Genomic DNA, 57,671 nt, shown 5'->3' on the forward strand with positions numbered 1-57,671 from the left:
GTATAAAATTTCTACCATTAAAATCCAAATCATATTTACCAATCGTTTCAGCTTGATATTCTACCTCGATTTCAGCATCTTCCATACCCAATTTTTCTTCAGATAATTTGATGATATTTAATAATTTATTAGGTTTTAAACGATGTTCAAAATCATTTGCATTCCATAATTGGAAGTTGACTACTTTTTCTGAACGAATTACACCACCACAATCAATAAAATTTTTAGTGATTTGACCTACCTCCGTAACGTGAAAATATTCTGGCACAAATGTTCCGTTTTCTAATTGAAATTCAACATTTTCTAATGTTGGTAAAATATCTTTTATTTCTGATAGTTTCATACTATTTTAATGTGAGTTATTTTATTTATTGAATATTATGAATGAATTATTCTTATTTATCTAAATCATATATTGCGATATAACGATATATCTTTTACAAAAAAAGCCTTTAACAGCATTGTTTTATATTAACATCTTGATCAAAAAAGATGTGAAACTCTTTTTTAATCTCATTCCAAACTTTTTCGTTTATACAGTAACAAACAGACTTACCTTCAATAGAACCATGAATAATACCAATGTTTTTTAGTTCTTTTAAATGTTGAGAAATTGTAGCTTGTGCCAATCCTAATTCACCAACTAAATCATTACAAATACAATCTTTTTGATTGATGATATATTGTAGAATTGCTATTCTTGCAGGATGTCCCAAAACCTTAAATAACATAGCTATTTTGTTTTGTTCATCAGTAAATATCTCTGTTTTAGTAAGTCCCATGTTTTTCAATATTAACATCGTAATATTACGATAATAATTTAAACTATTAAAATAATATCGACTAAAAATTTACTTGTTTCAGAAACCTAATTTCAATTCATCTCCATCCTAAACTGTAAAGGCGAAATATTGGTTATTACTTTTGAAAAGTTTGTTAAAAAAAATCAGCGGGTTCTGAGAAACCGCTGATTTTTTTTAAATATTATTTTTTAGTTTGGTAGTTGTAGGTGAGTAAAAATTATTTAATCTCTGTAATAAATTTTTCTTTTGGTTGACGAATCTTTTTCAAAGGCAATAACCAATCTTCATCAACTTTACGTTTTCCTAAAGAAAGTAACACAACCGATCTTAAGTTTTTAGATTTCAAGTCTAAGAATTCATCTATTCTTGCTTTATCAAAACCTTCCATTGGCGTAGCATCAACACCCAGTTCGGCTGCAGCAGCAATTGCTATACCGAAAGCAATATGTGCTTGTTTTGCTGTATGATGATATTGTTCTTCTTCGCTGAAAGTAGAAAATAATTGTTTCAAATTAGCAACCGTATCAGCAGTTTTATCATTAGATATACCCCGTTGTGCATTGGTATATTCGTACACTTTATCAATTTCTTCATCTGGAATAGTTGCCCAAGAAGTAAAAACGATTAAATGTGAAGATTCTACAATTTGAGGCTGACCAAATGCAATGGGTTGAATTTTAGCTTTCGTTTCCTGATCGCTTATTACATACAAATGAACTGGTTGCAAACCTGCTGAAGTTGGAGCCAAACGAGCTGCTTCAATAATTTGATTTACCGTTTCCTCATCTAATTTTTCGCCCGTCATACGTTTCGTTGCGTATCTCCAGTTTAATGCTTCTATTAATTTCATTTTGTTTAATTTATAAATTAAATAATTCTTTGATAAAGTCGTTTAGTGATGCTGTTGATCGTCCCAATAAAGTTTCTAACATATTACTTTCTAGTTCGTACTGATGCATTTTGATGTCGTAAATTGTACCTGAATGTAGATAAATTGCAAAATCAGGGAAACCAATTTGGTTTAAAAAAGATTTCAAAGCCACTTCTGAAATATCATTATACTTAATCGTTTTACCTGTAAAATTCGATAATGCAGTTGCTATTTCTTGATAACCAAAATTTTGCGAACCAGTAATATTGTAGGTTTTATTTTCGTGACCATCTTGCAATAATAAATTGGCAGTAGCTTCGCCCATTTCTCTACGCAAAGCGTACGGAACTTTTCCGTTTCCACCAGGTAAATTTATATCTTGGTTTATAACGTTTTCTCCTAAAATTTGAACTAAAGCATCTGCATACATCGTATTTCTTAGAATTGTATAGGTCAATCCACTTGCTTTGATGTAATCTTCTGTTTGAAAATGACTAATCATCAAATCCTTCACAGCAGAAGTTTGAATATTTTTGATGGCAAGACTTGTATAAACAATATGTTTTACGCCTTGTTTTTTAGCAGCATCTATCACATTTTTATGCTGTTCTAAACGATTTTGATCCATCGTAGAAATCAACAAAACTTTCTCAATACCATGAAAAGCTTTATTTAATGAAGCTGTATCCGTAAAATTAGCCAATCGAGAATTTACGCCTTGTTCGGTTAATTTTTTTACGCCATTTTCATTACTAGAAGTTGTTACAAATTTATCTTTTGTCGTTACCTTTAAAAGTTGAGCGATCACGCTAGAACCTAAATTTCCGGTTGCTCCTGTTATCAATATCATATTTTATATTTTAAAAAATTCCTATTTCATCTGTAAAAACAAAATAGGAATTTCGATTATGGATTAATCAATCGATTTATAATCCGCCAGCGTTTCCTCCGTATTCTTTAGGATCAGCAGATGAAGCAAATTCTTCCATTTTAGAAATTAATCCATTGGTAACTGTGTAAATTTGGATCCATCGATTTTTCATTTCAGAGCCGTTTTCTTTCGATATAAAATGTTCATTACCCAAAACGAATAATTTATCATCTCCAGCTTCAATAAATTCGTTCGTATTAAAATAAACAACGTCTAATGCATTGATATTATACTCAAAAAACATTCTAGCTCCAGCTTTTCCTACAAACTTAGCACTTGGCATAATTTGCGTACCGTGATGAATTAGCACAGCATCATCAGAAAAGCTATTAACAATTGCATCAATATTTTGTTGTGCAAATACTTCAAACATTTTATCTACGACTTGTTTTGCTTTAGTTGCCATAATTTTATTTTTTAAAATTGATAATATTCTGTTTTTAAATCTAATACAAAGTAAAAGACAGTTTACAGTATATTTACCATTCGTTTCCTATTAGAAAGTGCTTTCCTTTAGGAAAGTATTATTGTAATGGTATTATTAGTAATTTAGTTATAAAAAAAATATGAAACCAGAATATAAAGCACCTGCATTTTGCAGATTTAGAACCAATGCCGAAAAAGATAGTATGGGCTTACTCACAGGAAAATGGAAAATACATATACTAGGAACTTTGTTGTATGGCGGAAAAATGCGTTTTATGGATTTGCAACGTGAAATTGAAGGAATAGGCTCTAAAATGTTATCTAAAGAGTTGCAAGATCTAGAAATGAATCATCTGATAACGAGAACTGTTCTGAATACAAAACCTATTACGGTAGAGTATGATTTAACCAATTTTGGAAGAACATTAGAACCCATTATTGATTCGATTGCACAATGGGGAATAGATTATAGAGAAACTGTTTTGGGATCCAAAATTCCGGACAGTAAAATATAAACGTCTGATTATTTTAGAGCCTAGTTTGATCTCTTTTTGAAAAATTGAAACTTTACGAAAACTTTTACAACGGATAGAAGAATATCAATTCATTCCCGCCCTAAACTGTAAAGGCGAGATATTAGTTTTACTTTTGAAAAGTTTGTTGAAAATATTTAATCTCAATTGTTATTCAATTCAACAAAATAATAATCTCCATTAATGTAGTTTTCAGGAGAAATTTAGATTTTTAAAGAAAAAAACTTCATATTAATAAACCTTATTTAATCAAATTCAATTCCTCTAAAATAACTTCTTTTACAATTTCTAAATCAGTTTCTGTTGTACGCCAATTCACAAAAGCAGCTCGGATTCCTTTTTTATTATTGTAAACAGTTGGTGTCATAAAAACTTTTCCAGAATCGTTTATATTTAACAAAAATGGAGCTACTTTTTCTTGATTTTCATCTCCAACCAATGAAAAACAAACGGTATTCAGCCGTACAGGAGCTAACAATTCTAAATGATTATTTTGTTCAATAAATTGACCTAATTGTTGTGTTAGATGAATTGAATTATCAACGATTTCTTGGTAACCTTTTTTTCCATAAGCTTTCAAGGTAAACCAAACGGGTAAAGCACGCAATCGTCTGGAATTCTCTGGAAGAAAATTTAAATAATTAAAATTATCCAATGGATCGCCCAAATAAGGCGCATTTGTATTTTGAAAAGTTTCTATTTGTAATAATTTATGTTGCTCTTTCACAAAGAAAAATGCATTATCATAAGGTACATTTAGCCATTTATGCCCATCAACAGTGATACTATCTGCATTTTCCCAACCGTGAATCAAATGTTTGAAATCTGAAGAACAAGAAGCAAAAGCGCCAAAAGCAGCATCGATATGCCACCAAAAATTGTATTTTTCTTTCAATTTAGAAATCGCTTCAAAATCATCAAAATCTACCGTATTTACAGTTCCTGCACTTGAAATTAAGATAAATGGTTTTGTATTTAATTCTTGAATTTTTTGTTCTAAATCTTCAATATCAATGGCTTCTCGGTTTCCTTCAAGAGTTTTAATTTTAATCAAATTATTGCTTCCAATTCCTAACATTGACAAGGATTTGATTGAAGAAGAATGCGCCGTTGCTGAAAAAATCGTCACTTTTTCTGAAATTCCATCTTTAGCAAAATCTTTTCCTAATTGATTTCCGAACCATTGTTTCGCCACAGCCAAACAAGTAAAATTGGACATTGTGGCACCCGTTACAAATCCGCCAAGAAAATCTTTTGGAAGATTAAATAAATCCAATAATAACTGAATTGTTTCGAATTCTATATTTGCCGAAATATCTCCTTGACCTTTTATTGTCTGCGAATTTTGATCGAAAATAGTTGCCAACCAATCGCCAACAATCGCTGCAGGCGTAGAACCTCCAGTTACAAAACCCAAATAACGCGGACCTGTAGAACTTACAATAATAGATTCAAAACGTTGAATAAATTCAGCCAGAGAAGCTTCAGCACCAATTCCATCAATAGAAAGTTTATTTTCTAACTCAATATTATTTTCTTTTGTAGATGTTGGTCGAGAATTAATTGATTTCAAAAAATCTACGCCATATTCTTTCGTCAGCTGCAATACGGCTTCTAAATTGGTAAGATCGTTTTGTAAAATAGAATTCATCTTGTAATTTTTATATGAAGTTAATTATAAATTAGTTTTTGTACGAGAAAATAATCGATTGATAATAAAACCAACCAAAAAAAGTAAAAGGATTGATGCTAAAGTTGAATAACCATAAGCGCCGGAAATCTGAGAAAAATTGAAAAATAATTGATTTGAATGATTCAAATATAATCCTACAATAAATGCAATTCCTAAACAAATTGATAATTGTTGAACCGTCAAATAAAGTGCTGAACCAACGCCAATCAAAGATTGATTCAAATCACGAAGCGCTAAAGTCATCAATGACGGCAAAACGGTTCCACAACCAATTCCGTAAAAGAAAAATAAAAGATGAACTTGATTGATTTCTATTTGTAATTGATCAAAAATAATTAAATGCGCTACCAAACCAATAATCATAATTGATAATCCTGTTAAAACAACAATTCTTCCCATTTTATCTACCAAACGACTCGCAATTAAACTCGCTAACACATAGCCAATTCCTTGATAAACAAATGCAATCCCGGTCATTGTTGGAGTAAATTCTCTATAATTTTGAAGATAATTTGAATTAATAATAAAGTAAGCGTCTTGCACCATATAAAAGGCTAAAGCTGCAAATAAACCAAGGTTAAAAACTCTATTTTGGAACAACGAAAAATCTATAAAAGACGGTAATTGTTGTTGAAATAAGTTTTTTTCTCTCCTAATAAATAGGATCAAAAATCCAATCGAAATGACTAATAAAACTAAAACCCACCAAGACCACTGCAATTCGGGGCCAACAATTAATGGATAAATGAGAAGAATTAATATAAAAAATAATTGAATAACCTTATTTATCAATACTTTTTGTTTGATATTAATAACATCTTTCGGAATGATAAAAAATGTTATTGCAATAGCAAAAATTCCAATCGGAATATTAACTAAAAATATCAATCGCCAACTTTCTTCAATCCAATTTTGATCTGGTAAAATTCCGCCTAAAAATTGTCCTAAAACAGATGCAACTCCAGCAAAACTTCCATAAATACCAAGTGCAATTGTTCTTTTTTGTTGATTATCAAAAAGAATAGAAATCAAAGAAATGCCTTGCGGAACCATCAATCCAGAACTTATTCCTTGTAATAATCTCCCACCCAAAAGCATATAAATATTGTCCGATAATCCGCAAATTAATGAAGCTAAAGTAAAGCCAATCATTCCTATAATATACAATTTTTTGCGCCCAAAAGTAGCTCCTGCATTACCTGCATTAATCAACAAACTGGCATAACCGATGATATATAAAATGATTATCCATTGCGTTTTACTATTTGATAATTGCAAACTATGTTGAATACTTGGCAAAGAAACATTGATGATAAAAAGATCTAACACAAATAAAAAAATGCCGATTGAAAGAATAAAAATTTTAAAAATATCTTTTATATTTAATTTCATTTTAGCTGATTTTAATGATTTAATAGGCTAAATTTACTTCTGAAAAATCAACTAATCAAGTAGTTATAAAAGATGCACATAGTATCGTTTTTTGTACTAATACACATTATGAAGTGATTATGGAAGAAAAAAATGTAAAAAAATATACAAGTTGTTGTGGTACAAATGGAATTTTCAAGATAATTGGTGGAAAATGGAAGGCATTAATCATCAAATCTATCTCAACTAATTGCCCAAAACGATTTGGAGAATTACGTCGCGATATGGAAAATATGGCTCAAACTACATTGACCATTCAATTGAGAGAATTGGAACGAGATGGAATTATTTGTAGAAAAATATATGCCGAAACACCTCCACGAGTGGAGTATAAATTGAGTGAAGTTGGTAAAACATTATTACCTATTTTAGACTTACTTGATGATTGGTGGTTAGATTATAAGAATCCGAATAATGGTAAATTAAAGTAAATATTTTTTTGATAAATGATACCGTTCGTCGTCCTAATAGTATTTATAACGGAATGACGAATCATCAAAATCTTTCACAGTAGAAATATGAATATTTTTGATTGTAAAGCTGTATAAACAATATATTTTACATCTTATTTTTTTAGTAGATTAACCCGTTGTGCATTTTGAATTAAAATTCGTCAGTTCGAGTGATTTTTAGAAATGACACTTCGATAAACTCAGTACAAGAATGAATTAAAATTGTATCGAGAATAGAATTTTATCTTCTAAAACCTTATTCTCGAAACAAAATTCTTACAGAATTCCACTCGAATTGATGGTTTAATTGCTAAAATTAGCAAAATACACAGCGGTTTTACTTCTATAATTATGAGAAATTAATAGTTTTTAAAAATAGAAAAATCAATTTCTATTTTTAATATTTTGGATCAAAATCGACAGTCCATTCTATACCATATTTATCTCTAAACATTCCGAAATATGAACCCCAAGGACTCTCAGCAATTTGTACTTCAATATTTCCACCTTCAGAAAGTTTATTAAAAATATTATTTGCCTCTTCTTTGCTTTCTGCGCTAACAGCTATCTTAGATCTGTTCTCATTTTCATTTACTTTACCCATAAATTCAGGAACATCATTACCCATTAGGACATTTTTGCCAATAGGTAAAGCTATATGCATTATTTTATCTGCTTCGTTTTCTGAAATTGGAATTTCTGGATTTGGCATATCTTTAAAACGAATAATCATTTCGAACTCACCGCCAAAAACTGATTTGTAAAAATTGAATGCCTCTTCGGTATTACCATTGAAGTTGATGTAAGGATTAATTTGAGCCATAATTTTATTTTTAAGTTACATTTTTATTTGTAGTATTGATAAAATTTATTGTTAAATAATTCATCAGGATCATATTTTAATTTTAATTGAAAAAATACATCTGCATTCGGGTAAGATTTTCTCATTTTATCTTTATCAATATGTAAACGATATGGCAAATAATAAGTTCCTTCATTTTTTAATGCGACCTCTACAAGTTTATTTGTCAATTTTTTCATTTCTACTTCTTGTTTATCTGTCTTCTTTTGATTGAATAACAATACAAAACCAAAAACATTTTCACGCGCATAATTCAAATAACTATCATTATCTTGATGAACACCACGGATGGTTATATTAAGCAAATCTATTTTTGAATTTTGTAAAATAGGTTTCATATCAGTAATGAATTTATTGAAATTTCTTTCAGGAATAAAATATTCTTGAAGTAAATCTGTTGAAGAAGGATCTTTATTTTCAATTAATGAAACATGATCATTTAAAAGCTCATTTCTTGAGTAAATTTCGTTTTTAGAAACCTTATTCATTCCTGTTTCTAAATCCCAACGAAGTCGTTTTCCATATTCATTATCTACACTTCCTCTAAATACTAGTCTTTGAGTTTCGGTACTTTTTTCTATTTGTAAAGTCGGAATATTTACGTCAACTTTTTCAAAGAAATTTAATGTTGCTTCTTCTAAAAAATGTTTATCAGAAATTCTTAATCTACCAAATACAAGATTAACATTTGGATTTTCTGAAATGTACTTTTTGTAATAATTAACGTAATTTTCTGGGTTTAGACGAATGTATTTGTATTGTAATGCTTCATTTTCTACAACTTTCAACTTAATATCTAAAATGACACCAAATAAACCGTAACCACCAAGTACTAATTGAAAAAGTTCTGAATTTTCTTGTCTGCTACAATTTATAATCACACCATTTTCTTTCATTAAAGTGAAAGAAATTACACTTGAAGAAATAGGTGGTGAATCTTTTTGCCAACCATGTCCATTTACACTTATTGATCCTCCAATTGAAAAAGAACTGAACGCTTGCATTATAGCAATAGATTTTCCTTTTTTATCTAAATACAATAAAGCATCTTCCCATAAAGCACCAGAACCAATTGTCAAAATATTGTTTTTAGTATCAAGTTTCATTTCTTTGTGAGGGAGCATATTAAGAAGAATTCCATTTGGATAAATTGTATGGCCACCCATACTATGTTTTGCGCCTGCAATTGAAATTTTCAAATTATTTTCTTTTGCATACTTTAGAACATTTTTGAGTTGAATTTCAATCTCTTTTTTATTATTAGGAACTTGAATTATTGTATCAATTTTAGTCAAATTAAGTTGACTTGCATCATTTGTAAAGCCTTTTGGTATTTGATTATTAATCTCCTTTTCATTCCATTTTGTTTTTAGAATGTGAACTGTCGGAATAGATAAATATATCATTATCATCAAAATTGTTATTATCCAAAGATTCTTTTTCTTCATTAGTATAATCTATTAAACATGTCTTAGTGAACCTTAAATTTAATTATTTTAGTTTGAATTTTAACACTTTATAAATAGTTTTCATTTTTCCACAATTAATTCCTAATTATTATCTTTTTCAAAAATTAATCAAAATATTTTTAATTTCATTTTACTATTTAGTAGTATAATCAAATTCTCCATAAACAAAAAAATCCCTCTATATAAGAGGGATTTTAAAAAATATATTATAAAAAATATTATTTCATTCGTTCTACATAAGAACCATCTTCTGTGTTGATTTTTACTTTATCACCTTCGTTGATAAATAAAGGAACACGAATTTCTGCTCCAGTTTCAGTTGTTGCAGGTTTTGTTGCATTGGTTGCAGTATCACCTTTAAGACCTGGTTCTGTATATGTAATTTCCAAAACTACAGTGTTTGGTAATTCTGCTGCTAAAGCTGTTTCGTCTGAAGCACGGAATATGATTTTTATTTCGTCACCAGCTTTCATAAATTGAGAATTATCAATCAAGCCTTTATTTAAATAAACTTGAGAAAAATCGTCATTATTCATGAAATGGAAACCATTATCATCTTCGTATAAATATTGGTAGTTACGTGTTTCTACACGAACTTCTTCAATTTTATGACCTGCAGAAAATGTATTATCTAATACTTTTCCGTTTGTCAAAGATTTTAATTTTGTACGAACAAAAGCTGGGCCTTTACCTGGTTTTACGTGTAAAAATTCGATAATTTTATAGGTATCATTATTAAAAACGATACATAAACCTTTTCTGATATCAGAAGTTGTTGCCATTTATTTTATTTGTTATTTTGATTAAACACCCGAGCTATAACCTTTCATAATTCCACGATCACTTGTATTTATAAAATTCAAGATGATTTCACGATAATGCGAATCTGGGAATTTTTCTAAGATTTGTTCTACAGCTTGAGATACATTGTTTTTTTGTTGATATAAAATTCTGTAAATACCTTGTATTTCGTAGATTTCCTCTGAAGTAAATCCTTTTCTTCTTAATCCAATAGCATTTACACCTGCATAAGCTACAGGATTTTTTGCTGCTTTTACATAAGGAGGAACGTCTTTACGGATTTGTGTTGCGCCTGCTATGAATGCGTGTTCACCAATTTTTGTAAATTGATGTACGGCACTATAACCACCAATAAAAGCATAATCTCCTACTTCTATATGACCAGCTAAACCTACTGCATTTACAATAACTACATTATTACCTACTACACAGTCGTGTGCAATATGTGCAGTTGCCATAATCAAACAATTGTCTCCGATTTTTGTATAACCTAAAGCATTTGTTCCTTTATTTACTGTTACGCACTCTCTTATCGTAGTATTATCTCCGATATAAGTTAACGTTTTTTCTCCTTCGTACTTCAAGTCTTGTGGTTCACCAGAAATAACCGTACCTGGATAAATTTTACAATTTTTACCAATACGTGATCCTGGCATTATTGTTACATTGGGACCAATCCAAGTTCCGTCGCCAATTTCTACATCTTCATAAACAGATGCAAAAGGGCTAATTGTAACATTTTCACCTAAAATCGCAGTTGGATGAACGTATGCCATCGGATGATTCATAACTTCCATTTCTTTAATTATTCTTTTGTAATAACTGCCATCATTTCTGCTTCTACAGCAATCTGATTGTTTACATATCCTATTCCTTGCATATGTACAATCCCTCTACGAATTGGTTCGATTAACTCTAATTTAAATACAATTGTATCTCCTGGAACAATTTTGCGTTTAAATCTTGCGTTTTCAATTTTCATGAAATATGTCGAATATTCTTGCGGATTTTCTAATTCTCCTAAAATCAAAAGACCACCTAATTGTGCCATTGCCTCTATTTGTAAAACGCCTGGCATTACAGGTTCTTTAGGGAAATGTCCAACAAAAAATGGTTCGTTCATCGTCACATTTTTTACACCAACTAATCCTGTAGGTGATTTAGAGATTACTTTATCAATCAATAAAAATGGTGGGCGATGTGGCAACAATTTCATGATTTGATTGATATCGTAAACAGGTTCTACAGTTAAATCAAATTCAGGCACCTTATTACGTTGCGCTAATTTGATTTGTTTACTTAATTTTTTCGCAAAATTAGTATTTGTATGATGTCCTGGTTTTGTTGCAATAATTTTTGCTTTCAATTTTTTACCTACCAAAGCTAAATCTCCCACCACATCTAATAATTTATGACGAGCTGCTTCGTTTGGATAATGTAAAGTTAAATGATCTAAAATTCCGTTTGGACGGATTGATACATCATCACGATTGAATGCCTTGCACAGTTTTTCTTTTGTTTCTGGTGTTATTTCTTTGTCAACGTAAACTATTGCGTTGTCCAAATCTCCACCTTTTACAAGACCTGCATCTAACAAATGTTCTAACTCATGTAAGAAACAAAATGTACGTGCTTCAGAGATATCTTGTTTAAAGTTTTTGATTGATGATAAAGTTGCATTTTGAGTTCCCAAAACTTTTGTTCCGAAATCTACCATTGCTGTTACTTGATAATCATCTGACGGTATCGCTGTTATTTCTGATCCTGTTTCTGGATCTACATACGATATAATTTCTTTAATTCTGTAATATTCTCTTTCCTTGTCTTGCTCAATTATACCAGCACTCTCTATTGCTTCGATAAAAAACTTTGAAGAACCGTCCATAATTGGAGGTTCTGCATTATCTATTTCAATATAACAGTTATCTATATCCATACCAACCAAAGCTGCCAAAACATGCTCTGTTGTATGTATTTTAACTCCTTTTTTTTCTAAAGTTGTTCCTCTTGCAGTACTTACCACATATTGTGCATCAGCCTCTACTTGAGGTTGCCCTTCTAAATCTGTTCTTACAAATACAAATCCGACATCTGGATCTGCAGGTTTAAATGTTAAACTAACATATTTACCTGTATGTAAACCAACTCCTTTTAGAATAGCTTCTTTCGCTAAAGTTTTTTGTTTATCAGACATTAACTTTTACTTTTGTTTGTTTTCTTTTTCTAACTTATCGATACGTTTCACAATTTCTGGAAACTTTCTAAAATGCACATACGACTTTCTAAAACTCGTTGCGTCAATTGCTGGCGAACCATACAATTGTGTATTACTCTCTACATCTGCGTTGATACCGCTTTGGGCTTGCACTTGTACAAAGTCTCCTATTGTCAAATGTCCCACGATACCTACTTGTCCTCCTATCATACAATTACGTCCAATTTTAGTTGAACCTGCTACTCCTGTTTGTGAAGCAATTACAGTATTCTCTCCTATTTGTACATTATGCGCTATCTGTATTTGGTTATCTAATTTTACTCCTTTTCGGATTACAGTAGATCCCATTGTTGCTCTATCTATTGTAGATCCTGCTCCTATTTCTACATCATCTTCGATTAAAACATTTCCTATTTGAGGAATTTTTTCAAAAGAACCATCTGCAGTTGGTGCAAATCCAAAACCATCTGCTCCAATTACTACATTAGAATGAATGATGCAGTTTTTTCCTATTTCGCACTCATTATACACTTGTGCGCCTGAATATAAAACTGTATTGTCTCCAATTTTAACGTAATCTCCAATTGTTACATTTGGATATATTTTTACATTATTTCCTATTGAAACATTTGCTCCAATATAAGAAAAACTTCCAATATATACATTATCTCCAAGCTGTGCCGTCGAATTTATTTTTGCAAATTCTTCTATTCCAACTTTATTATTTTTGATCGTATTATAATGTTGCAATAATTGCGTAAATGCTTGGTAGGCATCTTCTACTACAATTAATGTAGATGATATAGCATCAGTAGCCACAAAATCTTTACTTACAATAACAATAGATGCTTTTGTAGTATAAATAAATTGCTCGTACTTCGGATTTGCTAAAAACGAAATCGTTCCTTCTGTTCCTTCTTCTATTTTCGACAAGGTCGAAACTTCTACATTTGCATCCCCTTTTACGGTTCCTTGCAATAATTGCGCAATCTCTGCAGCTTTAAATTTCATAGTTTGCAAAACTAATAATTATTCTTAAATTTATAAAATGAATATTTAAGTTATTTAACTTTTTTGTCAAATTCTTTTATCATTTTATACTATGGTAATGGTATTTTGTTATTTCTTGTTGTAAAAACTGTGTTAATAAGCTTTTCTCTGAATTAGAAATTTCTTTTACTTCCCCATTTTTAAATAAAATTTTAATTGGATTTTTTGATTTATCATACGGAATTATTTTTATCGTAGTTTGTTCTACAAAATAACTTGCGTCATCAATTTTAAAAAATTCTTTGACACGTTCTTTTTCAACAAATAATTCTGCATCTGTCAATTCTTTATCCATCAAAAATGATTTTGGTAATTTACGTTCAATGATACTTCGAGATAATTTACTCAATATCAAATCATCATGAAACTGCCATTCTTTTATCGAAGATAAAACATCACTATCATCTAATTGTGTGAAAATTTCTAATCCTTTTCGCGATAAATTTCCTTTTTCGTTGTCTTGTAAAAAATAATTGAAAGCAGAAGTTGCAAATAACTTCTCTCCTCCTTTCACCAATTCTTTTGCTCTTTTTAGTACACTAATCAAGAAATTTTCTGCCGTAAACGACTTCTTGTGCATATATACTTGCATATACATAAACATACGTGCCATCAAAAATTTTTCGACAGATGAAATTCCTTTTGATTCTATGACTAATTCATTTTGAGAAACATTCATCATCGAAATGATACGTTCGGGATTAATATTTCCCTCTACAACTCCCGTATAAAAACTATCACGTTTCAGATAATCCATTCGATCAAGATCTAATTGACTAGATACCAATTGAGAAAGAAATTTTTTATGATATTCTCCTTTGAAAATCTGAATTGCTACTGAAAGTTTATTCTCAAAAATTTGATTTAATTCTTGCATCAATCGAAGTGAAACTTCTTCATGATGTAAACCGTTAATTATAGAATGTTCTAGTGAATGTGAGAAAGGACCATGACCTAAATCATGCAAAAGAATGGCAATTAAAGCGCCATTTTCTTCTTCTGGAGAGATTTCTACATTTTTTCGTTTCAAAATATTCAAGGTTTTTTGCATTAAATGCATACAACCTAATGCGTGATGAAACCTAGAATGTCGAGCTCCGGGATAAACAAGTTCTGTTAAACCTGTTTGAGAAATACGTCGTAAACGTTGAAAATAGGGATGTTGAATAATTTGATAAATAAGTTCGTTAGGTATTGTAATAAATCCATGTACTGGATCATTGACTACCTTTAACTTATTATTGTTTAATGAATTCAAACGTAAAAAATTTATTAACAAAGATATAAAATATAGTCAATCATTAACACGACTTTACCATAAATCATCAATTTGAGAAAAATATTTTTAATACGATTAATTTTTTGGACAGATTTATGCTATTTAACCGTTTAAATATTTAGCATTTCCAAAGTTTTAGTTTAACAAACAATTTAGATTTTAACACTTCCGTTATCTCTATATTTGGAAATAGTAAGAAAAATAAGAAAACAATTACAACAACATAAAAATACAGATATGGCTATAAAAATTTTATGGATAGACGATGAAATCGATTTATTGAAACCACACCAACTTTTTTTAGAGAAAAAAGGCTATGAAACAACAATGATTAATAATGCAACTGATGCCTTAGATGAAATTGAGAAAGAAAATTTTTCTGCTGTATTAATTGACGAAAATATGCCAGGTCTTAGCGGTTTGGAAGCTTTACCAAAAATTAAAGAATTACGCCCAAATCTTCCTGTAATTATGGTTACAAAAAGTGAAGAAGAGCATATTATGGAAGATGCAATTGGCTCTCATATTGCAGATTACTTGATTAAACCCGTTAATCCAAATCAAATATTATTGAGTTTGAAAAAGATTTTGGATTCTTCTAAACTTATCTCAGAAAAAACGGTGATTAATTACCAACAAGAATTCAGAAATATCACAATGGATATGATGAATGCGCGTGATTATGAAGATTGGCAAGAAATTTATAAAAAATTAGTTTTCTGGGAATTAGAATTAGAAAATATTGAAGACAAAGCACTTTCTGAGATCATAGAAAATCAGAAAAGTGAAGCAAATGCGGCTTTTTTCAAATTTATAGAGCGCAATTATGAAGATTGGTTACATGATGAGGATGACAGACCAATATTGTCGCACACGGTTTTCAAAGAATTAGTGAAACCATTGTTATCTAAAGACGAAAAAGTTTTGTTGATTTTGGTTGATAATTTACGCTACGATCAATGGAAAGTTATTGAACCAATTTTTAATCGTTATTATAATTCGGAACAAGAAAATTTATATTACAGCATTTTACCAACTGCTACACAATACGCTCGTAATGCGTTTTTCTCTGGTTTGATGCCATTAGAAATTGAAAAAAAGTATCCCCAATATTGGTTAAATGATACTGATGAAGGAAACAAAAATATGTACGAAAAAGATTTATTGGGTGAGCAACTAAAACAGCTTGGTTTAGGAAATTTATCGTACAATTATTTCAAAATATTAAATTCAGATTTCGAGAAAAAAATCGCGGATGATTTTAATAATTATAAAAATAATGACCTTAATGTAATCGTTTATAATTTTATCGACATCTTATCTCACGCCAAAACGGACAATAAAATTGTTGCAGAAATGATTCGAGATGATAAAACTTATCGATCAATCACAAAACACTGGTTTGAAAATTCATACTTGATGGAAATTGTAAAAAAAGCAGCACATGAAAAAATGAAAATTGTTGTAACTACCGATCACGGAACAATTTACGTAAAAGAACCAACTAAAGTTATTGGTGATAAAGAAGCAAGCACAAATTTGCGTTACAAATTAGGAAAACAATTGCAATACGATCCGAAAGATGTTTTGGCGATAGATCAGCCAGAAAGATTCTTTTTACCTAAGGTAAATGTTACGTCAAAGTATATCTTTGCAAAAGAAAATTTATTTTTAACGTATCCAAAAAATTACAATCATTTTGTTAATTATTATAAAAATACCTATCAACATGGTGGTATCTCATTAGAAGAAATAATAATACCAATGGTTGTTTTAACACCAAAAAATTAATGGAATTTATAATTCATACTTTAGACGAAATACCAGAAGTTGCAAAAGAAATTTTTAGTCAACTAAAACATAAATTAATCACTTTCGAAGGAGAAATGGGAGCTGGGAAAACAACTTTTATCAAAGAATTTGTAAAAGTTTTAGGTACAAGCGATGAAGTATCTAGCCCTACTTTTTCTATTGTGAATGAATATGATACCGATAATGGAAAGGTATATCATTTTGATTTTTACCGTCTAAACCATGAAGAAGAAGCACTGGATTTTGGAATTGAAGATTATTTATATTCAAATCAATATTGTTTAATGGAATGGCCAAATAAAATTGCTAACTTTATACCAGACGAACATCATACTATAACAATAGAAAATATTGAAGGTAGACGTCATATAAATTTCAATTAAACTATGGACGGAAAAAATATTTTTACGCCTTTTTCTCAGGAAGATTTAATTCCTCAGCCCGAGCGATTAGAAATTCCTCGTAAAAAAGACCGATTTGATATTGGGATTCCAAAAGAAACAAATAATCAAGAAAAAAGAATTTGCCTTTCTCCAGATGCAGTCGAAATTTTAGTTAATAATGGTCATTTAGTTACCATAGAAACTGGAGCTGGAGAAGGTGCAAACTATACTGATAAAGAATATTCGGAAGCTGGTGCAGAAATTTCATATAATACACAAGCCGTTTTCGAAAAACCAATTATTCTAAAAGTTGGTCCATTAACATTAGAAGAAATAGATTGGATAAAACCAAATACACTAGTCATTTCATCTGTACCAACAAATACATTAAAACGCGAATATTTTCAGAAATTAATCACAAAACGTGTTGATGCTGTTGGTTTTGAATTTATTAGAGATGAACAAAACCACTTACCTGTAGTTCGCTTATTAAGCGAAATTGCTGGTACAACTGCAATTTTGGTTGCAAGTGAGTTAATGTGTTCTACCAATGGCGGAAATGGAATTCTGATGGGTGGCGTAACAGGAGTCCGCCCTACAGAGGTTGTAATTCTTGGAGCGGGAACAGTTGCAGAAAATGCAACAAGAACGGCTTTAGGTTTGGGTGCTTCGGTTCGTGTTTTTGATAATTCTTTGACAAGATTAAGACGTTTACAACAAAATATTGGGCAACGTGTTTCCACTTCTACAATAGATCCTAAGGAATTAGGAAAAGCTTTACGTCGTTGCGATTTAGCAATTGGTGCATTGCGTGGCGAAACAAGAACACCTTGCGTTGTTAGTGAAATGATGGTTCAGAATATGAAACCTGGCGCTGTAATTATAGATGTAAGTATAGACCAAGGTGGTTGCTTTGAAACTTCTGAATTAACAACACACGATCATCCGACAATTATTAAGAATGATATAATTCATTATGCCGTTTCTAATATAACTTCTCGCGTTGCGCGTACGTCTACCAAAGCATTGAGCAATTATTTTTTATTCTATTTATTACAAATTGCCGAAGAATCTGGCTTCTCAAATGTGGTACAAACGGATAAAACTGTAAGAAATGGTGTATATTTGTACAAAGGTAGAATTGTAAAAAAGAATTTAGGGGATTGGTTTGATTTACCATTTCACGATATTAATTTATTGATTATATGACGTTAACGCAAAGATTTATGAAGTTTGGAATGGGCGTAGGAATTGGCTTGGTTTTTATAGCTATGGCCTTTGGTCCAAGAGCCTTTTCTTGTAATTATTTTCCAAATGCAAGAGTTTTAGATGAAGCTTACTCTAAAAGATTATCATTTTCTCCAGAAGCACAAGCTTTTTTGAAAGCAGAGAGTTTAGATTCTGTTTTCTTGAAAAAACAATTGTTTGCTAAAAGTAAGGTTGATTTTGATAAATCTAAAAAAGATCAGGTTCCATGTAGAGAATATTATGCGACTTATGAAAGTAAAGATAAAACAAAGAATTACGAATTTACTTTTGATGTCTGTAAAGAAGATTCAAAATTAGTTTCGATTAATAAAAAGTAAAAAAAATCCCTCTAAAACAGAGGGATTTTTTTATATATTTTAATTCATAACTTGTAATAAAACGAATAATACGACTAACATTATTACAGAAACTATTATAACATCTTTAAATTTAATTTTCTTCGTACCGAATTCTACATTTCGATTCAAACTTTTCTTCTTTCTATTGGCTTGCATAGGATTGGTAATTTAAATAACAAATTTAGTGACTTTTATTTAACAATTTACATGCCATTTATCAAGATTACATTAATAATTAAAAAGTTAAATAATCTATAATTTTAATAGAAATTATATACCAATTTCTATTTGTAATCGTGCATACCAATTATTTTTCTTTTCTAGATTATAAAATTTTTGTTGCTCATAAGTAAACTCTGCTTGTAGTTTAAATGCATGTTCCCAAATATATTTTGTTAAACCTAAACTATATTGATTTGCATTTGGTGTAAACTCAAAAATCTCTTTGTCTACTTTTTGCTTAGAAAATCTACCGATAACTTCCCAATGTTTTGGAAATGTATACGATCCCTGAAAATCCATTCCGTGACCATCATAAATGTAATTAAAATCTGATACATCTGTTGGATTATAAAACAATGTTTTATCCGAATTTCTATTCATGTAGGCATACATAAAACTCCAACCACGATACTTTAACATCGCATCCAAAAACAAAGATTGTATATTCGCCGTTCCGTCTGCTACAATATCATCTCCCAACATTCCTTGGGTTCTGTGCGCCCTGTCATTATAACTATACGCACCAGAAATCATTAATTTTGGAGTTTGCTCGTGTGCTAAATCTCCTTCGTAATTACTTCCTCCATCAGTAAATTCTCCTAATGGAAATAATTCTGCTTTTCCTGTATAGGCTAAACCCGTATCTTTATAAGTTGTCCAGTTTCTACCTTCTCCAGTTGAAATTGCACCACGTAAAATATATGAAAATTTTTCTTTATTCCTTTTATTGTATAAAACCTGAACCCCAAAATCGCGGTCAATATTAAAATCTGCATTATTAATCGATCGATCCGTTAATTGCAAAGCTCCAGACGAATTAACTCGCTGACGGTTTCCTGGTAATTTTGTTTGACCAAATCCTAAACTCCAATGTTTATTTGGATAATAAAAAATCATGGCATCACGTATAATATTTGTATTTCTCCCTTCTTCTGCCTTACCTACATCGCCTGCAGCAAAAGATAATTGCATAGAGTAACCAAACTTTGGATTACCAATATAACCATCAAAACGTAAACGTAAACGTCGAATTTGACCATCAATATTATCTTCCTCTCCATCATTATGATTATAACTTACACGATTTTGCATACGAAATCTGATGTTTACTTGATAAAGACTGTCGGGCGAAGTAATTCCCAAACCGTTACCGTAACTGTAATACGGCGACATCATATTCTTAAATTCTTGCACAGTTTTCTTCTTCGTTTCGACTGTATCTTTAGTCTGAGCATATGTATTAAAAGAAAATACAATAAACAGTAAGGTTAGAATTTGTCTCATGTTTTAATTAATATGTTTGTTGTGGGTGCAAAAATCTAAGAATTAAATTAAATAATTGTAAACTATAAATTAAATTAACGTTAACAATGAATCGAAATTTTTAATACGATGATTATCATCAACTTCAATGATTTCGATTTGGTCGGGAGATATTCTTTGTTGAACATCAAAAAAATCAATAGATTTTTTTACATCTAAAACTTCATCATGAACGCCTAAAAAAACTTTCGTATTCTCAAAACGATTCATATCAGCCAAATATTTTGTTAAGTTTTCTGGAAAATTATTTTCATATTTAAACGAAATATCAATCAAAGGATTTAATAAAATCAACTCACTCGATTTTCCGTTCTCTTTCAATTTTTGTTGCAATTGCCAACCAAAATTTCCTCCTGTAGAACTTCCAATTATAGTCAAATCATCAATAATTCCTTTCAAATACTCATAAGCATTCGCAAGAATTGTTTTAATATTATCTTCTGTTTTCCATTCAATACAAATTGCAGATGGATAAACTTTCAAAATAGATTTAAACTTTTTAGAATTTGCAGAGCTATTTAAACCATGTATATAAACAATTTGTCGATTATTAGAATTCATATTCAGTGCAATTAATTGTTTAAATTAGATATTTTCAGTTAGTTAATCAAATTCGAATGTAAATTTAACACTATAATCCTATTGTGTAATATGATTTAATACACAAATAAAGCGATCAAAATTGATCGCTTTATACTTTATTTATAACTCGTTGTGTATTTTGATAAAATTATCAAAAAAATGTCAGTTCGTGTAAAATTCTATTCTCGATACAATTTTTATTCACTCTGTTTCTAAAATCAGTCGAACTGACGAATTTTCAATCAAAATACATAACGGGTTAATTTATATTCAATTATTTACTTTTTGATTCATCTAAATCGAATCCCCAATCAATTCCTTTCATTGTTGCAGGTACTCCTTCTGTCATCCATTTTGGAGCAGGTTTATCTTTCAGATAATGATCAAAAAATTGTACTTGACGTTGTTGAATATCATTTTTATTTGCACGTTTTAATAAATTGTGATCATCTCCATTATAATTCAACATCCAAACTGGTTTTCCAAGACGTTTCAATGCCATAAACATTTCAATTCCTTGGTACCAAGGCACTGCTCCATCTTCGTCATTATGCATAATTACCACTGGTGTTTGCACATTTGGCATTTTAAATAATGGTGAATTTTCGATGTACAATTCTGGCGCTTCCCACAATGTTTTTCCTATTCTACTTTGTGTTTGCTCGTACTGAAATTGACGACTCATTCCCGTTCCCCAACGAATTCCACCGTACGCAGAAGTCATATTAACTACGGGCGCACCTGTCCAAGCTGCGGCATACAAATTGGTAACTGTTATTAAATGTGCTACTTGATAACCACCCCAACTTTGTCCTTGTATGGCAATTTTATCTCCGTTTACCCATGTATTTTTCTTTAAAACTTCTACACCAGAATTGATATAATCTTCGGCAGATTTTCCTGGATAACCAATTGTATAAGAAATATCTGGTGTAAATATAATATAATCGTTACTTACAAAATACGTATGATTGATACGAGATGGCGTTGGTGCAGGAGCTTGATAACGGTTTAAGTTATCCGATAGTTTTTCATAAAAATAGACGATTACGGGATATTTCTTATTTGGATCAAAATTTTCTGGTTTATACACAACACCTGTTGCGTCTTTTCCTGAATATGTTTTCCAATTTACAAGTTCTCCCTTTCCCCAAGTATATTTTTTTTGTTGTGGATTAATTGCAGAAACTTTTTTCTCATCTTTAAAATTTGACGTTACATAAACATCAGGTGTTTTTTCAAAAGATTCTTTTGTATAAATATATTCATCCGCATTAAGTGCTTTTTTCATATTCTGAGCACCCCAAGTATTAGACATTACAAGTTCTTCAGGATTTTTAGCTTTCTCAATAATTGTCTGATAAACACCAGATTGTTTATTCGTATTATTAAATGCTCCTAAAAAAATGGGTTGATTACGATTAATCGTTTTTACATCTTCATTCAGTTTATTAATATCAAATGTAATTTTATTTTTTCGCCCAAAACCATTTGTCATATTTTCTGGCTTACGATCTCCAACCAAATCAAATTCCCAAATATCATAACGATCTTTTATCAAAACAGTTTCGTCATTATCTGTAAAATAAGCAATTCCATACTCTTGTGCTACAGTTGGCGAATCATTTTCTTCGTCATAAAATTTAACTTTTAGCTTTTTATTCAGAACCTTTGTTTCTTTTGTAAATAGATTGTAGCTCGACCACAAACCTGTTTCACCATTATAGTAAACCGCAAATTTTCCGTTAGGAGAAATTTCAACATCTCCAACCAAAGCTTTTGCTATAATATCACGTTGTCCAGTTTTTGTATTGATACTATAATAATCTTTACGACCAGTTAAATCCCATGATGCAGAAGATCTGTACGCATTATCAGAAATACCAAAAGCAAAATCAGAATTTCCTTCATCAATCATCTCGACACGATTAAGATCAAAATCGGCTAATTGAGTAACTTTTGTCGGATTTGATAAATCTATAACAGATAAATAAGCTCTTTTCTTTTCGCGATCAAGATTTTTTAATTGTTGAGGCTGAATAAAATCGTCTTTGTAACTCCAAACATCAACTTTTGCATGATCATCTGCGATCAAAGTCGTGTCTTTTTCAGCTAACTTTGGTGCAATTCCGAGATATAAAAAGTTTGAATTTTTACTAAATTTTGGTTGACGATTTTCAGAAACTTGCCAATCTTTTTTCAATCCTACTAATTCCGTTTTCTTGATTTCTTGTTGATTCGCAGTTGTTGTATAATAAATATGATAGGTTTTATTTTCTTTCTTCTCATCATCAGAAGTTCCTACAAAAGCAACTTTACTTGCAGAATCGTCAAACACAAATTGTTTAAATTCTCCAATTGTATCAACCAACTGTTTTTGAGCAAATGTTGCTGTATTAACTAAAAAAACACCATATTTTGTTTTATCTAAACTATCTTTCTTTTCTTGTTTTGTAGAAAAAATTAATTGTTTACCATTCTCGCTAAACTCATAATTTGTCACATTTTTGAAAGACTTTTTTTGTCCAGAAATTAAATTTCTTAGAACCAACTCCAACGGTGTATCTTTTTTGTCTTTTCCTGCTAGTTTACTTGGTTTATCTTTTGTTTTTGTAGAGTCAGATTTATCTTTTTTATCCTTTTTTAATTCTTCTTTTTCTAACAAATAAGCCAAAAACGAACCTTCTTTTTTAGGTATTTTGAATGATTTTATATTCGGTAATTTCTCAACTTTATTAGTTACTAAATTCAAAATTCCGATAGAATCTTTCGCTATTTCATTTTCTTTTTTCTTTTTGATTCTTACCAATTTCAAATCCTTATAAAATGGTTTGATTTTGAAAATTGCATATTTAGAATCTGAAGTAAAAACATTTTCTTCACCACGATGAAAATTAAGTGATTTGTCTGTTTTTAATCCAAAAAAGTTAAGCGAATTATCACTCTCTTGCGCATTTACTTGATACGCAACCCAAGCACCATTATTCGATAATTCTTTCATTCCGATTGATTGCCATTCGTCAAAAACGGTCAAATCAAGAGGTTTTTTTTGCGCATCAACGTTTGTTGCAATCATTGCAATAGCCGCAGCATAAATTGCTTTATTTGTTAAAAGTTGAACCGCATAATTTTTTAAATTTTTAGTAGATAATTTCGATTTCATTCTAAAGTTCTTTACGCGTTAATTTTAATAGAAGCGTGAAAATAGTAAAGTTTTCATAAACAGAACGAATAATTAAGTATTTAAATTGAGTTCTTGTAAATTTGTCAAAAATTAATAGTGATGAAAAAAATATTCTTAAATATTTGCCTTACAATTCCATTTCTTTCATTCGGTCAAAATCTACAAGTTGTTCCACTTGGCGTTTATGGCGGAAGCAATGAAAGTAACTTATCCGCTTATTTGATTGGAGAAGAAAACACAACTGATTATTTAGCTTTGGACGGAGGTACAATTTATAGCGGAATAGAAAAAGCAATAGAAAAAGGTACTTTTGATGTGGAAAACGCTAAGGTTTTGAAAGATTATATCAAAGGATATTTTATTTCGCATGGACATTTGGATCATCTTTCTGGAATGATTATTAATTCTCCTGAAGATTCTAAAAAACCTATTTATGGTATTACAGAGATGATTAATGTTTTGAAAAATAAATATTTCACGAACGATGCTTGGGCGAATTTCGGAAATGAAGGAGAAGCTCCAGTTCTGAATAAATATAGTTATAAATATGCCGAAATTGGAAAACAATTTCCAATTGAAAATACAAATCTGAAAGGAACAATTTACGAATTAAGTCACGTAAATCCGATGAAAAGTGCAGCAATTTTAATTGAAAATAATGAAAATGCAGCTATATATTTTGGAGATACTGGTGCTGATCGAATTGAAAAAACAACAAAACTTACTACAATTTGGAAAGCTGTTGCTCCTAAAATTAAAACAGGAAAACTAAAAACATTATTACTGGAAGTTTCTTTTCCTAATTCGCAACCCGAAAATCTATTATTTGGACATTTAACGCCAAATTTAATGAACGAAGAAATGGCTAAATTAGCAAAAGAAGTTGGTGTAAAACAATTTAAAAACCTAACAATTATTGTAACGCATATAAAACCGAAAGGTGATTATGAGCAAAAAATACAAGAAGAATTACTAAAAAATAATCCATATAAAATAAATTATATTTTTCCGAAACAAGGTGAACGCATTATTCTAAAATAATATATTTTTATATATTTATCAATTAAAGCCTAGATAATTTTTGGATATTTATTTTTATCGGTCATATTTTACAATTTTGATAAAAAACATGTGTTGTTGTTTTTCTATTTGATTTTGCTCTTCTAAATTTGAAGTAAACCATGTAGAAAAATGACTGCCCAAATAGGAGAAATTTTATTAATAGATAACCAACAATACCTTATTGCCGAACAACCTTTGCACAATTATTTTAAATTGTTAAAACATCCGCCTTACTTCACTCCTCCTTCGCCGACTTGTTGGCGCGGCTATTATGGAAAGTGGGAATTGAGAAATGATGAGCTTTATTTAATCAATTTCAGAGGATATTTAGATAATTTTGATGAAGTCGATTTAGATTATTTATTTCCTCAAAAAGAAGAAATATTTGCGAATTGGTATTCTGGAATTATTAAAATTTCGCAAGGAAAATTGATAAAATTTGATCAACTAACGCATACATCAATTTATGAAGAAGACGTGATGTTGTGCTTTGAAAATGGAAAACTAATCGATTATATCGTTCATAGTAATTGTATAAATACTGAACGAGAAGTTGAGATTTAACCAATCATCACTTCAAAACTTGTCGGTGAATTCGTCTTGTTATTTGACCTTATTATTCTGTCGAATTCACCGATTTTTAGAAAATAAATAATAATATTTTTTTTTATTCTTTAGACTTTATATTTATCATTATAATCTTCTAGCTCTGACGCTGAATATTTTATTTTCTCAAAATTTTGACCAAACTATTTTGTAATTATTAAACTCAGTTTCAAAATTTCTTCTAATTTCTTTAAGACTTTCATTGTCAATATTTTGTTCACTAATCTCTATTCCAATTATATGATCACTCAAGCACCAACTCTTAACTTTCAGTACTTCATTTGGTTTATCAGAAACTAAATAAATTATTGTGCCAAATTCAGTTCCGTAACTCATAAGTCCTACTTTATTTAATGCTTTTTGAATTCTTATTTTTATGTGTCTTTCAAGAGGTAATTTTATTTTTTCTACTTCTATTTTTTCAATTTTTTGAACTGTAAATTTTGTGTTTTTTGTAGCGTATTCTACACTTTCTTCAATTTTTTTTGACCAACTATAATTTCTATCATAAGTCATAAACTTATAAAACCCAAAAAGGGTAATTAAAGTTATTAAAATGATAATTAATATTTTTTTCATTTGTTTTTTTTATAATCTAATTTTATTAATAACATAAAACATTATTATCCACAATAATAAATTTCAATCTCGTTAAGTACAACCCAATATAACAAATTTTATTTTATTTTATTTTATTAAAACAAACAGCGTCCGATACAATATATCGGACGCTGTTTATATTTTATAATCTAAAAATTATTTTTTAGCAATTCTCAATTACGCTTTTTACAACGCGAATTACGTTTGGCATTGCATTGTTAGCTGCATTCAAGACATCTTCGTGCGAAACATCAAAAGAAATTTCTGGTCCACCTAAATCTGTAATAATAGATAAACAGAAAACTCGCATATCCATGTGACGTGCCACAATAACCTCAGGAACTGTACTCATACCAACACAATCTCCACCGATGAAACGAACTAATCCGTACTCTGATGGCGTTTCGAAAGTTGGTCCTTGTAAACCTACATAAACACCTTGATGAACCAAAATATCATTTGCTTTTGCAAATTCTACCGCTTCATTCAACATTTCTTTGTCATACGCTTTTGACATATCTACAAAACGAGGTCCTAATTCGTCAATGTTTTTTCCACGTAAAGGATGCTCTGGCATCATGTTAATATGATCTCTCACCAAACAAATATCACCTACACTAAAGCTCGGATTTACACCCCCTGAAGCATTAGAAAGAACAACTTTTTTGATTCCTAAACCGTTAAAAACACGCATCGGGAAAGTTACTTCGTCCATAGAATAACCTTCGTAATAGTGAAAACGACCAGCCATCATCAATACTTTTTTTCCTAAAATAGTACCGTAAACTAAATGTCCTTTGTGACCTTCTACAGTAACTTGCGGAAAATTTGGAATGTCTTTATAATTGATTACAACTTTATTTTCTACCTCATCTTCTAATTTTCCTAATCCAGATCCCAAAACAATTACAAATTCTGGTTGCTCTGGCAACAAATTATTGATGTACTTTACAGCTTCATTAATTCTGTTTAACATACTCTAAAATAGTTTGATTAAATTTTTCTTTATCGTTAATTTCGATACTAATCGGAATGTAGTATAAATCGTCTTTTATCATCGATTCTTCCATCAAACGCATATAATCTTTCTCTGTTGTTAAGATTATTTTATCCATGCGTTTTCTACCATCCGTATCCTCGTATCGTTTGTAAATATACTCAATTTCTGATTGACTAAAATTATGATGGTCTGGATATTCTAAATGCAAAACATTTGCAAAATTTTCTTCTGCAAACTTTACCAATCCATCTGTTTTAGCAATTCCTGTTACTAAAATTACATTATAATTTTTCCAAGTTGATTTTTCTATATTATCTAAACCACCAATAATTTTATTATCATAAATAATCTTCGAAAAAAACAATTGTTGATGTGATTTTAGTTTTATTTTAGATGAAATTTCTTTCAATTTATCTTCTGAAATTCTATCTGGACATTTTGTTACAATCACAATATCTGCACGTTTCATTCCACTTCTACTCTCGCGTAAATCTCCTGCAGGAAGTAAAAAATCTTTGTAATACGGATTGTTGTAATCTGTCAATAATATATTAAATCCTGCTTTTATTGCACGATGTTGATATGCATCATCCAACAAAATTGCTTCTGCATTATAATGTTCTATCAATTTTTGCGCACCAAAAACACGGTCTTCGCAAACAGCAATAATAATTCGGTTTTTGAAGCGTTGAAAAAACTGCATTGGTTCGTCCCCAATATCATACACTTTTGTAGAATAATTGGCGATATGAAATCCTTTGGTTTTTCTGCCATAACCTCTACTCAATGTACTTAGCTGTTTTTCGTCTTTCAGTAAATTGGCTAAATACATGATGTGTGGCGACTTTCCTGTTCCGCCAACAGAAAGATTCCCAACATTGATTATCGGAATATTAAATGATTTTGAAGGCATCATTCCGATAGTGTACATGATATTTCGAACCGAAGTTCCTATCCAATATAAACTCGAAAATGGGAGTAAAAGTTTACGCAAATTCATTTTTTGTTTTAATATTTAGCGAAAATACTATTTTCAATTTTATTGAAAAAATTGAAATATTCAAATTTTAGTATAGATGAAAAAACCTATTCCGTAGAACAGGTTTTTTTAAACTTTATTTAATTGTATAATTTATTCAGTTCGTTTGCGTAACCAGTTTTATCTTCTATTGTCCAGCCATACGTTTTTGCTAAAAAATATAAATCGCCGAGATTCTGAATTAATTGCTGATGCGCTTCTTGTTTTAATTTTGTTTGATTGATGGTTTTCTCTACATGCTCTATTGCACGTTTCTTAATTCCATTCAAATCATCTTTATCAAATTTATTGAAAACACTTTGATCCATGTCATAAAAACTAACATCTGGATACACTTTTATTTCTACTGGAGGAATCGATTTGATGATAATTTTTTTGTTCACCGAATCCAATTCAACATCCATTTTTTTCAAATCATACGTTGCTTGTGCCTTTGCATTTACCAATAATGTTACCTTTTTATCGGCAGAATAAATATTCTCAAAACCTGGTAAAGATTTTTTCGAAGTATGATTGTAAACGTCTGAATATGCTTGTTCTGCAACAATCATTTTATTCATTCGTTCTATTTGATAAGCAATTACGTGCGATTGTTCGCTGGTATTTTCTGTTTTGAATTGTTTCATTACAAAATAAGTCAACAAACCACCAAACAAAAAAGCAACTACAACAAGTATTATTTTTTTTAGATTAGTCATTAGAATAATTTGGAGTCAATGGTGTCCCATTCACAATTTGTGCCAAATCTTCTTCCAAATAGCCCGAAACTGGCGATTCTACAATTCTTCCAACTTCATTTTTTTGATTATCATACACAATAATTGTTGGTACGTGTGTAATTTCTTTGTTTATTTCTTCTCCGTAAAAACTTTTCTTTTCACGATTTACAGCATAAACTTTCAGTCTATTTTGAGGAAATTTTATATCGTCCAAAATTTTGTACAAACGTGGCAATTCACGTTGACTATCCGAACACCAAGTTCCAACAAAAACCTCTAAACGGTAGTTGCGTAAACCTTTCAGACTTTTCAATTTGCTTTTTTCTACTTCATACGAATCAAATTCTGGTTGATACCAACCAACATAATCCTTTTTCTGTAAAGCAGAACGTTCAAATTCTCCAGTCAAAATTCGTTCTCCATTTTCATATTTTATCGAACGATTTAAGACTTTTTGCTGCTCACAACTCATTATTGTAAAAGTTAAAATAGCTGCAAAAGCAACTGCAAATATTTTTTTCATGCTATTTTTAGTATTGATTTTAGTAGGGTTTTTGTTATTTTGTTAAAATTCGTCATTTCAATTTATACTACAAAGTATTTTAATTAAATTATTTGACCATTTTCAACTTTTATTATTCCGACCTCAAAAGTTGCTAACTGATTTAGTAACGGATAATTTTTCTTAACTCCTTTATAAATCTGTTTTTCTGCGTCAATTTCCAAATGTCCAATAAATTTTCTTAAATCTCCTATTTCTATAATCTTCGCAATTTGTTCTACCAGATTTAATTCTTCATTATATTCATCTTCAAAATAAATTCCTAAATCTATAATAGAAGAATTTTCTCCATTTTGAACAGAAACATTGTGTAAAATAATATCTAAATATTTTTGACCATTTTGTGGTATTGATAAATATTCATCAAACGGAAAATCAGTTTTTGTAGCAATTGAATAAATTCCAGCAATAATGGCTAATGCATTGTATTTTCTTGTTTCATTTCGTTGATAATCATTTGGGAAATGCCCCGCTTCAAACAACACACAAGGATAACCCATTTTGGTGAAATTATCTCCGGTTGACATCGGATAAAACTCTGATGTATAGCGACCTACATAACCTGGAATTACTTTTTGTAATTCTGTATTCATCGCTTGGATAATTCCCATTGTTTTTTGACGAACTTCGTTCACATCTTCTTCAACATTATAAGAAGGTGCTAAAAACGACAAAGTCGCTGGTTTAGAAGTTTGTCCGACATTAAAAATTGTACGTTGATCGTGTAAATTAAACAACGTTTGGTAATTTCCTTTTTCAATTTGATTCAATAATACATGAATTTCCGTCGATTCTTTTGCTAAAAAATCTCGGTTAATATCAATACCAATCGCATTTCTACGTGTATTGACATTTGAACCATCTGGATTTAACATCGGAATAAAATCAATTGTCAAATTGCTTAAAATAGTTTGAGCTAATTCAGAATTTTGTTCAAAAAAATTAATCACATCAAACATCGCACGCGTCCCAGAAGATTCGTTTCCATGCATTTGCGACCAAATTAATAATCGTTTTTCTCCAGTTCCGAAACTTAATTTATAAATTTCATTTCCTAAAAAAGACGTTCCAATTTGTTCTTTTTGAGTTGATTTTAAATTAAAATAACGATTTAATTCGTTAAAATTTAACCATTTAGAATCAAAACCTTCTTGTCTGAAAGTTGTGTAATCTTTATCTAATTGATGAATATCAAACATTATCAATAAATTATATTAAGAAATTAACTTCTTAAATGTTTTGCGTGCTTTGTGATTCACAGGTGAATATGCTTTCCATAAAACCTGAATACTTTCGTTATCGGCTAATTCTGGATTAGTTTCTAAAAAATCGATATTATTTCGGTGAAATGTGTCAAACATTGCACTAAAAATAAGTGCTGTAACACCTTTTCCTTGAAATTTTGGATCTATTCCGATTAAATAAAACTGAGCAGAATCGTTCTTTTTACTTGCTTGTAACATGTGCCACCAACCAAAAGGAAACATTTTGCCTTTTGCTTTTTGCATTGCTTTAGAATACGATGGCATTATTATAGCAAAAGCTATCATTTTATTATTTTCGTCGACAATACAGTTTACAAAATCAGGATTGATATATGGAATATATTTCTTTTTATAATATTCTATCTGATAATCTGCGATTGGCACATAAGTATCTAAATTGCTGTATGTCTTGTCTAACAAATCAAACATTTCGTCAACGTAAGGAATTATTTCTGCCGTTTTGGTAAATTTTAATTCTCTTAATTTGTAACGTTCGCGAATAATCTTGTTGAATTTTACGACTTTTTCTGGTAAAGTTTTTGGAGCAGGTAATTCATATTCTACCCATTCGTTCGCTTTTTCGAAACCTAAAGTTTCTAAATGCTGTGGATAATATGGAAAATTATATAAACCGACCATTGTTGCTAATTTTTCAAACCCAAAAGTTAGCATTCCTGCTTTTTCAAGATTAGAAAAACCAACAGGACCTTCAATATATTCTAACTTATTTTCTTTTCCTATTTCTTCTACTTTAGCCAAAAGTGCCTTTGTTACCTCGATATCATCAATCATATCAAACCATCCAAAACGCATTTTTTTCTTCTCTTGACCATTTACTTCTTGCCAATTGATAATTGCTGCTATACGACCAACAATTTTTCCATCTTTTTCAGCTAAAAAATAACGTGCTTCAGCATCTTTAAAAACGGGATTTTTAGAAACATCTAATGTTTCTTTCTCCTCATTAATAAAGGGTGGAACATAATATTGATTATCCTTATACAAGTTCATCGGAAACTTAATGAATGTTTCCAAATCTTGTTTTGATTCTACTTCTTTTATACGAATACTCATAGTTTGCAAATGTAGTAAGTTTTGAAATTTTCTGTATAAAAATGTCAGGATTAATATTTTTTTTTGATGATAAAAAACAGAACTCTGACATTCGCTCATCAAATTATGTATTTTTGTCTTAAAGAGTATTGTGGAATACTTTTTGAAATTCAATTAATAACTTAATAAATAATAAATTTAAAACTTATATATAAAATGACAGGATATTACATAATTATTGGTCTATTCATGCTAATTAGTTGGTTTGTTGGTAACAAACTAAAAAGTAAATTTAGGCATTATTCGAAAGTTTTTTTAGCCAACGGAATGAGTGGACGAGAAATTGCTGAGAAAATGCTTGCTGATAATGGTATAAATGATGTTCGTGTAATTTCTACTCCAGGACAATTAACGGATCATTACAATCCTGCCGATAAAACAGTTAATCTATCTGATGTTGTTTATAACGAAAGAAATGCAGCTGCGGCAGCTGTTGCGGCTCATGAAGTAGGACACGCAGTACAACATGCAGTGGGTTATAATATGTTACAATTTCGATCAAAAATGGTTCCGATGGTTAATTTAGCTTCGCGATTAAATCAATGGATTTTGATGTTAGGTTTGATTGTAATGGCGTCGTCTAAAAATGCAACTTTATTGTGGATTGGGATTTTCTTATTTGCTGTAACTACGGCATTTGCTTTTATCACTTTACCAGTAGAATATGATGCATCGAACAGAGCTTTGGCTTGGTTAAAAGGAAGTAACATGGTTTTACCAAATGAGTATGATGGTGCAAAAGACTCTTTAAAATGGGCTGCACGTACTTATGTTGTTGCTGCAATTGGTTCTTTAGCTCAGTTATTATACTTTGTGATGATGGCAATGGGTGGAAGAAAAAGTGAATAAATTGGATTCTAATTTTAAAATATACAACCTTGTTTAATTCATTTTAAACAAGGTTTTTTTATCTATGATAAATACTACTTATGATCAAAATATGTTAGAGCATATATTTGTTAATTAAATCTTAAAATAATATTATAAATAATTTGTATTTTTGTTAACTTATTCAAATAAAGTTAAAAATGCACCACAATCTACTACTCATCCTTGGTTTGCTATTTGCTGTTTTATTATTAGTAATGTTAGCCAAGTACATTAAAGTTGCTTATCCTATTTTTTTGGTAATAGCAGGTTTAGGAATAAATTTTATACCTGGAACACCAGTTTTACACCTCGATCCGGATTTAATCTTCTTAATATTTTTACCACCACTACTTTACGAAGCTGCTTGGTATACATCTTGGAATGATTTCTGGAAATGGAAACGACCTATTGCCTTATTTGCATTTGGTTTAGTCTTCTTCACCTCTACAGTAATTGCTTACACATCATCTGCATTAATTCCTGGTTTTACACTAGCGCTTGGATTTTTATTGGGTGGTATTGTTTCTCCACCAGACGCAGTTGCCGCAGCAACAGTAATGAAAGGTTTGGGCGTACCAAAAAGATTTATGACAATTTTAGAAGGAGAAAGTTTAGTAAATGATGCCTCTTCATTAATTGTTTTCAAATTTGCTTTGGCCGCCATATTAACAGGTACATTCTCTATGCAAGAAGCTACTGGACAATTCTTTTTAGTTGCAGGAATGGGAGTTGTAATTGGTATTGCAGGAGCACATATTATTTATTTTATTCACCGATTTTTACCAACCACTCCAGCTATTGATGCAACATTGACTGTAATGACACCTTATTTACTTTTTCTAGCTGCAGAACAATTTCATTTTTCAGGAGTTATGGCCGTTGTAAGTGGTGGATTATTCATTTCTTATCGCTCGCATGAAATTTTCAAAACAGGTAGTACCCGTCTTAATATGTTAGGAGTTTGGACAACTTTAATATTTGTAATGAATGCGTTAGTATTTATTTTGATTGGATTAGAGTTACCAGAAATAATTGCAGGATTAGGTAAATACTCGATAGAAGAAGCAATAAAATACGGATTAATTATTAGTTTTATTACAATAATTTTACGATTTATTTGGGTGTATATTTCTACTCATATATCTCGTTGGTTAAGTCCGAAAGCAAGAAAAGAACCTGCACCAGGATGGAAAGGTTTATTAATCCTAAGTTGGTCTGGTATGCGAGGAGTTGTATCATTAGCAACAGCATTATCTATTCCAATGATGATGACTGATAACACAACAGCTTTTCCACAAAGAAATTTAATTATTTTTATAACATTTGTTGTTATTTTTATCACTCTTGTTGTTCAAGGATTATCATTACCATATTTACTTAAAATAATTAAGATAAAAGAAGTAGACCATATAATTCCTTCGGATAGACAACAGTTGGATATACAATTAAGATTAGACAATTTAGCTCTTTCTATTATAAACGATAAATACGAGAATAAAATAAACGAGAATCATCTTGTCAAATTATTCAAAGCAAACATAGAAAATACGGTTGAAAACTCTGTAGAAGGTTTAAATTCTTTGAAAGCAAAAGAAGCAAAACACAACAATGTTCTAGAGTTTCATCAAATCCTATTAGATATTTATGGCTTGCAAAGAAAAGAGTTGTTTAAATTTCGAAAAGAAAACAGTTTTAGTGATGAAGAAATTAGAAAATCTGAATTACAGCTTGATCTTAATGAATTAAAAATCACAAGTAGAGAAGATTAATCTAATCATAGTTTCTTAAATTTCTAAAAAGAAAAACGGTAACTTTATGATATAATCTTAAAATTACTACTCATGTCAAACGAAAAAAAAGTTGCCATAATTGGCGTAGGTAACATTGGTACCGCAATTGCTACAAATACAGTAAAAGGAAATCGTCCTGTGATACTTGCAAGTAGAAAACTTGAAGATGCAGAAGCTCTTTCTAATAAATTAGGAGATTTAGCTACAGCCGCAGAAATTCCTGATGCAATAAACCAAGCAGATATTGTTGTTGTCGCAGTTTGGTTTAATTCAATTCAAGAAGTATTCACAACGTATGAAAAGGAATTGGAGGGTAAAATAATTATTGATCCATCAAATGCTATAGCGGTTGATGATAAAGGAAATGTGACAAAAACAATTCCTGATAATGAATCTGCTGGACAAATAAATGCACAAAACTTGCCTAAAAATGCAACTTTAGTAAAAGCTATGGGTAGTTTATCAGCACATAGTTTAGCTACGGCATCATTTCAACAACCAAATGAAGCTGTTCTTTTTTATGCGACAGATAATACTGATATTGATACTGATGTAGAAAAATTTATCCATGACAATGGTTATGAAGCTTTACGAGTTGGGAAATTAGATCAATCAAGAAGAATTGAAGTTTTAGGAGATTTGAATGAATTTTCAATCAAAAAAACGGTTGATTTAGATGAAGCAAAAACTAAAATTTAAGACATAATTTCATTAAAAAACCTCGCAATTGCGAGGTTTTTTAATCAAATATTATTTTATGTCGTATAATTTATTGAATAAATCAATATATTTCGCCATCACATTTTTACGTTTCAATTTTAATGTTGGAGTTAACAAACCATCATCTATTGTCCATTCTTCGGGCGTTAATTCAAACTTTTTTATTTGCTCCCAATGTCCAAGACCTTGATTCATTTTTTCAATTTCTCTCCCTATAATATCTAAAATAGCAGGTTCTTTTATTAAATCTGCATTTGAAGCAGGCTCTGAAATTCCTTTTATTTTAATATAATCTTTCAATACTTGAAAGTTTGGCTGAATGATAGCGCAAGGCATTTTTTGACCTTCTCCAACTACCATTATTTGTTCTATAAAACGAGATTGTTTAAACTTATTTTCAATCACTTGAGGTGCAATATATTTACCTCCAGATGTTTTAAAAATTTCTTTTTTGCGATCAGTTATTTTCAATAATCCGTTTTGTAAAACACCAATATCACCCGTTTTGAAATATCCATCTGGCGTAAAAGCCTCTGCAGTTTTCTCTGGATCTTTATAATATCCTGATGTTACATTTGGACCTTTAACCAAAATTTCACCATCTTCTGCAATTTTAACATCAATTCCTTTTAATGGTGCACCAACAGTTCCAATTCCGAAACCACTTTTACTCATCGAGTTTACAGAAATAACGGGAGAAGTTTCTGTTAATCCATAACCTTCTAAAATTGGAATTCCTGCTCCCCAAAAAATATGATTAAGTCTTCCTGCAAGGGGTGCAGAACCAGAAACCATACACACAAGATTTCCTCCTACTCCTTCTTTCCATTTACTGAATACTAATTTTGATGCAATGGCATGTTTCAAAGAGAATAATCCTCCTTTCTGATTATATGGATCATAATCTTCTACAAGACTAAGTGCCCACATAAAAATTTTAGTTTTCATACCTCCAGCTGAAGCTCCAGTATTGTATATTTTATCGTAAACTTTTTCTACTAAACGAGGTACAACCGTCATTACATGTGGTTTTACTTCCTTCATATTATCACCGAGTTTTTCAATACTTTCTGCATACCAAATTCCTATATTAAGATATTGATACAGATAAATTAGCATACGTTCGAAAACGTGATTGATTGGTAAAAAACTTAGTGCAATTGGTTGATGAGGAAATTCTGGAATACGATCGACAGACATCAAAACATCCGAAACAATATTTTCATGCGTTAAGATTACACCTTTAGGACGACCCGTTGTACCAGAAGTGTAAATAAGCGTCACCATGTCACTTGGTTTAATAATATCTTTTATATTATCTAGTTCGTGTTGTGTGGAGTTATCTGCTCCTAAATCTAAAATTTCTTTATAGTTTGGAACACCTGGAATTTCATCGAAACTATAAATTCCAACTAAAGTAGAAACCTTATCCTTTACCTTTGCAATTGTATCATACAATCCTTTATCAGATACAATGATAAATTTACTTTCCGCATCGTTTAGGATATATTCAAAATCTTCTTCGGATAACGTTGGATAAAGTGGAACACTAATAGCTCCTACTTGCTGTATACCAATGTCACAAACATTCCATTCTGTACGATTTGATGAAGTAACTATTGCTATTTTATCTTGTGGTTTTATTCCTAATTTTAATAATCCTCGACTAAATGCATTAGCCATACCCACGTATTCTTGTGTTGAAGTTTTAACCCAAGTACCGTTTACTTTAGACACCAATGCATCTTCTCGAGGATTAGTTTGTAATTGATTTTGAGGAAAATCAAATAAACGTTTTATTATCATGGTTTTAAATAATTTAGTTGTTGCAAAATATAAAAAATAAATTTATAATGCAAGCATAAAAAATTATTTTAGTGTAAATATTACACCGATAAAAAACCATTTATTTTATTAAATCAAGAACTATTCTTCTTCTCCTAATTCTCCCATTTCTTGATCATAGAAATCTAAAGCATCTTCTATTAGATTTGCTATTTCTGTGTTAAACTCTTCGTTATCTTCTTCTTCAGAAATATCTTCAAACCACTCAATATCATCAGTTTCTACATCTAATAAAAAACGAGGATATTCTGTGTGTAAAATAAAGATTTTGTTTGGCATTGTTGAATTGTCTGCCAATAAAAATTTTGGTAATTCCATTTTTATATGTTTTTTAATTTATCTTCTAAAATTATATCAGATTGAGGATTTTCTCTAATAAGTTTCTTTGTTTGTTGATTGTATCTAATCAATAAAAATATTGCCGAAGCTGTTAATCCTATTCCTAAACCAATCCACATTCCAAATGCACGCATTTCGAATACCAAAGCCAAAGTAACACCAATTGGAATAGCAATCAACCAATAAGAAATAAAGGTTAAAATAGACGGAATTTTAACATCCGTCATTCCTCTTAATGCACCTAGTAATACCAACTGTATACCATCGGACATCTGAAAAAACGAAGCAATGATTAGCAATTGTGCCGAAAGATTTATTACATCTTGATTGTCTAAATATATTGTTGGTAATTGATATCTAAATGCAATGAATAAAATTCCACACAATATCATAAAAGCAGTTACCATCATAATACATGACCAACCAGCTTCTCGTAATGTTTTATAATCTCTTAAACCTAATTGATTTCCAATTCTTACAGTTGCTGCAACTCCTATTCCAGTACACATCATAAACGTTGTAGAGGCTAAGTTAATTGCAATTTGATGCGCAGCTAAATTTACTTTTGCTAATTCTTGATCTGCGATAGAATTTGTAAATGTATAACCACAAACAAAGGCTGCTAAAGAAAAAGCACTCATTTCGAAGAAAGACGTTAAAGCTGTCGGAATTCCAATACTTGTTATTTTTTTGAAAATTATTTTCTGAAAATTCTTAAACTGAACCTTTTCTAAAACCGATCTAGTTTTCTTAAAATTCCATAGTACAATCACCAAGAAAATCATCATCACCATACGAGCAACAAAAGTTCCCCAAGCTGCACCAGCAACTTCTAAACGAGGAAATCCCCAATTTCCATAAATCCATCCATAATTCAACGTAATATTAACAACATTACTTAAAACCGTAGCAATTGTAACTGGAATTGTTAACGACAATCCCTCTGATAATTGGCGAAATGATTGAAAAATCATTAAAGGAATCATAGAAAAAGTCATAATTGTAAGATAAGGAATACATTTTTCTACAACATCTGCTGGTTGTCCCATATAAAACATCAATGGTTTCAGGAACGTAATCAATAGAAATAAACATATAGATAACGTTACATTTAACACCAAACTGTGCGAAAAATAAGTTGCTGCCATTTTCTTATTCCCTTTAGAGTCTTCTGCGGCAATCAAAGGTGAAAGGGCGAAACTAAAACCAAAAGCAAAAACTAATATTGCAAAAAACAACGAATTTCCCAAAGAAGCCGCTGCTAAAGAAGTTTTACCAAGTACTTCGTCCTGTATATTATCATATTTTCCACCTAAGCCACCAACCATAATATTATCTATAATGTTAACAGAAATCTGCCCCATTTGGGTAATCATTACGGGTAATGCTAATACTATATTTCGTCTTAAATGCTCTCTTATTTCCAATTCAAAAAATTTTATAATGCAAAAATACATCAAATGTTTTGCATCATCATTTAGAAAATGTAAAGGAATTTTTATTTCCTAAAATTCTATTTTATTTTTATCCTTATCTTGCATCAATAACCAACGTTAGAAAATTTAATAAATGACAATACAAGAGTTTAAAAATAGTTTAGATTTACCTTTGATTACATCGCCAATGTTTTTGGTTTCTCGTACTGAATTGGTAGTAGAAGCATGTAAAAATGGTGTTTGTGGAACTTTTCCTTCTTTGAATGGACGAAAAGTAGAAGATTTTGAACAAATGCTAATTGATATTACAACTCAATTAAACCAATTTGAACAAGAAACAGGTAAAAAACCAGCTCCATTTGGTGTAAATCTTATTGTAAATAGAACAAATCCACGTGTACAAACAGATTTAGCTTTATGTATAAAATATAAAGTGCCTGTAATTATTACATCTTTGGGCGCTGTAAAAGAATTGGTAGATGCTGTACACAGTTATGGTGGATTGGTATTTCACGATGTCATAAAAAAACGACACGCTGAGAAAGCTGCTGAGGCTGGTGTAGACGGAATTATTGCGGTTGCTTCTGGTGCTGGTGGACATGCCGGAACTGCAAATCCTTTTGCTTTGATTGATGAAATTCGTACTTTTTATGATGGATGTTTAATATTAGCTGGTGCCATGAATAACGGAAACGATATATTGGCTGCCGAAACAATGGGTGCAGATTTTGCCTATATCGGAACTAGATTTATTGCTACAAAAGAAGGTTCTGCCGAACAAGATTACAAAGAAATGTTGGTTGATTCTACTTTTGAAGATGTAATTTATACAGACGGAATTTCTGGTGTAAATGCAAATTTCTTGAAACCAAGTATTATTCATTCTGGTATTGATTTGAATGAAAAAAAGGAGGAAGATTTTGCCGAATTAATTGGTGATGAAGGCCACAAAGCATGGAAAGACATTTGGTCTGCTGGGCATGGTGTTTCTGGTATTCACGATATTCCAACAACGGCAGAATTAATTACTCGTATGAAAAATGAATATAAAACTGCACTAGAAAAACATGTGCAAGTCTTAAATAATTTGAAATTTTAATCAAATAAATGAAAACAACACAAGAATTAATTGATCTCATTACATTAAAAAAATTAGAGGATAATTTATTCGAAGGAAAAAGTTCTTTTATGGGAAGTCCAAACGTTTTTGGAGGACAAGTTGTAAGTCAAGCTTTACATGCGGCTTATCAAACTGTTCCATCAGATCGTTTTTGTCATTCCCTACATTCTTACTTTATTTTACCTGGAGATTTAGAGCAACCTATACAATATGATGTTGCTAATTTGCGCGATGGCGGAAGTTTTAGTACAAGAGTTGTTACTGCAAAACAAAACAATGTACCAATTTTTGTAATGGCTTCTTCTTTTCAGTTAAAACAAGAAGGTTACGAACATCAAGAAAAAATGCCTATTGTAACGCCTCCAGAAGAATTAATGAGTTGGAATGATGTTGCTGAACAATTTGGCTCTGTTTTACCAAAATCAATTATGCGTTTTGTTTCTGCGGAACGTCCACTTGATTTTAAACCTGTTGAATTTGTTAATCCTTTCGAGAAAAAAGATTATGAAAATTTCAGTAATGTTTGGTTAACTTTTAATGAGGTTCCTGACAATTTACCTTTACCAATTATTCATCAATTAATAGCATATAGCTCTGATTATAATTTGTTATCAACTGCAATAAAACCACATGCGTCTAAAGCACATTTTGGGAATACACAGATGGCAAGTTTAGATCATTCGATTTGGTTTCATAGAACGCCAAATTTGCACGATTGGATATTAGTAAATGTAGAATCGCCAAGTGCAAATGACACAAGAGGTTTTACAAGAGGAAATTTGTTTAACCGTTCTGGTGAAATGATATGTAGTGTTGCACAAGAAGGCTTAATAAGACCAATTGAAAAATAACACTTCATCGTTTTAAAATAAAAAAAGGATAACTTAAAATAGTTATCCTTTTTTTATGAAATTTTATGTTGTGTATTTTTTCGTTATAAAAAATCGATATAATTTATAAATAATAAGGACAATAACAACTGTAAAACCTATTGCAAATAAGATTCTAAATATCTCTATATTACTTATTAATAATGCTTGATTGGCTAATTTATCTTTTAATGTTCCGACAGTTAAACTGGTTGATTCATCACTTAAATGAGTCATATTATTCTTAGAAAATAATGTATCAAATTGATTTTGAAATATCGAATTTGATTGCTCAAAATTAGTTGTCATATAAGTTTGATGCTTTGTTGTGAGATACAATAAACCATTTTGTAATAGCGAATAACTGATTGTTGTCGTCCAAAAACGAATAGCCGTCCCCGTTTGTAAAACACTTGCGTAAAATTCTGGTTTTGCAGAACTAAGCATATACAAAACCAAAGGTGCAAATAAAACACCTTGTCCTACGCCTTCTAAAAATAATGCTGGTGTAACATATTCTACTCTAGTATCTGGAAGAAATATGTAACTAAAATATAACATACTCGACGATAGAATGATAAATCCTATTAAAAAAATAGTCAGAAAATTTACATTTCGTTTTACCATTTGGTAGGCAGAATATAAACCCAATATAGAACCCGCAACGTTAAAATATTGAATTTTTAACACATATTCCCATGGCCATTTCCAAACGACATTCATTACTTGGTAAATATTACTCAGACTTGATCGTAGAAGATAAAACATGAAGAACATGACTACACCTGCTATTACTCTTTTCGATTTTAAAACTTCGAAATGATAGATTGGCCTTTTTGATGTCACTTGTTGCAAGATGAATAATCCTGCGCAGACAATACAAATGATGAATGCTCCTACAATGTAAGGCGACTCAAACCAATAATTTTTTTTACCATAAATCAACATAAAAGCTCCGCTTGTTAACGTAATCATCATCAAGAAAACGCCTGGTAAATTAAGTTGATACAATGGTATTTTAGGAAACATCCTGTTATGATTTAGAAAAAAAACATAAATAAACAAAGCAACAACATGTAAGACAATAATCGTATAAAGAATCATGTTTTGATTGTAATTTTCTATAGCAAATTTTACAATAGATGTTGTAAACTTATCTCCTGTTAACATAAATCCATACAAAAATGAATATGTTATTAGACGAGAATTTTTTCCTTTTATACTATGTATTAATATTGGATATAAAATACAACCCTCAAAAATTGCAATCGGACCTTGTATAATACGCAAAACAAGAAGCAATTGTGTGTTAATAGAAAGTGTCATGATAAATAAAATAACAATATTTAGCATGGTCATCAATAACAAATAATTTCGGATATTGAAATAATGAAAAAATCGAATGTGTAAAAATAATCCGCACACAAACATACCGTAACCCAACGAAAATAAAAATTGAATATCGTCAACCTCTAAATCTAAAAATGATGCAGTGAACGTACTGTTCATATTAAACATCATCAAAATCATTAAGTGTGGTAAAAGAGCGATTAATAAAATTGAGATAATAATATTATGCGGAACCCATTTATTAAAAATAGAATTTGGAGTGTCCACAATCTATTCTAATTTTTCGGTTGAAACAGAAACATTCATTCCAGATCTTAATTTATCCAAATCTTTGGTGTTTTTCAAGATTATTTTTACGGGAAAACGTTGTTCAATTTTCACAAAATTCCCCGTTGCATTGTCTGGTTTTACTAATGAAAACTCCGAACCCGAAGCTGGCGATAACGATTCTACTCGTCCAACAAATTTGATTTTAGAATAAGCATCAGCAACAATTTTAATGTCCTTATTTATATCTATTTCACCTAACTGCGTTTCCTTAAAATTAGCTACAATCCATTTTTCTTTCGACACAACTTGCACCAAAGCTTGACCTTCTTTTATCAATTGACCGACTTGTATATTTTTTGTACCAACCCAACCATCATAAGGCGCAATAACGTATATATAAGACATGATTAATTTTGCGTCATTTAGTTGCGCTTTACGTTGTAAGATTTGTGTTTTGGCTGGTGCAACTTTTGTTTGTTCTGCATTTGTGCTAATATTTACAGAAAGACGTTCTTGTTTCAAAGCACTCAAATTTGCATTAGCTTGTTTGTATTTTGCTTCAACTTCTTCAAATTGTTGTAAAGTCGCGGCATCTTCTTTCACTAAATTTCTGAATCTGATATAATCTTTTTCTGTTCGCCAAACTTCTATTTTAGCAGCTTCTATATTAGCATCAATTATATTTACGTTACTTGCCTTGGTATCAACAGCGGTTTCGTAAGTTGCAACAGATTGTGCTGTACTTTCTAAATTTGCTGAAGCAATATCAACCTTATTTTTGAACTCGCGGTTATCAATCACAACAAGTGTATCTCCTTTATGTACAAATTGATTTTCTTCAAAATTAATTTTATCAATAAACCCTGAAACTTTGCTTGATACTGGCGTTATATATTGTCTTACCTGTGCATCATTTGTGTTAACATGCGAACTCGAAAAGAGATAAAACCAACACATTGTACCGAATCCGATCAAAATAAAAATCCAAGCCAAAACAGATAGCGTTCTGTTCATTCTTCTTTCGCTTTTTGTCACTTGCTTTGTCGCCATATTTTTTTATAAATTACCAATTACATATTGCAATTGATAGTATTTTAGTTGTTTATTGATTTCTAATGATATTAAGTTGGATTGAGTTTCTAAATACACATTATCAGCATCAATCAATTCTGTAATTAAGCTTAATTTATTGGCGTATTTTGTTTTCACAATTCGGTAATTTTCTTTGGCTTGCGTTATAGCTTCTCTAGCAATCTCAATTTTTTCTATGGATTCTTCTAATTTTCTATTTGCGACAAAAACATCATGTGTAAGCTGTTCTTCTCTCTCTTCTATTTCTAATTTTGCAATGGAAATAGAACGATCAGCAATCAACATCTTTTGTTTGTTTTTGTACAAATTACTCAACGGCATTACAATGTTAATTCCTACTTTCCCGAAACGATATAAGTTTTCTTGTGGTGGAAAAAACATAAAATTGGGATAACTTAAACCATATTCGCCATCCGCAGTTATTCGAGGTAAAATATTGGATTTGATTATCTTTTTATCAATTTCTTTTAAGTGTAAATCTTCTTTTGCAATTTGTAGATTTTCATTTTTTTCGAAAGCCTCTATAATTAACTCATCTACAAAACCAATTTGAGTTGTATTTGTAAACAAATCTGTCGTGTCTATCTGTAATTCTTGCTCTGCAGGTAAAGCAATCAAGGTTTTTATTTGATGCTCTATAATCGCAATATCATTTGCCAATTCGGTAAATGACATTTTATGATTAGACAATTGCAATTCGGTACGTAAAACCTCATTATATGTTACTAATCCATTTTTCTGAAACGATTTTACTTGCTTAATATTAATAGAATCTTCGTGTATTTTGTCAAGAAGTAAACTTTGTTGTTCATGCAGATGCAATACTTGTAAATACGCCGTTATAATTTGCATACGTAGTTCACGTTCATCTTTTTTAGTACGAAGTTTAGAAATATCTGTTTCTATTTCAGCTTTCTTTTCTTCGTTTTTTAGCTTTCCTCCTAAATAAATTGGAATTTCGGCAGATAATGTAAAATCATATTGTTCGCGGGGAACTTTATATTTTGTAGACGATTTCAGTAATCCATCTTCATACTGATTGATATTACTTAATACATGAAAACCGGTGTGAAAATTGACATCAGGTAATTTTTCATTTTTTAAATCATCTTCTATTAATTCGGATACATTTGTTTGTAAAGTACGAATTTGAAGTTTTTTGTTGTTTTGTAATCCGATTTCAATTGCTTGATTCAGTTTTAATTGATGGTAATTATATTCTGTTTGCGCAAAACTAAAACTTCCCATCACTAACAAAATTGTAAGTAATTGATATCTAATTAGATTAAATATCATATTGGTATTAAATTCTTTTAAATCCTAATCGTTTTAAGTGGTGCAAATATACATGGACACATGCAGGTAGAGATTGAGTAAAAAGGAAAATAATTTATCCATTTACGCCAAATGATAAAAATATAGAAATTATAAAAAAAGTGAAGCTATTTTATCTAAAAATAAATTTGAACGTAATGAAAATTAATTCTAAAAAATAAATAATTCAATATATCTATAGTTTAGACCAATTACACATAAAAACCAAAAAGATGTTTATCTATTCGAAAAACATCTTTTTGGTTAATTATTTACCCGTTGTGCATTTTGATAATTTTAGCAATTAAACCGTCAATTCGAGTGAAATTCTGTAAGAATTTTGTATCGAGAATAAGGTTTTAGAAGATAAAATTCTATTCTCGATACAATTTTTATTCATTCTTGTACTGAGTTTATCGAAGTGTCATTTCTAAAAATCACTCGAACTGACGAATTTTAATTCAAAATGCACAACGGGTTAATTATTTATACCTATTTAGGACTATTTATTTTCTGAAAAGTACTGTTTTAAAAGGTTTATAAAAAAACACAAAGAAAGTCATTACAATTCCAATAACAAATAAAGTTCTAAAAATCTCGATATTACTTACCAATAACGCTTGATTGTATAATTTGGTTTTTAAAACTCCGATTGACAAACTAACCGAATCATTGGTTAAATGAACTGAACTATTCTTCGTCATCAAATTATTCCATTGCTCTTGAAAAATTGTACTTGTTTGATCTAAATTTTTCGTCATCAAAAATTGATGTTTCGTCGTTAAATACAAAACTGCATTTTGCATAATTGCAAATCCTATTGTTGTTGTCCAAAAACGAGCTGCTGTTCCTATCAACGCTACATTACCCGAAATATTGGGATGTACAGAGCCAATCATATACAAAACCAATGGTGTAAAAATAAGACCTTGTCCAAGACCTTCTAACATCAACGGTGGCGCAATTGCGTCTACTTTTGTATCTGGAAAAAATAAATAACTAAACCACAATAAACTGATAGATAAAGTAAAAAATCCGATTGTAAAAATGTAACGATAATCAACCTTTTTTATCAATAAAAACACCGAAATTAAAATGCCTAAAAAAGATCCCGCAACATTAAAATATTGTATTTGTAGTACATATTCCCAAGGCCATTTCCAAACACTTCCCATTACTTGGTAAATATTACTCATACAAGAGCGTAATAAATAGAAAATAAAAAAGATAAAAATACCTAAAATAACACGTTCGGATTTGAATACTTCAAAATGAAACAAAGGTCGTTTTGATGTTCTTTGATGAAGAATAAATAAACCTGCAAAAAATAAACATAAGAAAAACGATAATGTGATATAATTTGACTCGAACCAATAGTGTTTTTTTCCATAAACCAAGAAATATGCGCCAGAAATTAATGAAATTAACATCAAAAATATTCCTCCTAAATTTAATTGATACAATGGTTTTTTAGGAAACATACGGTTCTGATTAAATAAGAAAACATAAACCAATAAAGCTATTACATGCATTGCCATTACTGTATAAACCATCATATTATGATCATAGTTTTCTATCGCAAATTTCACAATTGAGGTCGCAAATTTATCTCCCGTCAACATAAAACAATATAAACACGAATATGCAATAATACGGGCATAATCACTTTTTATTTGCGACATAAGAATTGGCAATAAAATAACACCTTCAAACAACGTAATTGGTCCTTGTAAAAAACGAAGTAACAAAATAAGTTGTGTATTCTTGGTTAGCGTTATTGCAAATAATATGATAATACTAGCGCAGGTCATAAACAACAAATAACTTCGGATATTAAAAAAGTGAAAAAATCTGACATGAATAAATAATCCACAGACAATTGTTGCATACGCTAACGAAAATAAAAATTGTAAATCGTCAACTTCTAAATCTAAGAAAGAAGCTGTAAATGTACTATTCATACTAAAAATTGTCAATAACATCAAGTGTGGAAATAGTGCAATAACCAAAATTGGTACAATTAATTTCTGCGGAACCCATTTGTTGAATATAGAATTTTGACTTTGCATATATTATTTCAATTTTTCTGCTGATACTGCCACATTCATTCCCGAACGTAATTTTTCATTATTTTTACTCTCTTTTAATATAATTTTGACAGGAAAACGTTGTTCTATTTTCACAAAATTTCCCGTAGCATTATCAGGTTTCACCAAAGAAAATTCTGATCCTGAAGCTGGAGAAAGTGATTCTATTTTTCCTTCAAATTCAATTGTAGCATAAGCATCAGCTTTTACTTGTATTGTTTTATCTAAATCAATTTCGCCTAATTGTGTTTCTTTAAAATTGGCAACAATCCATTTCTCTTTCGATACAACTTGCACCAAAGCTTGCCCTTCTTTTATTAATTGACCAACTTGTATATTTTTTACACCAACCCAACCATCATAAGGCGCAATAACATAAGTATAGCTTAATCTTAGTTTTGCATCATTTAATTGTGCTTTTCGTTGTAAAATTTGTGTTTTAGCTGGTGCAACTTTTGTTTGTTCTGCTAGCGTACCTACATTTACAGCGTTACGTTGTTGTTCTAAAGCCAGTAGATTTGCTTTTGCTTGTTTATATTTTGCTTCTATTTCTTCAAACTGTTGAAGTGTTGCGGCATCTTCTGCTACTAAATTTTCGAAACGTGTAAAATCTTTTTCTGTTCTCCAAACCTCTATTTTAGCAGCTTCTATATTTGCATTTACAATATTTACATTACTTGCTTTACTATCTACTGCTGTTTCGTAAGTTGCAACAGACTCTGTTGTACTTTCTAAATTAGCTTGCGCAATATCAATTTGATTTTGAAATTCTCGGTTGTCAATTACAACTAAAGTATCGCCTTTGTGTACAAATTGATTTTCTTCGAAATTTATTTTATTGATAAATCCGGAAACTTTACTAGAAACTGGCGTAATATATTGTCTTACTTGCGCATCATTTGTACTTACATGCGAACTAGAAAACAAGTAGAACCAACCAACAGCTCCTACTCCAATCAAAATAAATAACCATGCTATAACAGATAATGTTCTGTTCATTCGTTTTTCTCCTTTCGTCAATTGTTTCGTCATATTCTTATAAGTTTCCTAATACGTATTGTAGTTGATAGTATTTTAATTGTTTATTTATTTGCAAAGAAATTAAGTTAGATTGTGCTTCCAAATAAGCATTATCTGCATCAATTAATTCTGTAATTAAACTTAATTTGTTCGCGTATTTTGTTTTTACAATTCGATAATTTTCTTTGGATTGATGAATTGCTTCTTCTGCAATTTTTATTTTATCTAATGATTCGTCTAATCGTTTTTTTGCTGTAAAAACTTCATGTGTTATCTGTTCTTCTCGCTCTTCGATTTCTAATTTTGCAATTTCAATTTTTTGATCCGCGATTTGCATTTTTTGTTTATTCTTGAAAAAATTACTTAACGGAACGGTAATATTTACGCCAACCATTCCAAAACGATACAAATGTTCTTCTGGAGGAAAAAACATAAAATTGGGATAATTCAAACCATATTCTCCACCTGCAGTTATTTTAGGCAACACATTTGCTTTGGTTATTTTTTTATCTAACTGTTTCAGATCAAGATCTTCTTTTGCAATTTTCAGACTTTCATTATTTTCCATCGCTTCCAAAACCATCTGATCTACAATACCCAAATGTTCTGTGTTTGTAAACAAATCATTGGTTTGTACATGTATTTCTTGTGCTTCTGGTAAAGACAATACTGTTTTTATTTGATGTTCTATTATCGCAATTTCATTATCCAATTCAGAAAAAGACATTTTATGATTGGATAATTGTAACTGTGTACGCAGAACCTCATTATATGTAACCAAGCCATTTTTCTTGAAAATTTCTGTCTGCTTAATATTGGCAGAATCTTCGTGTATTTTATCCGAAATCAAATGTTGTTGTTCTTGTAAATGCAACACTTGCAAATAAGCCGTAATAATTTGCATGCGAAGTTCTCGCTCATCTTTTTTTATCTTTAACTTCGAAATTTCAGTTTCTATTTCTGCTTTCTTTTCCTCATTTTTAATCTTCCCTCCCAAATAAACCGGAATCTCTGCTTTTAATGTAAAATCATATTTTATACGTGGTGTTGCATATTTTGTTGATGATTTTAAAAACCCATCATCATACTGATTTATATTACTCAAAACATGAAAACCAGTGTGAAAATCCACATCAGGAAGTTTTTCATTTTTTAAATCACGTTCATTCAATTCAGCCACATTTGATTGCAAGGAACGTATTTGCAATTTTTTGTTATTTTGTAGTCCAATTTCAATTGCTTCGCTCAATTTTAATTGATTATAGTCTAAATTTGTTTGAGCAAAAGAAGTACTACTCACCATTATAAAAAACGTAAGCAATTGATATCTAATTAAATTAAATATCATATCTATTTTTAAATTCTAAAAAGTTTGTTGATTTATTACTGCAAAGGTACGTGCAAAGACAACTAACGTAAATGATAAAATAAGAAAATAATTTGCTCATTCTAGCCAAAATAGATAATTTTGTAAACGTATATTTTAGATAAAAAATAATCTATATACTCATTTCATTCGTATTCAAACTTCAACGTAAGATGGATCAAAAATTTATAAAAGAAGTCGATCAAAATAACTCTGAATATTACCTACATCATGTCTATTTGGACACTGTAGAAACAGAGATTCATCAGCATAAAAAAGCACAATTACTTTATGCAGAAGGTGGAATTGTCCATATTTTTATCAACGATAAGCATTGGTATTTACCTGCACGTTGTTTTATGTGGATTCCTGCAAATACAGATCATTCTATCTTAACTTATAGTAAAAATGGAGATTTGTATAATTTTTATTTTAAGACAGAAGAAAATGAAAATGAATTTTACGCCAAAACCAATATCTATTATGCCGAAGATTTACTGCGTGAAATGTTTTTGTATACCAAACCTTGGGATGGAATTATTGAAGAAAAAGATACTGCAAAATATTATTTTTTAAAAGCAATAAAAGCAATTTTACCCGAAATGGAATCGAATAAATTGCCAATTACAATTCAACATCCTTTTCCGAAAGATCAAAAACTGATTGAAATTGCTCAGTTTTTAATGTTAAATATCGAAAAAAACTATACAATTGATGAAATTTCTAAACATTTCGGAATAAGTTCTCGTACACTATCTCGAAAATTTAAAGATAATTTGGGAATGAATTATGTTCGATTTTTACGCTCTTTACGTATTACAAAATCATTAGAATTGATTGCAGAAAATAGGTATAATATGTACGAAGTTGCCATGTTGGTTGGTTACAATTCTTTGTCTTCGTTTAGCAATATTTTTCAAAAAGTTTCTGGAATTCGTCCAACTGAATATGCCCAAATGTTGCATAAAAAGCGTTAAATCGTGTTATAATAATCCATCAAAAATAAATTGAAAATTCCTAACATATATCAACGGCTTAAAAGATATTCTACCTTAACTTTGCACAATCAAAATTTAAAAATATAAAATGAAAATATTAGCATTTGCAGGTAGTAATAGCAAAAACTCAATCAACAAACAATTATTAAATTATACATTAGGTCAACTAGAAAATACAGAGATTGACTTAGTAGATATTAACGATTTCGAAATGCCAATTTACTCTATTGATCGTCAATTAGAAAGTGGGTTTCCTCAATTAGCAGAAGATTTTTACAAAAAAATTAAAGAGGCTGATGGTTTAGTTATTAGTCTAGCAGAGCACAATGGTAATTTTACGGTTGCTTTAAAAAATATTTTAGACTGGGTTTCTCGTATTGAAATGCCTTATTTAAAGGATAAAAAAATCTTATTATTAAGTACTTCTCCTGGTAGTTATGGTGGAGGAAATGTAATGGAAGTTGGACTAAAATATTTCGGAATGTTTGCAAGTGGAGAAATTGTAGCAAGTGCAACTTTTCCTTTTTTCAACGATAATTTCCAAAATAACGAGATCGTGAATGACGAACTTAAGAATACTATTTTAGAAAAAATTACAACGTTTAAAAATTCTTTATCAGAAATTGAAGCTTAATTTTCTGATAGATAAAATATAAGACCGAATGTTTAATTCGGTCTTTTTATTTATAATACTAATTTACGTTAATCTCGTAAGTTATTTCTATACCTCCGTTTGCAAGCATATCGTGTACACTACAATATTTCTTAACAGCTAATTCTGCTGCTTTATTTGCTTTATCCAAATCAATATTTCCTTTTAAATTGAATGTGATATGAATATTTGTAAAAATATTTGGAATCTCATCACGTCTTTTTCCTTCAACCTCAACTTGTATATCTTCTATTTCTTGACGTTGTTTTTTCAAAATTTCATTCAAATCAAACACACTACAACTACCCAAAGCAATCAAAACTAATTCCATCGGACGAACACCTTTTCCTTCTCCACCTATCGACTCTGGACCATCAATATTCACTTTTACAGACGAACTTGGCGCAGTTGCCTCATAATGTGACGCATCATTTACTCTATTTAATTCTATTTTCATAATCTCACTTGTTTTGGACAATAAAATTAAACATTTTTAATCGATTCTCTTCTACATTTTATTTTCTTCAATTTATAAAACCAATCTTTTTTTTAATTAATTTAGACCTTAACTAATTATAAAAAAGCACAATATGAATAGTGTCGTTTATTTTGAAATTCAAGCAAATGATCCGCAAAAATCAATTGAATTTTACACCAATGTTTTTCGTTGGAACTTCATCAAACAAGATGGTTTACCAATTGAATATTACCGTATCGAAACTTCTGGTATTGAGGGCGGAATGTTCAAACGTCCAGCAGATACACCTTCTCTGAATTGCGGAACAAATGCATTTACATGCACAATGGAAGTAGAAAATTTTGACGCAATAGCAGAGAAAATCATTCAAAATGGAGGTCAAATAGCTATGCCAAAATTTGCTATACCTGGTCGTTGTTGGCAAGGTTATTTTTTAGATTCTGATCATAATGTTTTTGGTATTTTTCAGATAGATCATTCAGCTAAATAAATGTATATGAAGAAGTTTATAAAATGGTTTTTCGGAATAATTATAGCTTTAATCGTTCTGATATTGATTGTTGCAGCAATTTTACCAAAAGATTTTCATGCCGAAGGAACAACTACAATTAACAAACCAAATAAAGTGGTTTTTGATTATGTTAAACATCTAAAAAATCAAGAAAACTATGGTGTTTGGTTTAGATTAGAAGACAATATCAAAAAAAATTATCAAGGAACAGACGGAACTGTTGGTTTTATATACACTTGGAAAGGAGATAAAGTTGGTGAAGGAAAACAGGTAATTACCAAAATTGAAGAAGGTAAACGTATTGATATGGATTTATTCTTTAATAATGATCCAAATGCGGCTAAATCTTATATCTCAACTGAAGAAATTTCAGCAAATAAAACAAAGGTAAATTGGGTAATTGACGGAAAAATGCCTTATCCTTTTAATATAATGAGTCTTTTTTATGATATGAATAAAGATTTTGAGCAAGGTACAGCGAATTTGAAAGAGGTTTTAGAAAAACAATAATTTCAGATTTAAGTTAAAAACAAATAGTCAGAAAAGTAATTTTCTGACTATTTGTTTTTTAGATTATTTTATAACGTTATTAAAAAGTCGTATTGGTTAAAACTGCATACGAAAATGTTAACACAGACAGTATTGTACCTATCATAAAAATAGTATATGTAATGCTCAATAATCTGTATTTACGTTCTAATACCTTTCCCAAAAAGTATAAATCACGCGTTAAAGAATTGTATAAATAATCTCTATCTTTCATCAATTCTTGCATTGCTTCTTCATAAGACTCTAATGACATTTGATAAAAATTACCAAAAAATAACAAGTTCACTTTTTTCTGTTTAACATCTTCTTCGTTAAAACTTTCGTAAGTTACATTAGGTTTTGTTGCTAAAATCGCGAAAACGATAGAAACAACACTAGAAAACAACATAACAATTGAAGGCAATAAAAGATATTCATTTTTAGGAGTTGCCAATTTCGGAATCAATGTAGAAAGAGCAATCGAAATTACAATCGCATTTACAGATAATAAAATATTGGCTTTACTATCTGCAATATCACTTAGTCTGGTATGATTATTTAATGTTACACGAAATAAAGTGTCAACGCCTCTGTCGGGCTGTTGCATTTTATCGTTTTTTTTCTTTTTTAACTCAAATTTATTTGGAACATCTCCTATTAATTCTATTTCTTTGATTTTATTTTGTGTGTAAATCAGATTATTTTCTTTCCCTTTTTGCCATAAATCTTTGGCAGAATCAGTATAAAAATGATGTACATTTAAAAAGAAATTTCTGTTCTCTAAATTCCATTCATAATCAGAAAATTCTTTCTCACAAACTTTTGCTATTTCATCTCTCAAAAGCTCCGAAATTTTAGGATATTCTTCCTGACCTAGATGATAATTATCGGCATCTTTTATAATAGATTCTTCAATATTTCTGGGCGTGTAATTAATCTTAGTAGACAAGATATACGCAACTACATTTGCTATAAAATCTTCTGAAAAATTAATAGATTTTAAATACTCACTTGCAATTTTTGCGCTCTCATCTTCATGTCCTTGTACTGTTTTTGTATAACCTGTATCGTGAAACCAACCCGCAACTATTAACTGTTCTTGTGTTTCAACCAAAATTTGTTCGTTTGTACATAAAATTTTAATTGCTTCAACAACTTTCACAGTATGCATAAAATTATGATACGTAAAATCCAAAGAAAGATTATCTTTGAATAAATTAAAAACATAGTTTTCTATTTTTGATAAGGCCGGATTCATTACGCGCTTTTAAAGCATAAATGTATGAAATTATTACCAACACAAAACATTAAAAAACTGAATTATCCATTTTTGGCTTTAGTCGGTTCTTGTTTATATATGACATCTTGTGCGACACAGCATCCACAGTATGGGCAACATATAAAAAATGAGAAAGTACAAAACGTCGAAGGGAAAAAAATTCAATCAATCTACTTAATCGGTGATGCAGGAAATTTAGATAATCCAAAGAAAAAACAAACTTTAGAAAATTTAAAATCCGAATTGAGTAAAGCTGACTCTGCTTCATATTTATTTTTTTTAGGAGACAATGTTTATGAAAATGGGATTCAACCAGATTCTACCAAATCAGACTATACGACTAGCCGAAATAAGCTACAATTACAAATCGATTTAGCGAAATCTTTTAAAGGAAAAACTTTATTTATTCCAGGAAATCACGATTGGCGAAATGGTTTAGAAGGATTAAAAGAGCAAGAAAAAATAGTTAAAAAACAACTTACAAATAAAAAATCTTTTCTACCAAAAGACGGCTGTCCTATAGATAAAATTAATGTAAATGATAGTATCGGAATTATTGCGGTAGATTCTGAATGGTATTTACAAGATTGGGATAAACATCCTGGACTTAATGAAAAATGTGATGTAAAAACACGCGAGGCATTTTTTGAGGAATTAGAATCTCAGTTAAATAAATACCAAAATAGAACGACTATTTTGACGATGCATCATCCATTATATTCAAACGGAACTCATGGTGGTCAATTTGATCTGAAAAAGCAAATTTATCCTTTGGGCGATTATTCTAAAATTCCGTTACCAATCATTGGATCATTTATTAATTTATTAAGAAGCACAACAGGGCTTAGTCCTCAGGATGTTAATAATTATAAATACCGAGAAATGGCTTCTCGTATTGCAACATTAATCGAAAATAGAAATAATGTAATTGTTGTTTCTGGACACGATCATAATTTACAATACATCCAAAATAATAATGTAAAGCAGATTATTAGTGGTTCTGGCTCTAAAAGTGAATCAGCAAAAGCTGTCGGTAAAAATGATTTTTCTTACGGAGATAATGGTTTTGCTATTTTAGATTTATATGATAATGGCGCATCTAAAGTTAACTTTTATGGTTTTACAGAAACTGGCATTGACTTATTACTTTCTAAACAAGTAACAGAAAAGAAAAAAGAGTATTTGGCACAAGTTTACGATGATAAAAAAATGCCAAAGAAAAAAGAAACATCTGTTTATCCACAAGAAAATACACAAAAATCTGATCCGTATAAATTCTTTTTTGGACGACATTATCGCAAAACTTACGGACAAACGATTAGTGCAAATACAGTTAATCTTAGCGAATTATACGGCGGCTTAACTCCTGTACGAAAAGGAGGTGGTCACCAAACACAAAGTTTACGATTAACAGACAATAAAGGTCAGGAGTATAATATGCGTTCGGTGAAGAAAAGCGCAACTCAGTTTATACAACAAGTTGCTTTCAAAAATAAATATGTTGCAGATGAATTTGAAAACTCATTTACAGAAAAATTTTTGATGGATTTTTATACCACAACACATCCATATTATCCTCTAGCAGTTGCTGATATGATGAAACCGATTGGTATCATGCATTCTACTCCAAAATTATATTATGTACCAAAACAAGAAGCGTTAAAAGAATATAATGAGTATTTTGGCGACGAATTGTACATGATAGAGGAACGCCCTATGTCTGCTTATCAAGAAGGTGTTTTCGGAACACCAAAAGATATTGTAAGTACAGATGACATGTTAACTGCCATTCAAAAAAACAAAAATATTATTGTCGACAAACAAGCCTACATGCGTGCACGTTTGTTTGACATGTTGGTTGGAGATTGGGATAGACACCAAGACCAATGGCGTTGGGGAATTTATGAAGACAAAGGTCAAACGATTTATAAACCAATTCCACGAGATAGAGATCAGGCTTTTCCTAGATATGATGGTTTATTTTTCAAGGTTATTATGGGAATTCCACCTTTGCGTCACATGCAAGATTACAAAGATGATATAAAAAACATAAAATGGTTTAACAGAGAGCCTTATCCGTTAGATTTAGCTATTTTAGAATCATCTGATCTTGATGGATGGAAAAAAGAAGCTCGCTATATACAAGAACATTTGACGGATGAAGATATTAGAAAATCTTTCGAATTAATTCCCGAAGAAGCTAAGCAAGATTATGATAAAGAAGTAATTCATAATATTATTGAGCGTCGTGAAAAATTAGAAAAATTCGCAGAAGAATATAATAAAACTCTTCGAAAACTAATCATTTTAAAAGGTACAAATGAAGATGATAAATTTATTGTAACGCGTTTACCTAAAGGAAAAACAAATATAAAAATCTATTCAGGAAAAGATAGTACATTAATATTTGATGAAGAGTTTACGAAAAAAGAAACGAAAGAAATTCGTGTCTATGGTTTAAATGGTAAAGATCAATTTATAGTTGATGGTAAACCAAATCATGCCATTCTAACACGACTTATTGGTGGTGTTGATGATGATATTTATGAAGTAAAACGATCTAGTCGAATAAAAGTTTATGATTATGCAAACGGTAGTGATGCTTCTGAATCTACTTTTTTAACATCAAAAAACTTTGTAAACGACTACGAAATAAACACTTACGATTACACACAACCAAAGTATAACTTTTTCACAATGTTGCCTAATATTGGTTACAACCCTGATGATGGTATAAAAATTGGTCTTTCACCAACGTATACTGTCAATGGTTTTGATCGTAAACCTTATTCTCAGCGTCATAATTTGCAATTAAATTATTATTTTGCAACAAGTGGTTGGGAAGCGAAATACAAAGGTACCATTATGAAAGCGCTTGGTAAATGGAACTTGGATCTGAATGCGGCTTACACCAGCCCTACTTTTAGTACAAACTTTTTTGGATTAGGAAACGAAACCATTAATAATGATGAACAAAAAGGAATGGATTATAACCGTGTTCGATTAGAAAGTTATAGTATTGGTCCTTCTATTTTTAAGATATTAAACAACAATGGTCGTTTAGATTTTTCTGCGATTTACAGCTATGTTAAAATAGAAGAAAATAAAGATCGAATTGTAAGTGAACAAAATATCGGTATAAATAGAGATGTTTTTAAAGGTCAAAATTTTGGAGAAATTGGTGCTAAATATGTTTTCAAGAATTACGATAATGCATCATTGCCAAAATTAGGAATGACATTTTTAGCAAATGCAAAATGGATTTCTAATTTATCAGAATTTCAACGCAATCATTTCTATACCGAATTAAACCTTGGTTTTACTCATAAAATTTCAGCAAATGGTAGATTAACAGTAGCTTCTATGCTGAAAGGTAAAGCAGTTTGGGGAAATTTTATGGAATTTTATCAAATGGCAAATTTAGGTGGTGATCAAGATTTGAGAGGTTATCGTTTAGGAAGATTTGTAGGTGATAAAGTCTTTTTACAAACATCTGATTTACGTTTTGACGCCTTAAGATTTACAGCAGTTGTACCAATGCGTTTAGGCGTTTTTGTTGGTGCAGATTATGGTAGAGTATGGCTAGATGGTGAAGACTCAAACAAATGGCATTCATCTATGGGTGGTGGAATTTGGATAAACGGAGTTCAATCTGTGACAGCTACATTATCATATTTCAAAGGAGAAGATCCTGGCAGAATAGTAATTGGAATTAACTTCGGTTTCTAATAAATACAAAAAAAATAACCTTCAATAGAAGGTTATTTTTTTTGCACATATCTCTTAATATCTTGCATCATATTAATCCATTTTATTTCTGAATGTGATCGTTCGTATTCATC

The 57,671-nt window shown here is 30.2% G+C and carries 54 protein-coding genes (1 of these 54 running past the window's edge); 18 read left to right on the forward strand and 36 right to left on the reverse strand.

Going from position 1 to position 57,671, the window contains the following annotated elements:
• From RSC72_RS08235 to RSC72_RS08255, 5 genes are all read right to left on the reverse strand, one after another.
• Positions 1-343: DUF6428 family protein (locus tag RSC72_RS08235; protein WP_332578472.1), on the reverse strand; the 343-nt coding region annotated here is incomplete at its 3' end.
• 109 nt (positions 344-452) lie between these two features.
• Positions 453-782 (reverse strand): ArsR/SmtB family transcription factor, encoded by a 330-nt coding sequence (locus tag RSC72_RS08240; protein WP_332544449.1) that lies wholly within the window; start codon positions 780-782, stop codon positions 453-455.
• A gap of 238 nt (positions 783-1,020) precedes the next feature.
• On the reverse strand, positions 1,021-1,653 hold the full coding sequence (locus RSC72_RS08245; RefSeq protein WP_332544450.1) for a nitroreductase family protein: 633 nt from the start codon (positions 1,651-1,653) through the stop codon (positions 1,021-1,023).
• A gap of 10 nt (positions 1,654-1,663) precedes the next feature.
• On the reverse strand, positions 1,664-2,524 hold the full coding sequence (locus RSC72_RS08250) for an SDR family oxidoreductase (RefSeq protein ID WP_332544451.1): 861 nt from the start codon (positions 2,522-2,524) through the stop codon (positions 1,664-1,666).
• Between the two features lie 76 nt (positions 2,525-2,600).
• Positions 2,601-3,011 (reverse strand): nuclear transport factor 2 family protein, encoded by a 411-nt coding sequence (locus RSC72_RS08255; protein ID WP_332544452.1) that lies wholly within the window; start codon positions 3,009-3,011, stop codon positions 2,601-2,603.
• A 160-nt stretch (positions 3,012-3,171) separates the two neighbouring features.
• Here RSC72_RS08255 and RSC72_RS08260 point away from each other — a divergent pair, with 160 nt between their 5' ends.
• Entirely contained in the window at positions 3,172-3,546 is a 375-nt protein-coding gene (locus RSC72_RS08260) for a winged helix-turn-helix transcriptional regulator (protein WP_332544453.1), read from the forward strand.
• A 259-nt stretch (positions 3,547-3,805) separates the two neighbouring features.
• Here the strand turns inward: RSC72_RS08260 and RSC72_RS08265 are convergent, their stop codons facing one another.
• Together RSC72_RS08265 and RSC72_RS08270 are read right to left on the reverse strand one after the other, a co-directional pair.
• Positions 3,806-5,215, reverse strand: a complete 1,410-nt coding sequence (locus tag RSC72_RS08265) for a pyridoxal phosphate-dependent decarboxylase family protein (RefSeq protein WP_332544454.1) — start codon at positions 5,213-5,215, stop codon at positions 3,806-3,808.
• Between the two features lie 24 nt (positions 5,216-5,239).
• The gene (locus tag RSC72_RS08270; RefSeq protein ID WP_332544455.1) at positions 5,240-6,649 is read right to left on the reverse strand and encodes an MFS transporter; all 1,410 of its coding nucleotides are present in this window, start codon (positions 6,647-6,649) and stop codon (positions 5,240-5,242) included.
• A gap of 119 nt (positions 6,650-6,768) precedes the next feature.
• Here RSC72_RS08270 and RSC72_RS08275 point away from each other — a divergent pair, with 119 nt between their 5' ends.
• Positions 6,769-7,119: a winged helix-turn-helix transcriptional regulator gene (locus RSC72_RS08275; RefSeq protein WP_332544456.1), complete on the forward strand. Its 351-nt coding sequence runs from the start codon at positions 6,769-6,771 to the stop codon at positions 7,117-7,119.
• A 418-nt stretch (positions 7,120-7,537) separates the two neighbouring features.
• On the opposite strand, the gene RSC72_RS08280 is transcribed toward RSC72_RS08275, so the two are convergent.
• From RSC72_RS08280 to RSC72_RS08310, 7 genes are all read right to left on the reverse strand, one after another.
• Positions 7,538-7,963 carry a VOC family protein gene (locus tag RSC72_RS08280; protein WP_332544457.1) on the reverse strand — a complete coding sequence of 142 codons (426 nt, stop codon included), beginning with the start codon at positions 7,961-7,963 and terminating at the stop codon, positions 7,538-7,540.
• Between the two features lie 23 nt (positions 7,964-7,986).
• Positions 7,987-9,408: an FAD-binding protein gene (locus RSC72_RS08285; RefSeq protein WP_332566462.1), complete on the reverse strand. Its 1,422-nt coding sequence runs from the start codon at positions 9,406-9,408 to the stop codon at positions 7,987-7,989.
• A 281-nt stretch (positions 9,409-9,689) separates the two neighbouring features.
• Positions 9,690-10,253, reverse strand: coding sequence for an elongation factor P (gene efp / locus RSC72_RS08290; RefSeq protein ID WP_332544460.1), 564 nt, complete (start codon positions 10,251-10,253; stop codon positions 9,690-9,692).
• Between the two features lie 21 nt (positions 10,254-10,274).
• A complete protein-coding gene (gene lpxA / locus RSC72_RS08295) occupies positions 10,275-11,060 on the reverse strand; it encodes an acyl-ACP--UDP-N-acetylglucosamine O-acyltransferase (protein WP_332544464.1) in 786 nt (261 codons plus the stop codon).
• A gap of 17 nt (positions 11,061-11,077) precedes the next feature.
• The gene (locus RSC72_RS08300; protein ID WP_332566402.1) at positions 11,078-12,466 is read right to left on the reverse strand and encodes a bifunctional UDP-3-O-[3-hydroxymyristoyl] N-acetylglucosamine deacetylase/3-hydroxyacyl-ACP dehydratase; all 1,389 of its coding nucleotides are present in this window, start codon (positions 12,464-12,466) and stop codon (positions 11,078-11,080) included.
• Positions 12,467-12,472: 6 nt separating this feature from the next.
• The gene (gene lpxD, locus RSC72_RS08305; RefSeq protein ID WP_332566403.1) at positions 12,473-13,498 is read right to left on the reverse strand and encodes a UDP-3-O-(3-hydroxymyristoyl)glucosamine N-acyltransferase; all 1,026 of its coding nucleotides are present in this window, start codon (positions 13,496-13,498) and stop codon (positions 12,473-12,475) included.
• A gap of 79 nt (positions 13,499-13,577) precedes the next feature.
• Complete coding sequence (locus RSC72_RS08310) at positions 13,578-14,795, reverse strand: HD domain-containing protein (protein ID WP_332578473.1); 1,218 nt, start codon at positions 14,793-14,795, stop codon at positions 13,578-13,580.
• A gap of 258 nt (positions 14,796-15,053) precedes the next feature.
• On the opposite strand from RSC72_RS08310, the gene RSC72_RS08315 reads away from it, so the two are divergent.
• From RSC72_RS08315 to RSC72_RS08330, 4 genes are read left to right on the forward strand one after another with little or no spacing between them, the layout of a single operon-like run.
• The gene (locus RSC72_RS08315) at positions 15,054-16,607 is read left to right on the forward strand and encodes a T9SS response regulator signal transducer PorX (RefSeq protein ID WP_332546946.1); all 1,554 of its coding nucleotides are present in this window, start codon (positions 15,054-15,056) and stop codon (positions 16,605-16,607) included.
• Entirely contained in the window at positions 16,607-17,011 is a 405-nt protein-coding gene (gene tsaE, locus RSC72_RS08320) for a tRNA (adenosine(37)-N6)-threonylcarbamoyltransferase complex ATPase subunit type 1 TsaE (RefSeq protein ID WP_332546944.1), read from the forward strand. Before RSC72_RS08315 ends, tsaE begins: the two co-directional genes overlap by 1 nt.
• Positions 17,012-17,014: 3 nt before the next feature.
• A complete protein-coding gene (locus RSC72_RS08325; protein ID WP_332546942.1) occupies positions 17,015-18,220 on the forward strand; it encodes an alanine dehydrogenase in 1,206 nt (401 codons plus the stop codon).
• Positions 18,217-18,597 (forward strand): hypothetical protein, encoded by a 381-nt coding sequence (locus tag RSC72_RS08330; protein ID WP_332566062.1) that lies wholly within the window; start codon positions 18,217-18,219, stop codon positions 18,595-18,597. The genes RSC72_RS08325 and RSC72_RS08330 overlap by 4 nt, the downstream gene beginning before the upstream one ends.
• A 291-nt stretch (positions 18,598-18,888) precedes the next feature.
• On the opposite strand, the gene RSC72_RS08335 is transcribed toward RSC72_RS08330, so the two are convergent.
• The 3 genes from RSC72_RS08335 to RSC72_RS08345 form a co-directional block, all read right to left on the reverse strand.
• Positions 18,889-20,124, reverse strand: a complete 1,236-nt coding sequence (locus RSC72_RS08335; RefSeq protein ID WP_332578474.1) for a porin — start codon at positions 20,122-20,124, stop codon at positions 18,889-18,891.
• A 69-nt stretch (positions 20,125-20,193) separates the two neighbouring features.
• Positions 20,194-20,724: a YqiA/YcfP family alpha/beta fold hydrolase gene (locus tag RSC72_RS08340; RefSeq protein ID WP_332546068.1), complete on the reverse strand. Its 531-nt coding sequence runs from the start codon at positions 20,722-20,724 to the stop codon at positions 20,194-20,196.
• A 295-nt stretch (positions 20,725-21,019) separates the two neighbouring features.
• Positions 21,020-23,908, reverse strand: coding sequence for an alpha/beta hydrolase family protein (locus tag RSC72_RS08345; protein ID WP_332546067.1), 2,889 nt, complete (start codon positions 23,906-23,908; stop codon positions 21,020-21,022).
• A gap of 120 nt (positions 23,909-24,028) precedes the next feature.
• On the opposite strand from RSC72_RS08345, the gene RSC72_RS08350 reads away from it, so the two are divergent.
• The gene (locus tag RSC72_RS08350) at positions 24,029-24,970 is read left to right on the forward strand and encodes a 3',5'-cyclic-nucleotide phosphodiesterase (RefSeq protein ID WP_332546065.1); all 942 of its coding nucleotides are present in this window, start codon (positions 24,029-24,031) and stop codon (positions 24,968-24,970) included.
• Between the two features lie 150 nt (positions 24,971-25,120).
• Positions 25,121-25,555, forward strand: coding sequence for a hypothetical protein (locus RSC72_RS08355; protein ID WP_332546063.1), 435 nt, complete (start codon positions 25,121-25,123; stop codon positions 25,553-25,555).
• Between the two features lie 168 nt (positions 25,556-25,723).
• On the opposite strand, the gene RSC72_RS08360 is transcribed toward RSC72_RS08355, so the two are convergent.
• From RSC72_RS08360 to RSC72_RS08390, 7 genes are all read right to left on the reverse strand, one after another.
• The gene (locus tag RSC72_RS08360; protein WP_332546062.1) at positions 25,724-26,176 is read right to left on the reverse strand and encodes a hypothetical protein; all 453 of its coding nucleotides are present in this window, start codon (positions 26,174-26,176) and stop codon (positions 25,724-25,726) included.
• Between the two features lie 184 nt (positions 26,177-26,360).
• The gene (locus RSC72_RS08365) at positions 26,361-27,173 is read right to left on the reverse strand and encodes a purine-nucleoside phosphorylase (RefSeq protein WP_332546060.1); all 813 of its coding nucleotides are present in this window, start codon (positions 27,171-27,173) and stop codon (positions 26,361-26,363) included.
• Complete coding sequence (gene lpxK, locus RSC72_RS08370) at positions 27,157-28,197, reverse strand: tetraacyldisaccharide 4'-kinase (protein ID WP_332546058.1); 1,041 nt, start codon at positions 28,195-28,197, stop codon at positions 27,157-27,159. Before lpxK ends, RSC72_RS08365 begins: the two co-directional genes overlap by 17 nt.
• A gap of 119 nt (positions 28,198-28,316) precedes the next feature.
• Positions 28,317-28,934 carry a DUF4230 domain-containing protein gene (locus tag RSC72_RS08375; protein ID WP_332546056.1) on the reverse strand — a complete coding sequence of 206 codons (618 nt, stop codon included), beginning with the start codon at positions 28,932-28,934 and terminating at the stop codon, positions 28,317-28,319.
• Complete coding sequence (locus RSC72_RS08380) at positions 28,927-29,478, reverse strand: TlpA family protein disulfide reductase (RefSeq protein ID WP_332546055.1); 552 nt, start codon at positions 29,476-29,478, stop codon at positions 28,927-28,929. Before RSC72_RS08380 ends, RSC72_RS08375 begins: the two co-directional genes overlap by 8 nt.
• 83 nt (positions 29,479-29,561) lie before the next feature.
• Complete coding sequence (locus tag RSC72_RS08385) at positions 29,562-30,716, reverse strand: M14 family zinc carboxypeptidase (protein WP_332546053.1); 1,155 nt, start codon at positions 30,714-30,716, stop codon at positions 29,562-29,564.
• A 15-nt stretch (positions 30,717-30,731) separates the two neighbouring features.
• A complete protein-coding gene (locus RSC72_RS08390) occupies positions 30,732-31,856 on the reverse strand; it encodes a GTP cyclohydrolase (RefSeq protein ID WP_332546051.1) in 1,125 nt (374 codons plus the stop codon).
• Between the two features lie 195 nt (positions 31,857-32,051).
• On the opposite strand from RSC72_RS08390, the gene RSC72_RS08395 reads away from it, so the two are divergent.
• From RSC72_RS08395 to RSC72_RS08405, 3 genes are all read left to right on the forward strand, one after another.
• Positions 32,052-32,744, forward strand: coding sequence for a zinc metallopeptidase (locus RSC72_RS08395; RefSeq protein ID WP_332546050.1), 693 nt, complete (start codon positions 32,052-32,054; stop codon positions 32,742-32,744).
• Between the two features lie 179 nt (positions 32,745-32,923).
• Positions 32,924-34,534 carry a Na+/H+ antiporter gene (locus RSC72_RS08400; protein ID WP_332566061.1) on the forward strand — a complete coding sequence of 537 codons (1,611 nt, stop codon included), beginning with the start codon at positions 32,924-32,926 and terminating at the stop codon, positions 34,532-34,534.
• Positions 34,535-34,606: 72 nt separating this feature from the next.
• Positions 34,607-35,254, forward strand: coding sequence for an NADPH-dependent F420 reductase (locus RSC72_RS08405; protein WP_332566060.1), 648 nt, complete (start codon positions 34,607-34,609; stop codon positions 35,252-35,254).
• Positions 35,255-35,305: 51 nt separating this feature from the next.
• Here RSC72_RS08405 and RSC72_RS08410 read toward each other — a convergent pair whose 3' ends face one another.
• The 3 genes from RSC72_RS08410 to RSC72_RS08420 form a co-directional block, all read right to left on the reverse strand.
• Positions 35,306-37,081, reverse strand: a complete 1,776-nt coding sequence (locus tag RSC72_RS08410; protein WP_332566059.1) for an AMP-dependent synthetase/ligase — start codon at positions 37,079-37,081, stop codon at positions 35,306-35,308.
• 120 nt (positions 37,082-37,201) lie between these two features.
• The gene (locus tag RSC72_RS08415) at positions 37,202-37,438 is read right to left on the reverse strand and encodes a hypothetical protein (protein ID WP_332546996.1); all 237 of its coding nucleotides are present in this window, start codon (positions 37,436-37,438) and stop codon (positions 37,202-37,204) included.
• A gap of 2 nt (positions 37,439-37,440) precedes the next feature.
• Positions 37,441-38,886, reverse strand: a complete 1,446-nt coding sequence (locus RSC72_RS08420) for an MATE family efflux transporter (protein WP_332546997.1) — start codon at positions 38,884-38,886, stop codon at positions 37,441-37,443.
• Between the two features lie 142 nt (positions 38,887-39,028).
• Here RSC72_RS08420 and RSC72_RS08425 point away from each other — a divergent pair, with 142 nt between their 5' ends.
• Both RSC72_RS08425 and RSC72_RS08430 read left to right on the forward strand, forming a co-directional pair.
• Entirely contained in the window at positions 39,029-39,994 is a 966-nt protein-coding gene (locus RSC72_RS08425; protein WP_332546998.1) for an NAD(P)H-dependent flavin oxidoreductase, read from the forward strand.
• Positions 39,995-40,002: 8 nt separating this feature from the next.
• A complete protein-coding gene (locus RSC72_RS08430) occupies positions 40,003-40,866 on the forward strand; it encodes an acyl-CoA thioesterase (protein WP_332566058.1) in 864 nt (287 codons plus the stop codon).
• A 63-nt stretch (positions 40,867-40,929) separates the two neighbouring features.
• Here RSC72_RS08430 and RSC72_RS08435 read toward each other — a convergent pair whose 3' ends face one another.
• The 6 genes from RSC72_RS08435 to RSC72_RS08460 all read right to left on the reverse strand — a co-directional run bounded on the left by RSC72_RS08435 (position 40,930) and on the right by RSC72_RS08460 (position 49,365).
• Positions 40,930-42,501 carry a hypothetical protein gene (locus tag RSC72_RS08435; RefSeq protein WP_332578475.1) on the reverse strand — a complete coding sequence of 524 codons (1,572 nt, stop codon included), beginning with the start codon at positions 42,499-42,501 and terminating at the stop codon, positions 40,930-40,932.
• A gap of 3 nt (positions 42,502-42,504) precedes the next feature.
• The gene (locus tag RSC72_RS08440; protein ID WP_332566272.1) at positions 42,505-43,554 is read right to left on the reverse strand and encodes an HlyD family secretion protein; all 1,050 of its coding nucleotides are present in this window, start codon (positions 43,552-43,554) and stop codon (positions 42,505-42,507) included.
• 6 nt (positions 43,555-43,560) lie between these two features.
• Positions 43,561-44,892, reverse strand: a complete 1,332-nt coding sequence (locus tag RSC72_RS08445) for a TolC family protein (RefSeq protein WP_332566273.1) — start codon at positions 44,890-44,892, stop codon at positions 43,561-43,563.
• 524 nt (positions 44,893-45,416) lie between these two features.
• Positions 45,417-46,979 (reverse strand): hypothetical protein, encoded by a 1,563-nt coding sequence (locus RSC72_RS08450; protein WP_332545443.1) that lies wholly within the window; start codon positions 46,977-46,979, stop codon positions 45,417-45,419.
• Positions 46,980-46,982: 3 nt separating this feature from the next.
• Positions 46,983-48,029 carry an HlyD family secretion protein gene (locus RSC72_RS08455; RefSeq protein ID WP_332545445.1) on the reverse strand — a complete coding sequence of 349 codons (1,047 nt, stop codon included), beginning with the start codon at positions 48,027-48,029 and terminating at the stop codon, positions 46,983-46,985.
• 4 nt (positions 48,030-48,033) lie between these two features.
• Positions 48,034-49,365 (reverse strand): TolC family protein, encoded by a 1,332-nt coding sequence (locus tag RSC72_RS08460; protein ID WP_332545447.1) that lies wholly within the window; start codon positions 49,363-49,365, stop codon positions 48,034-48,036.
• Positions 49,366-49,556: 191 nt separating this feature from the next.
• Between RSC72_RS08460 and RSC72_RS08465 the strand changes: the two genes are divergently transcribed.
• Entirely contained in the window at positions 49,557-50,360 is an 804-nt protein-coding gene (locus tag RSC72_RS08465; RefSeq protein WP_332545449.1) for an AraC family transcriptional regulator, read from the forward strand.
• A gap of 109 nt (positions 50,361-50,469) precedes the next feature.
• Entirely contained in the window at positions 50,470-51,015 is a 546-nt protein-coding gene (locus RSC72_RS08470; protein ID WP_332545451.1) for an NADPH-dependent FMN reductase, read from the forward strand.
• A gap of 58 nt (positions 51,016-51,073) precedes the next feature.
• Here the strand turns inward: RSC72_RS08470 and RSC72_RS08475 are convergent, their stop codons facing one another.
• Positions 51,074-51,490: an OsmC family protein gene (locus RSC72_RS08475; protein ID WP_332545453.1), complete on the reverse strand. Its 417-nt coding sequence runs from the start codon at positions 51,488-51,490 to the stop codon at positions 51,074-51,076.
• A gap of 133 nt (positions 51,491-51,623) precedes the next feature.
• Here RSC72_RS08475 and RSC72_RS08480 point away from each other — a divergent pair, with 133 nt between their 5' ends.
• Both RSC72_RS08480 and RSC72_RS08485 read left to right on the forward strand, forming a co-directional pair.
• Positions 51,624-52,001, forward strand: a complete 378-nt coding sequence (locus RSC72_RS08480; RefSeq protein WP_332545455.1) for a VOC family protein — start codon at positions 51,624-51,626, stop codon at positions 51,999-52,001.
• 6 nt (positions 52,002-52,007) lie between these two features.
• Positions 52,008-52,532, forward strand: a complete 525-nt coding sequence (locus RSC72_RS08485) for an SRPBCC family protein (RefSeq protein WP_332545457.1) — start codon at positions 52,008-52,010, stop codon at positions 52,530-52,532.
• A gap of 79 nt (positions 52,533-52,611) precedes the next feature.
• Here RSC72_RS08485 and RSC72_RS08490 read toward each other — a convergent pair whose 3' ends face one another.
• The gene (locus tag RSC72_RS08490) at positions 52,612-53,808 is read right to left on the reverse strand and encodes a Pycsar system effector family protein (RefSeq protein ID WP_332545460.1); all 1,197 of its coding nucleotides are present in this window, start codon (positions 53,806-53,808) and stop codon (positions 52,612-52,614) included.
• Positions 53,809-53,832: 24 nt separating this feature from the next.
• On the opposite strand from RSC72_RS08490, the gene RSC72_RS08495 reads away from it, so the two are divergent.
• A complete protein-coding gene (locus RSC72_RS08495) occupies positions 53,833-57,558 on the forward strand; it encodes a metallophosphoesterase (protein WP_332545462.1) in 3,726 nt (1,241 codons plus the stop codon).
• Between the two features lie 32 nt (positions 57,559-57,590).
• Here the strand turns inward: RSC72_RS08495 and RSC72_RS08500 are convergent, their stop codons facing one another.
• Positions 57,591-57,671, reverse strand: the 3' portion of a protein-coding gene (locus RSC72_RS08500) for an SRPBCC domain-containing protein (protein WP_332545464.1). 330 nt of this gene lie beyond the right edge of the window; 81 of the gene's 411 nt are visible here — the last part of the coding sequence; the start codon falls outside the window, past its right edge — the gene reads right to left on this strand; its stop codon occupies positions 57,591-57,593.

The organism is Algoriella sp. (assembly GCF_036647415.1).
GTDB lineage: Bacteria > Bacteroidota > Bacteroidia > Flavobacteriales > Weeksellaceae > Empedobacter.

Excerpts from the sequence above, each read along its gene's own strand:
- RSC72_RS08240 (WP_332544449.1), bottom strand. The coding sequence starts at position 782 with ATGGGACTTACTAAAACAGAGATATTTACTGATGAACAAAACAAAATA.
- RSC72_RS08245 (WP_332544450.1), bottom strand. The coding sequence starts at position 1,653 with ATGAAATTAATAGAAGCATTAAACTGGAGATACGCAACGAAACGTATG.
- RSC72_RS08250 (WP_332544451.1), bottom strand. The coding sequence starts at position 2,524 with ATGATATTGATAACAGGAGCAACCGGAAATTTAGGTTCTAGCGTGATC.
- RSC72_RS08255 (WP_332544452.1), bottom strand. The coding sequence starts at position 3,011 with ATGGCAACTAAAGCAAAACAAGTCGTAGATAAAATGTTTGAAGTATTT.
- RSC72_RS08260 (WP_332544453.1), top strand. The coding sequence starts at position 3,172 with ATGAAACCAGAATATAAAGCACCTGCATTTTGCAGATTTAGAACCAAT.
- RSC72_RS08265 (WP_332544454.1), bottom strand. The coding sequence starts at position 5,215 with ATGAATTCTATTTTACAAAACGATCTTACCAATTTAGAAGCCGTATTG.
- RSC72_RS08270 (WP_332544455.1), bottom strand. The coding sequence starts at position 6,649 with ATGAAATTAAATATAAAAGATATTTTTAAAATTTTTATTCTTTCAATC.
- RSC72_RS08275 (WP_332544456.1), top strand. The coding sequence starts at position 6,769 with ATGGAAGAAAAAAATGTAAAAAAATATACAAGTTGTTGTGGTACAAAT.
- RSC72_RS08280 (WP_332544457.1), bottom strand. The coding sequence starts at position 7,963 with ATGGCTCAAATTAATCCTTACATCAACTTCAATGGTAATACCGAAGAG.
- RSC72_RS08285 (WP_332566462.1), bottom strand. The coding sequence starts at position 9,408 with ATGATATATTTATCTATTCCGACAGTTCACATTCTAAAAACAAAATGG.
- efp (WP_332544460.1), bottom strand. The coding sequence starts at position 10,253 with ATGGCAACAACTTCTGATATCAGAAAAGGTTTATGTATCGTTTTTAAT.
- lpxA (WP_332544464.1), bottom strand. The coding sequence starts at position 11,060 with ATGAATCATCCGATGGCATACGTTCATCCAACTGCGATTTTAGGTGAA.
- RSC72_RS08300 (WP_332566402.1), bottom strand. The coding sequence starts at position 12,466 with ATGTCTGATAAACAAAAAACTTTAGCGAAAGAAGCTATTCTAAAAGGA.
- lpxD (WP_332566403.1), bottom strand. The coding sequence starts at position 13,498 with ATGAAATTTAAAGCTGCAGAGATTGCGCAATTATTGCAAGGAACCGTA.
- RSC72_RS08315 (WP_332546946.1), top strand. The coding sequence starts at position 15,054 with ATGGCTATAAAAATTTTATGGATAGACGATGAAATCGATTTATTGAAA.
- tsaE (WP_332546944.1), top strand. The coding sequence starts at position 16,607 with ATGGAATTTATAATTCATACTTTAGACGAAATACCAGAAGTTGCAAAA.
- RSC72_RS08325 (WP_332546942.1), top strand. The coding sequence starts at position 17,015 with ATGGACGGAAAAAATATTTTTACGCCTTTTTCTCAGGAAGATTTAATT.
- RSC72_RS08330 (WP_332566062.1), top strand. The coding sequence starts at position 18,217 with ATGACGTTAACGCAAAGATTTATGAAGTTTGGAATGGGCGTAGGAATT.
- RSC72_RS08335 (WP_332578474.1), bottom strand. The coding sequence starts at position 20,124 with ATGAGACAAATTCTAACCTTACTGTTTATTGTATTTTCTTTTAATACA.
- RSC72_RS08340 (WP_332546068.1), bottom strand. The coding sequence starts at position 20,724 with ATGAATTCTAATAATCGACAAATTGTTTATATACATGGTTTAAATAGC.
- RSC72_RS08345 (WP_332546067.1), bottom strand. The coding sequence starts at position 23,908 with ATGAAATCGAAATTATCTACTAAAAATTTAAAAAATTATGCGGTTCAA.
- RSC72_RS08350 (WP_332546065.1), top strand. The coding sequence starts at position 24,029 with ATGAAAAAAATATTCTTAAATATTTGCCTTACAATTCCATTTCTTTCA.
- RSC72_RS08355 (WP_332546063.1), top strand. The coding sequence starts at position 25,121 with ATGACTGCCCAAATAGGAGAAATTTTATTAATAGATAACCAACAATAC.
- RSC72_RS08360 (WP_332546062.1), bottom strand. The coding sequence starts at position 26,176 with ATGAAAAAAATATTAATTATCATTTTAATAACTTTAATTACCCTTTTT.
- RSC72_RS08365 (WP_332546060.1), bottom strand. The coding sequence starts at position 27,173 with ATGTTAAACAGAATTAATGAAGCTGTAAAGTACATCAATAATTTGTTG.
- lpxK (WP_332546058.1), bottom strand. The coding sequence starts at position 28,197 with ATGAATTTGCGTAAACTTTTACTCCCATTTTCGAGTTTATATTGGATA.
- RSC72_RS08375 (WP_332546056.1), bottom strand. The coding sequence starts at position 28,934 with ATGACTAATCTAAAAAAAATAATACTTGTTGTAGTTGCTTTTTTGTTT.
- RSC72_RS08380 (WP_332546055.1), bottom strand. The coding sequence starts at position 29,478 with ATGAAAAAAATATTTGCAGTTGCTTTTGCAGCTATTTTAACTTTTACA.
- RSC72_RS08385 (WP_332546053.1), bottom strand. The coding sequence starts at position 30,716 with ATGTTTGATATTCATCAATTAGATAAAGATTACACAACTTTCAGACAA.
- RSC72_RS08390 (WP_332546051.1), bottom strand. The coding sequence starts at position 31,856 with ATGAGTATTCGTATAAAAGAAGTAGAATCAAAACAAGATTTGGAAACA.
- RSC72_RS08395 (WP_332546050.1), top strand. The coding sequence starts at position 32,052 with ATGACAGGATATTACATAATTATTGGTCTATTCATGCTAATTAGTTGG.
- RSC72_RS08400 (WP_332566061.1), top strand. The coding sequence starts at position 32,924 with ATGCACCACAATCTACTACTCATCCTTGGTTTGCTATTTGCTGTTTTA.
- RSC72_RS08405 (WP_332566060.1), top strand. The coding sequence starts at position 34,607 with ATGTCAAACGAAAAAAAAGTTGCCATAATTGGCGTAGGTAACATTGGT.
- RSC72_RS08410 (WP_332566059.1), bottom strand. The coding sequence starts at position 37,081 with ATGATAATAAAACGTTTATTTGATTTTCCTCAAAATCAATTACAAACT.
- RSC72_RS08415 (WP_332546996.1), bottom strand. The coding sequence starts at position 37,438 with ATGGAATTACCAAAATTTTTATTGGCAGACAATTCAACAATGCCAAAC.
- RSC72_RS08425 (WP_332546998.1), top strand. The coding sequence starts at position 39,029 with ATGACAATACAAGAGTTTAAAAATAGTTTAGATTTACCTTTGATTACA.
- RSC72_RS08430 (WP_332566058.1), top strand. The coding sequence starts at position 40,003 with ATGAAAACAACACAAGAATTAATTGATCTCATTACATTAAAAAAATTA.
- RSC72_RS08440 (WP_332566272.1), bottom strand. The coding sequence starts at position 43,554 with ATGGCGACAAAGCAAGTGACAAAAAGCGAAAGAAGAATGAACAGAACG.
- RSC72_RS08445 (WP_332566273.1), bottom strand. The coding sequence starts at position 44,892 with ATGATATTTAATCTAATTAGATATCAATTACTTACAATTTTGTTAGTG.
- RSC72_RS08450 (WP_332545443.1), bottom strand. The coding sequence starts at position 46,979 with ATGCAAAGTCAAAATTCTATATTCAACAAATGGGTTCCGCAGAAATTA.
- RSC72_RS08455 (WP_332545445.1), bottom strand. The coding sequence starts at position 48,029 with ATGACGAAACAATTGACGAAAGGAGAAAAACGAATGAACAGAACATTA.
- RSC72_RS08460 (WP_332545447.1), bottom strand. The coding sequence starts at position 49,365 with ATGATATTTAATTTAATTAGATATCAATTGCTTACGTTTTTTATAATG.
- RSC72_RS08465 (WP_332545449.1), top strand. The coding sequence starts at position 49,557 with ATGGATCAAAAATTTATAAAAGAAGTCGATCAAAATAACTCTGAATAT.
- RSC72_RS08470 (WP_332545451.1), top strand. The coding sequence starts at position 50,470 with ATGAAAATATTAGCATTTGCAGGTAGTAATAGCAAAAACTCAATCAAC.
- RSC72_RS08475 (WP_332545453.1), bottom strand. The coding sequence starts at position 51,490 with ATGAAAATAGAATTAAATAGAGTAAATGATGCGTCACATTATGAGGCA.
- RSC72_RS08480 (WP_332545455.1), top strand. The coding sequence starts at position 51,624 with ATGAATAGTGTCGTTTATTTTGAAATTCAAGCAAATGATCCGCAAAAA.
- RSC72_RS08485 (WP_332545457.1), top strand. The coding sequence starts at position 52,008 with ATGAAGAAGTTTATAAAATGGTTTTTCGGAATAATTATAGCTTTAATC.
- RSC72_RS08490 (WP_332545460.1), bottom strand. The coding sequence starts at position 53,808 with ATGAATCCGGCCTTATCAAAAATAGAAAACTATGTTTTTAATTTATTC.
- RSC72_RS08495 (WP_332545462.1), top strand. The coding sequence starts at position 53,833 with ATGAAATTATTACCAACACAAAACATTAAAAAACTGAATTATCCATTT.